This is a genomic window from Hwanghaeella sp. LZ110 (genome assembly GCF_048892525.1).
Classification (GTDB): Bacteria; Pseudomonadota; Alphaproteobacteria; order UBA8366; family Aestuariispiraceae; genus Pacificispira.
The window spans coordinates 228,406-286,076 of sequence record NZ_JBLZHT010000006.1; the positions used below are offsets into that span (position 1 = coordinate 228,406).

The 57,671-nt window shown below is 56.4% G+C and carries 48 protein-coding genes (2 of these 48 only partly in view); 22 read left to right on the plus strand and 26 right to left on the minus strand.

The features are described 5' to 3' along the window. Positions 1 to 69, plus strand: the 3' end of a protein-coding gene (locus ACOSDM_RS14235) for a PAS domain-containing protein (RefSeq protein ID WP_420725199.1). It extends 459 nt beyond the left edge of the window; the window shows 69 of its 528 coding nt (coding positions 460-528); its start codon lies beyond the left edge, outside the window; it ends in the stop codon at positions 67 to 69. Here the strand turns inward: ACOSDM_RS14235 and ACOSDM_RS14240 are convergent. Continuing rightward, entirely contained in the window at positions 66 to 1,664 is a 1,599-nt protein-coding gene (locus ACOSDM_RS14240; protein WP_420725200.1) for a 5-guanidino-2-oxopentanoate decarboxylase, read from the minus strand. The genes ACOSDM_RS14235 and ACOSDM_RS14240 overlap by 4 nt on opposite strands. Positions 1,665 to 1,904: 240 nt before the next feature. Here ACOSDM_RS14240 and ACOSDM_RS14245 point away from each other — a divergent pair, with 240 nt between their 5' ends. The 3 genes from ACOSDM_RS14245 (at position 1,905) to ACOSDM_RS14255 (ending at position 4,833) form a co-directional block, all read left to right on the plus strand. Next, complete coding sequence (locus ACOSDM_RS14245) at positions 1,905 to 4,331, plus strand: GcvT family protein (protein ID WP_420725201.1); 2,427 nt, start codon at positions 1,905 to 1,907, stop codon at positions 4,329 to 4,331. A 15-nt stretch (positions 4,332 to 4,346) separates the two neighbouring features. Beyond that, entirely contained in the window at positions 4,347 to 4,511 is a 165-nt protein-coding gene (locus tag ACOSDM_RS14250; protein WP_420725202.1) for a hypothetical protein, read from the plus strand. A 145-nt stretch (positions 4,512 to 4,656) separates the two neighbouring features. Further along, positions 4,657 to 4,833 carry a YegP family protein gene (locus ACOSDM_RS14255; RefSeq protein ID WP_420725203.1) on the plus strand — a complete coding sequence of 59 codons (177 nt, stop codon included), beginning with the start codon at positions 4,657 to 4,659 and terminating at the stop codon, positions 4,831 to 4,833. 171 nt (positions 4,834 to 5,004) lie between these two features. Here ACOSDM_RS14255 and ACOSDM_RS14260 read toward each other — a convergent pair whose 3' ends face one another. The 13 genes from ACOSDM_RS14260 to speB form a co-directional block, all read right to left on the minus strand. After that, entirely contained in the window at positions 5,005 to 6,210 is a 1,206-nt protein-coding gene (locus ACOSDM_RS14260; RefSeq protein WP_420725204.1) for an ABC transporter permease, read from the minus strand. Beyond that, positions 6,207 to 7,208, minus strand: coding sequence for an ABC transporter permease (locus ACOSDM_RS14265; protein WP_420725205.1), 1,002 nt, complete (start codon positions 7,206 to 7,208; stop codon positions 6,207 to 6,209). Before ACOSDM_RS14265 ends, ACOSDM_RS14260 begins: the two co-directional genes overlap by 4 nt. A gap of 64 nt (positions 7,209 to 7,272) precedes the next feature. Next, positions 7,273 to 9,201, minus strand: a complete 1,929-nt coding sequence (locus ACOSDM_RS14270; protein ID WP_420725206.1) for an ABC transporter substrate-binding protein — start codon at positions 9,199 to 9,201, stop codon at positions 7,273 to 7,275. After that, positions 9,201 to 11,084, minus strand: a complete 1,884-nt coding sequence (locus tag ACOSDM_RS14275; RefSeq protein WP_420725207.1) for an ABC transporter ATP-binding protein — start codon at positions 11,082 to 11,084, stop codon at positions 9,201 to 9,203. Before ACOSDM_RS14275 ends, ACOSDM_RS14270 begins: the two co-directional genes overlap by 1 nt. Before the next feature lie 33 nt (positions 11,085 to 11,117). Beyond that, on the minus strand, positions 11,118 to 11,630 hold the full coding sequence (locus ACOSDM_RS14280) for a hypothetical protein (protein WP_420725208.1): 513 nt from the start codon (positions 11,628 to 11,630) through the stop codon (positions 11,118 to 11,120). A gap of 12 nt (positions 11,631 to 11,642) precedes the next feature. Next, the gene (locus ACOSDM_RS14285; protein ID WP_420725209.1) at positions 11,643 to 12,404 is read right to left on the minus strand and encodes a hypothetical protein; all 762 of its coding nucleotides are present in this window, start codon (positions 12,402 to 12,404) and stop codon (positions 11,643 to 11,645) included. Continuing rightward, positions 12,401 to 13,573 (minus strand): glycosyltransferase family protein, encoded by a 1,173-nt coding sequence (locus tag ACOSDM_RS14290; protein ID WP_420725210.1) that lies wholly within the window; start codon positions 13,571 to 13,573, stop codon positions 12,401 to 12,403. Before ACOSDM_RS14290 ends, ACOSDM_RS14285 begins: the two co-directional genes overlap by 4 nt. Beyond that, positions 13,570 to 14,181: a histidine phosphatase family protein gene (locus ACOSDM_RS14295; RefSeq protein ID WP_420725211.1), complete on the minus strand. Its 612-nt coding sequence runs from the start codon at positions 14,179 to 14,181 to the stop codon at positions 13,570 to 13,572. The genes ACOSDM_RS14290 and ACOSDM_RS14295 overlap by 4 nt, the downstream gene beginning before the upstream one ends. A 2-nt stretch (positions 14,182 to 14,183) precedes the next feature. After that, positions 14,184 to 15,335 (minus strand): glycosyltransferase family 4 protein, encoded by a 1,152-nt coding sequence (locus ACOSDM_RS14300; RefSeq protein WP_420725212.1) that lies wholly within the window; start codon positions 15,333 to 15,335, stop codon positions 14,184 to 14,186. After that, complete coding sequence (locus ACOSDM_RS14305) at positions 15,328 to 16,560, minus strand: glycosyltransferase family 4 protein (protein ID WP_420725213.1); 1,233 nt, start codon at positions 16,558 to 16,560, stop codon at positions 15,328 to 15,330. Before ACOSDM_RS14305 ends, ACOSDM_RS14300 begins: the two co-directional genes overlap by 8 nt. 6 nt (positions 16,561 to 16,566) lie before the next feature. Further along, positions 16,567 to 17,799: a glycosyltransferase family protein gene (locus tag ACOSDM_RS14310; RefSeq protein ID WP_420725214.1), complete on the minus strand. Its 1,233-nt coding sequence runs from the start codon at positions 17,797 to 17,799 to the stop codon at positions 16,567 to 16,569. A gap of 192 nt (positions 17,800 to 17,991) precedes the next feature. Continuing rightward, positions 17,992 to 19,170 carry a response regulator gene (locus ACOSDM_RS14315; protein ID WP_420725215.1) on the minus strand — a complete coding sequence of 393 codons (1,179 nt, stop codon included), beginning with the start codon at positions 19,168 to 19,170 and terminating at the stop codon, positions 17,992 to 17,994. 50 nt (positions 19,171 to 19,220) lie between these two features. Further along, the gene (speB, locus tag ACOSDM_RS14320) at positions 19,221 to 20,198 is read right to left on the minus strand and encodes an agmatinase (protein ID WP_420725216.1); all 978 of its coding nucleotides are present in this window, start codon (positions 20,196 to 20,198) and stop codon (positions 19,221 to 19,223) included. Between the two features lie 207 nt (positions 20,199 to 20,405). Here speB and ACOSDM_RS14325 point away from each other — a divergent pair, with 207 nt between their 5' ends. From ACOSDM_RS14325 to ACOSDM_RS14345, 5 genes are all read left to right on the plus strand, one after another. Next, entirely contained in the window at positions 20,406 to 21,563 is a 1,158-nt protein-coding gene (locus ACOSDM_RS14325; protein ID WP_420725217.1) for an efflux RND transporter periplasmic adaptor subunit, read from the plus strand. A gap of 11 nt (positions 21,564 to 21,574) precedes the next feature. Further along, complete coding sequence (locus ACOSDM_RS14330) at positions 21,575 to 24,733, plus strand: efflux RND transporter permease subunit (RefSeq protein ID WP_420725218.1); 3,159 nt, start codon at positions 21,575 to 21,577, stop codon at positions 24,731 to 24,733. Between the two features lie 32 nt (positions 24,734 to 24,765). Continuing rightward, positions 24,766 to 26,127: a 30S ribosomal protein S12 methylthiotransferase RimO gene (rimO, locus tag ACOSDM_RS14335; protein ID WP_420725219.1), complete on the plus strand. Its 1,362-nt coding sequence runs from the start codon at positions 24,766 to 24,768 to the stop codon at positions 26,125 to 26,127. 69 nt (positions 26,128 to 26,196) lie between these two features. Continuing rightward, the gene (locus tag ACOSDM_RS14340; protein WP_420725220.1) at positions 26,197 to 26,673 is read left to right on the plus strand and encodes an NUDIX hydrolase; all 477 of its coding nucleotides are present in this window, start codon (positions 26,197 to 26,199) and stop codon (positions 26,671 to 26,673) included. Further along, positions 26,661 to 28,184, plus strand: a complete 1,524-nt coding sequence (locus ACOSDM_RS14345) for an inorganic phosphate transporter (RefSeq protein WP_420725221.1) — start codon at positions 26,661 to 26,663, stop codon at positions 28,182 to 28,184. The genes ACOSDM_RS14340 and ACOSDM_RS14345 overlap by 13 nt, the downstream gene beginning before the upstream one ends. Positions 28,185 to 28,186: 2 nt before the next feature. Here ACOSDM_RS14345 and ACOSDM_RS14350 read toward each other — a convergent pair whose 3' ends face one another. Next, positions 28,187 to 28,729, minus strand: coding sequence for a response regulator (locus ACOSDM_RS14350; RefSeq protein WP_420725222.1), 543 nt, complete (start codon positions 28,727 to 28,729; stop codon positions 28,187 to 28,189). A gap of 192 nt (positions 28,730 to 28,921) precedes the next feature. On the opposite strand from ACOSDM_RS14350, the gene ACOSDM_RS14355 reads away from it, so the two are divergent. Both ACOSDM_RS14355 and ACOSDM_RS14360 read left to right on the plus strand, forming a co-directional pair. Next, the gene (locus ACOSDM_RS14355; RefSeq protein ID WP_420725223.1) at positions 28,922 to 29,917 is read left to right on the plus strand and encodes an adenosine kinase; all 996 of its coding nucleotides are present in this window, start codon (positions 28,922 to 28,924) and stop codon (positions 29,915 to 29,917) included. Between the two features lie 12 nt (positions 29,918 to 29,929). Then, the gene (locus ACOSDM_RS14360; RefSeq protein WP_420725224.1) at positions 29,930 to 30,805 is read left to right on the plus strand and encodes an AEC family transporter; all 876 of its coding nucleotides are present in this window, start codon (positions 29,930 to 29,932) and stop codon (positions 30,803 to 30,805) included. 35 nt (positions 30,806 to 30,840) lie between these two features. On the opposite strand, the gene ACOSDM_RS14365 is transcribed toward ACOSDM_RS14360, so the two are convergent. Next, positions 30,841 to 32,139, minus strand: coding sequence for a class I SAM-dependent RNA methyltransferase (locus ACOSDM_RS14365; protein ID WP_420725225.1), 1,299 nt, complete (start codon positions 32,137 to 32,139; stop codon positions 30,841 to 30,843). A 190-nt stretch (positions 32,140 to 32,329) separates the two neighbouring features. Here ACOSDM_RS14365 and ACOSDM_RS14370 point away from each other — a divergent pair, with 190 nt between their 5' ends. The 7 genes from ACOSDM_RS14370 (at position 32,330) to ACOSDM_RS14400 (ending at position 42,133) form a co-directional block, all read left to right on the plus strand. Further along, positions 32,330 to 33,121: a motility protein A gene (locus ACOSDM_RS14370; protein WP_420725226.1), complete on the plus strand. Its 792-nt coding sequence runs from the start codon at positions 32,330 to 32,332 to the stop codon at positions 33,119 to 33,121. Positions 33,122 to 33,141: 20 nt separating this feature from the next. Then, entirely contained in the window at positions 33,142 to 33,816 is a 675-nt protein-coding gene (locus tag ACOSDM_RS14375) for an OmpA/MotB family protein (RefSeq protein ID WP_420725227.1), read from the plus strand. A 117-nt stretch (positions 33,817 to 33,933) separates the two neighbouring features. Beyond that, positions 33,934 to 34,761: an MBL fold metallo-hydrolase gene (locus ACOSDM_RS14380; protein ID WP_420725228.1), complete on the plus strand. Its 828-nt coding sequence runs from the start codon at positions 33,934 to 33,936 to the stop codon at positions 34,759 to 34,761. A gap of 236 nt (positions 34,762 to 34,997) precedes the next feature. Beyond that, positions 34,998 to 36,512 (plus strand): tetratricopeptide repeat protein, encoded by a 1,515-nt coding sequence (locus ACOSDM_RS14385; protein ID WP_420725229.1) that lies wholly within the window; start codon positions 34,998 to 35,000, stop codon positions 36,510 to 36,512. A 16-nt stretch (positions 36,513 to 36,528) separates the two neighbouring features. After that, the gene (locus ACOSDM_RS14390) at positions 36,529 to 37,884 is read left to right on the plus strand and encodes a FecR family protein (RefSeq protein WP_420725230.1); all 1,356 of its coding nucleotides are present in this window, start codon (positions 36,529 to 36,531) and stop codon (positions 37,882 to 37,884) included. Positions 37,885 to 37,925: 41 nt separating this feature from the next. Next, on the plus strand, positions 37,926 to 40,208 hold the full coding sequence (locus tag ACOSDM_RS14395; protein ID WP_420725231.1) for a CHASE2 domain-containing protein: 2,283 nt from the start codon (positions 37,926 to 37,928) through the stop codon (positions 40,206 to 40,208). A 134-nt stretch (positions 40,209 to 40,342) separates the two neighbouring features. Next, the gene (locus ACOSDM_RS14400) at positions 40,343 to 42,133 is read left to right on the plus strand and encodes an HD domain-containing phosphohydrolase (protein ID WP_420725232.1); all 1,791 of its coding nucleotides are present in this window, start codon (positions 40,343 to 40,345) and stop codon (positions 42,131 to 42,133) included. Positions 42,134 to 42,135: 2 nt separating this feature from the next. Here the strand turns inward: ACOSDM_RS14400 and ACOSDM_RS14405 are convergent, their stop codons facing one another. Beyond that, positions 42,136 to 42,732: a pyridoxamine 5'-phosphate oxidase family protein gene (locus ACOSDM_RS14405; RefSeq protein ID WP_420725233.1), complete on the minus strand. Its 597-nt coding sequence runs from the start codon at positions 42,730 to 42,732 to the stop codon at positions 42,136 to 42,138. A gap of 107 nt (positions 42,733 to 42,839) precedes the next feature. Here ACOSDM_RS14405 and ACOSDM_RS14410 point away from each other — a divergent pair, with 107 nt between their 5' ends. After that, positions 42,840 to 43,751, plus strand: a complete 912-nt coding sequence (locus ACOSDM_RS14410) for a LysR family transcriptional regulator (protein ID WP_420725234.1) — start codon at positions 42,840 to 42,842, stop codon at positions 43,749 to 43,751. A gap of 8 nt (positions 43,752 to 43,759) precedes the next feature. Here ACOSDM_RS14410 and ACOSDM_RS14415 read toward each other — a convergent pair whose 3' ends face one another. Next, the gene (locus tag ACOSDM_RS14415) at positions 43,760 to 45,715 is read right to left on the minus strand and encodes a PhoX family protein (RefSeq protein WP_420725235.1); all 1,956 of its coding nucleotides are present in this window, start codon (positions 45,713 to 45,715) and stop codon (positions 43,760 to 43,762) included. Between the two features lie 227 nt (positions 45,716 to 45,942). On the opposite strand from ACOSDM_RS14415, the gene ACOSDM_RS14420 reads away from it, so the two are divergent. From ACOSDM_RS14420 to ACOSDM_RS14430, 3 genes are all read left to right on the plus strand, one after another. Continuing rightward, complete coding sequence (locus ACOSDM_RS14420; protein ID WP_420725236.1) at positions 45,943 to 46,620, plus strand: DUF6134 family protein; 678 nt, start codon at positions 45,943 to 45,945, stop codon at positions 46,618 to 46,620. A gap of 76 nt (positions 46,621 to 46,696) precedes the next feature. Beyond that, a complete protein-coding gene (locus ACOSDM_RS14425) occupies positions 46,697 to 47,455 on the plus strand; it encodes an SDR family NAD(P)-dependent oxidoreductase (protein WP_420725237.1) in 759 nt (252 codons plus the stop codon). Then, positions 47,452 to 47,892 carry a nuclear transport factor 2 family protein gene (locus ACOSDM_RS14430; RefSeq protein WP_420725238.1) on the plus strand — a complete coding sequence of 147 codons (441 nt, stop codon included), beginning with the start codon at positions 47,452 to 47,454 and terminating at the stop codon, positions 47,890 to 47,892. The genes ACOSDM_RS14425 and ACOSDM_RS14430 overlap by 4 nt, the downstream gene beginning before the upstream one ends. A 3-nt stretch (positions 47,893 to 47,895) precedes the next feature. On the opposite strand, the gene ACOSDM_RS14435 is transcribed toward ACOSDM_RS14430, so the two are convergent. From ACOSDM_RS14435 to ACOSDM_RS14470, 8 genes are all read right to left on the minus strand, one after another. Continuing rightward, positions 47,896 to 48,471 (minus strand): DUF3833 domain-containing protein, encoded by a 576-nt coding sequence (locus ACOSDM_RS14435; protein WP_420725239.1) that lies wholly within the window; start codon positions 48,469 to 48,471, stop codon positions 47,896 to 47,898. A gap of 1 nt (position 48,472) precedes the next feature. After that, positions 48,473 to 49,792: an MFS transporter gene (locus tag ACOSDM_RS14440; protein WP_420725240.1), complete on the minus strand. Its 1,320-nt coding sequence runs from the start codon at positions 49,790 to 49,792 to the stop codon at positions 48,473 to 48,475. A gap of 34 nt (positions 49,793 to 49,826) precedes the next feature. Next, complete coding sequence (locus ACOSDM_RS14445) at positions 49,827 to 51,080, minus strand: class I SAM-dependent methyltransferase (RefSeq protein WP_420725241.1); 1,254 nt, start codon at positions 51,078 to 51,080, stop codon at positions 49,827 to 49,829. A 40-nt stretch (positions 51,081 to 51,120) separates the two neighbouring features. After that, the gene (locus ACOSDM_RS14450; RefSeq protein ID WP_420725242.1) at positions 51,121 to 51,909 is read right to left on the minus strand and encodes a DUF1365 domain-containing protein; all 789 of its coding nucleotides are present in this window, start codon (positions 51,907 to 51,909) and stop codon (positions 51,121 to 51,123) included. Further along, on the minus strand, positions 51,906 to 53,270 hold the full coding sequence (locus tag ACOSDM_RS14455) for an NAD(P)/FAD-dependent oxidoreductase (RefSeq protein WP_420725243.1): 1,365 nt from the start codon (positions 53,268 to 53,270) through the stop codon (positions 51,906 to 51,908). Before ACOSDM_RS14455 ends, ACOSDM_RS14450 begins: the two co-directional genes overlap by 4 nt. Before the next feature lie 3 nt (positions 53,271 to 53,273). Further along, a complete protein-coding gene (locus ACOSDM_RS14460; protein ID WP_420725244.1) occupies positions 53,274 to 54,725 on the minus strand; it encodes a cryptochrome/photolyase family protein in 1,452 nt (483 codons plus the stop codon). 261 nt (positions 54,726 to 54,986) lie between these two features. Then, positions 54,987 to 55,697 carry a ligase-associated DNA damage response endonuclease PdeM gene (gene pdeM / locus ACOSDM_RS14465; protein ID WP_420725245.1) on the minus strand — a complete coding sequence of 237 codons (711 nt, stop codon included), beginning with the start codon at positions 55,695 to 55,697 and terminating at the stop codon, positions 54,987 to 54,989. Then, positions 55,698 to 57,671 carry the 3' portion of a ligase-associated DNA damage response DEXH box helicase gene (locus tag ACOSDM_RS14470; protein ID WP_420725246.1) on the minus strand. The gene runs 474 nt beyond the window's last position, so the window shows 1,974 of its 2,448 coding nt (coding positions 475-2,448); its start codon lies beyond the right edge, outside the window — the gene reads right to left on this strand; the stop codon is at positions 55,698 to 55,700. It lies immediately after the preceding gene.

The following is a 57,671-nucleotide window of genomic DNA, read 5'->3' on the forward strand; positions in this document are numbered from 1 at the left end:
AGTGAGGGCCCAACCCCTTCAGGCTTGTTTGGTGTGGCAGATTGGATTGCTCCACCTGTTTCCTCCTAAAGCCCCTCAATGCCATCCTGGACTTCGATCAATGTCGGGCCCTTGGCGGCAAAAGCGGCTTTCAGGGCGCTGCTGATTTCTGAAACCTTGCCGGGTTTGGTATAGGACCAGCGGAACGCCTTTGCCAGATATTCGAATTCGGGCGGTTCTGGTGTGACGCCAACAGTGCGGATATTGCGGTTGACCATATCGTCGCGGATTTGCCCCAAAGCCCGATTGTTCCAGACCAGGGCGACAATATTCAGCCCCTCTTCTGCTGCGACTGCCATTTCTGGGGCCGTGTATAAAAACCCGCTATCGCCTGCGATCGCCAGAACGGTACGATCCGGTGCGCCAATCTTGGCCCCAATGGCCGCAGGCAACGCATATCCCAGCGTGCCATAGCCCGATGGATACAGGAATCTTCCCCCTTTGGGGATTTTGAAGTGATTGATCGCGGAATAGATCACCTGGGTCATGTCACCGACCAGTATGGATCCTTCCGGCAGAACAGCTTCGATTTCATCCAGCACCGCATGATGTTTCTTTTCCAGATGCGGCAGGAAGCCCGTGGATGGACGCCCTTTATACGCCAGTACCCGCCCGGCCCCGTCACGCTCGCCCCCCATAGGGCCCAATGCGTTTAACAAAGAATCCGCTGCCAGCGCAGCATCCGCCCGAATGGCGACCGTGGCAGGGTGACGGGCATCGAACTCCGCCGCATCAATATCGATACGGATCAATTTTCCAGGCAGAGTGACCACATCGCTGTAGCTGTTATTGGGCGACAGTTCCGTGCCGATTGCCAGAATAACATCGGCATCTGCCAGAATTTCATCCCCGATGGAAGAAACCAACAGGCCCCCAAGCGAAAGCGGGTGATCATTCGGCACGATATCGCGCCCCAGAATGGTTCCCAGAATTGGGCAGTCCAGGCGTTCTGCCAGCGCCAAAACCTGATGCGCGGCACCCCGCGCGCCGCCCCCGATCAGGATCAAGGGGCGGTCGGCCTGTTCCAGCAGCATCGCGGCTTCTTCAATTACCTCGGACTCCGCCTCAGGTTTCGATGCGGCGGGATGGGGGCTCCATTGCAGCCGTGTCCGTTCAGCCAGCATATCCAAGGGCAGTGATAAATGGACGGGCCGGGGGCGCTTGCTTTCAAACACATCAAAGGCCCTGGCCACCAGACCAGGCACTTCTTCAGGATCTGTCGGGGTTTCAGAAAAGGCACAAAGGGGGCGCGTCACAGCGGACTGATCGGTGATTTCGTGCAGACAGCCAATGCCCTTGCCCAGCGTGTCGCGGGTATTTTCGCTGCTGACGATCAACAGAGGCACGCTGTCACTGAACGCCTGACCCATCGGGGTGGCGCAATTTGTAACCCCCGCGCCGGTGATCAGGAAGCACACGCCCGGCTTACCGGTCACCCTGGCATAGCCATCCGCCATGAATCCGGCACCTTGCTCATGCCGGGGCAGGACGTGACGGATCGTGCTGCCCGCAAACCCCCGATACAGTTCCAGATTATGCACGCCAGGAATGCCAAAGACCGTGTCGACGCTGTAATCTTCCAACAGTCGTACAAACGCCTCGCCGCATGTTGGTCTGAATTGCATGATACCCCCCGCGTTTTTTTGATCTGTTACCTTAGACCGTGAAACCATTCCTTTCCAAGCCTGTTTGCGCCGGAACTGCTCGCATAGGGGACGCCATGACCGTCGATGAATTGATTTCAGCAGCCTGTGAAAGAATTTATGAAATACAAGGTGTTACCCTGATCCCTGTTAATTCTTGTCAATATTAGGCACCGCTTTTAGGCTGACAGCAACAGTGGGTCGCAAAGGGATCGGATCGGCATGAAAGAACACGCGCGCGTCGTCATCATCGGGGGCGGGATGATGGGCTGTGGCCTGCTGTATCATCTTGCGCAAGAAGGCTGGACAGACAGCCTGTTGATTGAAAAGGGGGAGCTGACATCCGGCTCTACCTGGCATGCGGCGGGTCAATGTCCCAGCTTCATCGCTGATTACAACATGGCGAAAATCCATCATTATGGAAATACGCTGTATCCCAAACTGGAAGCGATGACAGGGCAATATGTCTCCTGGCATGGCTGCGGCGGGCTACGCTTCGCCACCAATCGGGCGGAGATGGATTATTTCAAGAAAGTTGAAGGAACGGCCAAGCTGATCGGGTTCCGCATGCAGGTTATCGGCCCCGATGAGATCAAGGCGATCAACCCCCATGTCGATACGACCGGTGTTCTGGCGGCTGCCTGGACGCTGGATGACGGCCATGTTGACCCGGCGGGCTGTTGCAATGCGCTGGCAAAAGGCGCGCGCGATAGGGGCGCAGAGATTGAACGCCGTAACCGCGTGCTGAATGTCGTGCAATTGCCCAGCGGCGAATGGCAGGTCGTGACTGAAAAGGGCACTGTCACCTGTGAACATGTGGTCAATGCCGGGGGCTGTTATGCGCGGCTGATCAATCAATGGGTCGGGTCCGATGTGCCGATCACCAATATGAAGCACCATTACATCGTCACCGAGCCGATCCAGCAATTCATCGACGCTGATGTTGAAATGCCGGTGATGCGCGACCCCTATCCATCCGCCTATTATCGGCAGGAGCAAAAATCAGGCCTGATCGGCATTTATGAGACCGAGGGATCCCAGGAAGCCTGGGCGGATCGGGGTGGCTATCCGGAATGGGACAGCGAGAATGAATTGTTTACCGATGAATTAGACCGCATCAGCCCCTGGGTGGAACGAACCCTGGAACGCATGCCGATCTGGGGCGAAAGCGGCATCAAGCGCATCGTCCACGGCGCCATTCCCCATACGCCAGACGCCAATCCTCTGTTGGGTCCAACGGCGGGCCTGCGCAATTTCTGGCAATGCTGTGGCTCGTCTATCGGCATTGCCCAGGGGGCGGGCTGTGGCAAGTATCTGGCGCAATGGATCGTGCATGGCCAAAGTGAGATCAACATGGCGGGCCTGGACCCACGCCGCTTTGGCCGCTGGGCAGATTCAGATTATGTCCGGGCGCGCTCCATTGAAGATTATGAACATATGTATGCCCTGCATCTGCCCGGCGAAGAACGCCCGGCCGGGCGCGGCAAGCGCAAATCCAGCCTGTATGATATTCTGGCGGCCGCGGGTGGCCTGTACACCACCGCTTCGGGCTGGGAGCGGGTAAAGTATTACGCGCTGGACGGTCAGGACGAAGAACCGGGCTTCCGCCACAACAACGCCTTCGATGCCGTGGCGAAAGAATGCCGCCTCGTCTCCGAAGGCGTGGCACTTGCCGACCTGTCTTCCTTTGCCAAATTCGATGTCAGCGGCCCCGATGCCCCGGCGATGCTGGAGCGGGTTTTTGCCAACCGCATGCCACAGAAAATCGGCGGAATCGCATTGGCTCATATGCTGAATGACGATGGGGCGATCGAAGGCGAAGCAACGGTCACGCGGCTGGGCAGGCATGCCTATTACATCCTGTCCGCTGCGGCTGCTGAGGACCGCGATTTCGATTGGCTGGCCCAGCATATCCAAGAAGGTGAAGACGTCACCGTCACCAATGTTTCCCAGACCTATGGCAATCTGGTTCTGGCGGGGCCAAAGGCACGGGATGTGCTGTCCCAGGTGACGCGCGCAGATTTATCCAATGAAGCCTTCCGCTGGCTGACAGCCCAGGAACTTACCATTGCAGGGGCGACGGTCCGGGCATTGCGGGTCAACTATATCGGCGAATTGGGCTGGGAACTGCACTGCCCCATGGCGGCGATGCCTGCGGTCTATGAGGCCCTGATGAAGGCGGGCTGCACCTATGGCATCGGGCATTTCGGCACCTATGCCGTCAACGCCATGCGTATGGAAAAGGCTTATCGCGGCTGGGGGTCGGAACTGACCAATGAAATCACCCCCATTGAGGCCGACATCGAACGCTTTGTGAAGTTTGATAAGGATTTCATCGGCAAGGCCGCGACCTTGCAGCGCAAACAGGACGGTGCTCAGGGACAGATCATCTATCTGGAAGTCGAGCCCGGCGACAGCGACACGACCGGTGGCGAAGCCATCACCGTGGGAGAGGGTCAAGTCATCGGCCTGACCACATCGGGCGGCTATGGCCACCGCGTGGGCAAAAGCCTCGCCTTCGCCTATGTTCAGCCCGCCTATGCAAAGCCTGGCACAGACATGACGGTCTGGATCCTGGGTGAACCCCGCAAGGCCAAGGTGCTGGCGGAACCGGTTTACGATGCAGGGAATGCAACCCTGAAGACCTAACGCCCAAGAATTGTCATGCCGGACTTGATCCGGCATCCAGAGCCACCCGCCCCACTCTATACCTGCCGCCCCTGGACCCCGGATCAAGTCCGGGGTGACGGGCCTGAGCCGGCATCCAGGGCCAATCGTGCGACTTTCTATTTCTGTGGCCTGACTATCAATCTGCGCGGGCCTTTATGACAAAAAGTTCAACACTTTTTGACCCTAGAAGTAGCAAAGTGAATTTTATTAAATTTTAGCTATTGTTTGTCGAAAATCCCTTCCCCATCTGACAAATCCGGAGCAATTCCGCGACCGGTCAGAAGCAGTATTAGGAGGCCAGATCATGGCTGGGAAGTTTGAGATTTATAAAGACAAAGCGGGTGAATTTCGGTTCCGGCTTAAAGTCGGCGCAGAGATCATTGCGGCGAGCGAAGGGTACACAACCAAGCAAAACTGCAAGAATGGCATTGAATCCGTGAAGAAAAATGCGCCTGACGCAGAAGTTGTCGATTTGACCTAAGGCTGATGCGTAACACAGGCACAGCCTCTGGCGGCGCCATGTCGGGGCGATCCGGGATCCATGGCATTCAAGCCCTATGCGCTTGAGGCTCTGGACCCCGGATCACGTCCGGGGTGACGGGAAAATGGTGACGGGAAAATCGGTGACGGGGACAGAGTTTGCAAGATTTCCCTACTTATACGGATCCGCCGCGTCTCTTAAACCATCGCCCAAGAACTGGAAGGCCAGTACGACCAGGATGACCGGGGCGGCGGGCCAGAGGAGCCAGGGGTAGAGGGCGACCGCGTTGAAGTTTTGCGCTTCGTTCAACAGCACGCCCCAACTGGTGATGGGGGGTTTCAGACCCAATCCTAGGAAACTGAGTGCGGTTTCGCCCAGGATCATGCTGGGCACGGCCAGCGTTACCGACGCGATCAGGTGGCTGGTGAAACTGGGCAGCAGATGCTTGCCGATGATGCGGGTCGGCGTGGCCCCCATCAACTGCGCGGCGACGGCGAAATCCTCTTCCCGCAGGGCCAGCAGTTTGGAGCGCACAGCGCGCGCCAATCCCGGCCAATCCAGCAGGCCCAGAATGACGGTAATCCCCAAGAACACCACGATGGGTGACCAGTTGACCGGCATGGCCGCAGACAGGGCCATCCAGAGCGGCAATGAGGGGAAGGAGCGGATCACCTCAATCACGCGCTGGACACACCAATCCACCATGCCCCCGAAATAGCCCGCCATACCGCCAAGCGTAATGCCCAGAACGAAACTGATCGTCACCCCGATCAGCCCGACCGTCAGCGAGATACGCGCGCCCTGAATGATGCGGGACTGGATATCCCGGCCCAGCCGGTCGGTTCCCAGAAAGAAGAACTGACCCCCGGCGGCCGGACAGACCAGGTGGAAATTGCTTTCAAACAGACCCCAGAATTCATAGGTCGACCCGGCATAATCATCACTGGTGCACAGAAAGCGCAGTTTCTGAGGGTTGCTGGTATCTTCCGTATAGTCCCAGCGCAATTCCTCCATATTCAGTTTCACATCATAGGGATAGACATAAGGCCCGATGAGGCTGCCGTCATGAAACAGGCGCACTTCCTGCGGCGGGGCATAGATGAAATCCGTATGCCGGTGGGTGAAACTGTAGGGCGCGATCACCTCTGATATCAGGATCGAGGCATAAACCAGAATCAGATAAATCCCGCTCCACAGCGCCAGCTTATGGCGGCGGAACTTCAGCCACATCAACCGCCATTGGGAGGATAGATAATATTTCTCCTGCTCTGGCGTCAGCAGCGTTGCGGCCTGGGCATCAAACGGGGCCTGGCTGACAAAATGATCCAGCGGTTCCGACTTGCGGGCGTCTGGCGTGTTTGCAGTGCTATCGCTCATTTCGTTGCCTCCGCACCCAGGCGTATTCGGGGATCCAGCACCGCCAGCGCCAGATCAGACAGCAAATTCCCCAGCACGGTCAGCAAGGCCAACACCATCAAAAAGGACCCCGCCAGATACATATCCTGAGTCTCCAAAGCCCGCAGCAGCATCGGCCCAGTGGTTTCCAGACTCAAAACGATAGAAACAATGGCAGAGCCTGAAATGATCTCAGGCAGAATATTGCCGATATCCGCGATGAAGGGATTGAGCGCCATGCGCAAGGGATATTTAAACAGGGCCTTGCGGGGCGATACGCCCTTGGCCCGCGCGGTGACGACATATTGCTTGTGCAATTCATCCAGCAGATTAGCCCGCAAACGACGGATCATGCCCGCCGTACCCGATGTACCGATCACGATGACGGGCACCCACAGATGCTGTAACACGCTGACAAATTTTTCCCAGCTCATCGGGGCATCGCGCAATTCATCATCAACCAGCCCGCCAATCGACGCGCCGGTCCATTGATTGGCCAGATACATCAACACCAGTGCCAACAGGAAGTTGGGCGTTGCAAGCCCGATAAACCCCACCAGGGTCAAGGCATAATCGCCTGGAGAATACTGATTTACCGCCGAATACACCCCGATGGGGAAGGCCACGATGTAAACGAAAATGATGGTGACAAAGGAGACCAGAATGGTCAGGAACATGCGGTCGCCCACGACATCAGCCACCGGCAGCTCATATTCAAAGGAATAGCCCATATTGCCTTCCAGCAATATCCCCTTCATCCACAGCAGATATTGCTTCCACATCGGCTCGCCAAAACCGTAATTCTCGCGATAGAAGGCCAGAACCTCCTCACCGATCTGCTCTCCGCGATCCTGATATTCCTGAATCAGCGTGGTCAGATAGTCCCCAGGGGGCAATTGAATGATGATGAAGACCAGAATGCTGATGATCAGCAAGGTCGGTATCATCACCAGAAGGCGACGGACGATGTAATCCAACATAATACGAACTTCCCCCAAACGCCCGCGACCGGGACCTGTCTGTTTTAAATCGACATCACCACGCCTATTCCGCCGCCTGGGCGGTTAGGGAGTCCTTGTCCCAGAAAAAATAATCCATCCCGTATAACCCAAAATGTGCGCCCGGGTCCCAATTCCACAAACCTTCGACCGGAATATTGCGCAAGCCTTTCGCCACCACGACGGGCTGCAGCACACCGGCAACCAGCCCGATGGTTGGCAATTGATCCGCGTGAAGTTGCAGCATTTCATGCCAGATTTTTGTCCGCTGCGCTTTCGTTTCCGCCAGATACCATTGCTGGCGCAGGTCCATCAGCGTGACGCCGATTTCCATATCGGGGGCATTGCCACCATTTTGATTGGTTTCAAAATATTCGCCCCATTCTGACCACTGATATTGCGCCTGGGTAACCGGAGCCAGATCATTTGGGGCCATATCAGCCGTTGCCAAACCGTTTTCGAACCCGGAATCCATCGTCATCTGGGTCTGCCCGGAAAAGATCCGGCGCTGCAAGGTTTCTTTGCTCAGCGGCTTGGTGAAAATCTTGATCCCCAATTCCCACCAGCTGTCGGTGATCAGTTCCAGAATATCGGCCTGTTCGGTGGATCCTGACGTTTCCACGATGATTTCAATCGGCTTGCCATCCGGGCCCAGACGGGCGCCTTCCCAATTGCGTTTAAGCCCCATCTGATCCAACAGGGCATTGGCCTGCTTCAAATCAAACTGGGCCCATTCGCTGCGATATTCTTGCCTGTATAGGGGGCTTTGCGGCAGCATTGTATTCTGCCCTTCCACGGCAAGCCCGAAATAGATCACGCGATTGATTTCATGCCGATTGATTCCCAAAGACAACGCGCGCCGGAACCGGACATCACGGATCAATTCCCGGAATACCGGATCCTTGACGGTCAGATTGGGCAGGATCGCCTGATGCGCACCTTTAGCAATGCGCCACAGATAGGTGTCATAGTCATGGCTGGCCTCGTTCCGCTTCAGCAATGTGACATCATCAAACCGCAGATAACGGGCCTGTAAATCCACATCCCCTGTCGCCGCCTTACCGGAAATCAGCTTCTCTTCGGTGACGTTGAAGATAACCTCGTCGATATAGGGCAATTGCAAACCGTTGCTGTCGACTTTGTAATAATACGGATTGCGGGTAAAAATGAAGCGATCCGCCGGGGCCTCGTTCTGAACGACCCAGGGCTGCAGGGTTGGCAGGTCCACCTTTTCGTATCGATAATATCGGCCATTCTTGATATGAACCGCCGCCCAGTTGCGCTGACCCGCCTCTTCCGCCGCCGTGGTCAATTCCGCCAGCGGTTGATAATTCGGGTGAAACTGGCTCAGGTAATGTTTCGGGGCATAAATCTGGTTCGGGATCGCCTGTGCCAATCCTGGCAGGAAATCCGGGTTCGGCATTGGAAAGTGATAGCGGATCGTCGTCTCGTCCAGCGCCTCAACCTGCGCCGGTTGGCCCATAACCTGTAGATAGGTCGGCGGTCCGCTGGCATACAGATCCTCGTTCAGTGCCATATCTTCCCAGAAATACAGGAAGTCTGCTGTGGTGAACGGCGCACCATCGGACCATTTATGTCCGGGCCGCAAATGCAGCGTAAAGGTCCGCCCACCATCGGTTTCCTCATAGGATTCCAGAATGTCGGGCACCAGATTGAAATCCAGATCGTATTTCACCAATCGGGCATAGCCATAGACATACATCTGCCGCGTATCTTTAGCGGATTTCATCAACATGGTCAGCGAGCCGCCCTGACGACCGGGCACCTGACCACGCGATTCCAGATCCGCCACAAAGGGCACAGCGGGCAAACGCTGTTCAACCGGCGGCAACAGCCCCACGGTAACCTTGTCCTCCAGGATGGGCGGACCGACATACTCCATCGCCTGTGCTGGCGGCACAGATAAGAACAGGGTCAGGGCGGTTGAGAGGAAAACGGATACCTTGCCCGTCATTATGCGGCACTCCTTTGCAGCGCGGCACCGTCCAGCGCCCGAACGAAATGCCCGCCCCCCAAATCATGAAATACCGGGCGGTGATCCGCATCATCGGTAAAGGGCGCTGGCCACAAGGCAGGGTTAGAGGCCTTGTCATCCATCAATTGTGCGAAATTCAGCGGGCGGTCTGGATTGGGTTCCGGTACCGCCCGCAACAGGCCCTGAGTATAGGGATGCACTGGGTTTTTGAACAACAGGTCCCGGGGCGCGATTTCCACCAGCCGCCCGCGACACATCACAGCAATACGGTCGGCGATGTAATCCACCACGGCCAGATTGTGGCTGATAAAGATATAGGTCAGACCCAGATCCCGCTGCAAATCCTTCAACAGATTTAGAATCTGTGCCTGGATTGATACATCCAGGGCGGAAACCGGTTCATCACAAATCAGGATTTCAGGATTCAGCGCCAAGGCGCGGGCAATGCCAATCCGTTGACGCTGCCCACCAGAGAAGCTGTGGGGATAGCGCTTTAAATGCCGCATATCCAGACCCACCAGATCCATCAAGGTTGCGGCCTTGCGTCGGCGTTCTTCAATCGTCCCGATCCCGTGAATGGTCAACGGCTCAGTCAGGATATCCAATACCGTCATACGGGGATTGAGGGACGAAAACGGGTCCTGGAACATGAACTGCATGGTGCGGCGGAACTTGAACAAGGCGTCGCCTTCCAGTTTCAGCAGGTCGATATCGCTCTTGCCATCATAATAAGATATCGCGCCATTATCCGGGCTTAACGCGCGCATCATGATCTTCGACAGCGTGGTCTTGCCACAGCCGCTTTCCCCGACCAGTCCCAGGCATTCTCCGCGATTGACCGTGAAGCTGACATCATCCACCGCGCGCACTGGCGTTGACGTGCCAATCAAGCCCCCTTTGCGGATCGAAAACGTCTTTGTGATCCCCGCCACAGACAGGATTGGTTTTACAGGATCGGCAACGGGACGCGCGGGGCGATCTTCATGCAGGGCGGTCGATTTCGTTTCAATCTCCCGGATCGGGATCAGTCGTTCGCCCGGTTTCATGTTGAACCGCGGCACCGCATGCAACAACGCCTTCAGATAGGGATGTTGTGGGTCGCGGAAGATATGATCCAGCGTGCCATATTCCATGACCTGTCCGTGATACATGACGACGATTTCTTCGGCCATATTGGCAACGACACCCAGATCATGGGTGATCATCAGAACCGCCATGCCCAATTCTTTTTGCAAATCGCGCATCAATTTCAGGATTTGCGCCTGGATTGTGACATCCAGCGCGGTCGTCGGCTCGTCTGCGATCAGCAGGGACGGATGACAGACCAGCGCCATCGCGATCATCGCCCGCTGGCGCAACCCGCCCGACAGTTCAAACGGATAGGTCCGCAAGGCACGGTCCGGATCGGGAAAGCCGACCATTCGCAGCATATCGCGCGACAGGTCCTGAACCTCAGCAGCGCTGCAATTGCGGTGCAGTTCCACCGCTTCCCCAATCTGATTGCCGACCGTGTGCAGGGGGGACAGAGCCGTCATCGGTTCCTGGAAGATGATTGAAATGCGCCCGCCGCGGATGCTGCGCATCGCCGCGCCATCGCGATCCAGTTTGGCGATATCGACGCTGGAATTTTCGACGCGGGGATCATTGAACACAATCGACCCGCCGGTGATGTCTGCCGCCTTGGGCAAAATCCCCATAATCGCCTGGCTGATTACAGATTTCCCCGATCCGGATTCCCCGACCAGCGCCACGGTACCACCGGGTGGCACGCGAAAGGAAACGCCCTTAACCGCCTCGACCGATCCTTCCATCATGCGAAAGCCGATGCGAAGATCTTCTACTGTCAACAAATCCCCGACCATAGCGCTTCCGCGTCCCCCTGATAGTCTTTGTTCTTAACCCGCATCCGGGGGATCATCCCCCGCGATGGGCGCCCCCAATGCATCAAAATTGTGCACTGTCGTTGGACTAACCGCAACGGGGACTTTCGAACAGACCCGCGCAACCTGTTTCACCACAGTATCAAAGCTATTCAGGTTAGAGTCGATCCGAATTACCGTGGTCCCATCAGATAATTTAAGCGTCATGACCCCATTGCCGGACCCGGATCGCGACGTGGAGAAATAGGACAAGGTGACCCCCGTCAGCTCCAACCAGGCAATTTCCTTGCTGCCTATCGGGGTGGCGACCCTGATTTCATCTTGCGACAGTTGGATTTCCGTTTTGTGGCGAAGGGCGGTTCTGACAATAAATATAACAAACAGCCCTGCAATTGCCGCCAGAATAACAATGATCGCTGAAAGAATTCTATCCAGCAGAATCAGCGGAAGCAGGGTGACCGCCAGTCCCAGAAACCCGCGTAAAAGGTCCCACAGCAACGGCGTTTTCAGATAATACAATCTGATCATATCACTATTTCCTCAAAGGCCCTGAGGGGCGGAAATCCATCCAACGCCTGAATGCTCATCGACAAACTGAACCAGGCGCGCCAGAAAATCCCAACTGTCCTGATCATGCTCCAGGTGATGGGTCAACAGTCCAACCGCTTCTGTCGCATCGGTGTCAGGCGTCGCGATCCGCCGCCTTGCCAAGGCGCCGACAAGATCGGCCAGCACGGCCTCCTCCCCCAGAAACCGGGCGTGACCAATCTTTTTCTTGGCCTTCCAGTCCAGGATATCAACATGCGTGTTCAGACCCGGCACCCTGCGATTGGGCGACCGGTCTGTGAAGGTGGAAACACCCTTCAGCCCGGCATCGGCAACACAGTCGGCAATCTTGGGTGCGATGCGGTTCCAGGGCGGCACGAATAAGGGGAAGACCTGATCCCCAAACGCATCCTGTAACAACGCCAGGGACCGGCGCAGTTCCGATACGGCCTGGGTGATATCCCGACCGGCCCCGAATTCAGCCTTTTTGCGATCTGCCGGTTCATGATTGGTATGGGCATAGCCATGGGGCAGAATTGAAACCCTGTTCATCCCCTGCATCCTGGCGATCAGCGATGGGTCCAGCCCAACCGGAATAACTGCCAATGCCAGGGGAAGGTCCTGGGCGACGGTCAACAAGTGATCCAATTCCACCGTTGCCGCGCGGGCATCATCATCCCGCCACCACAGCCGGGCCTGAACCCCGGTGCGGTGCCATAGATCCAATTCCTGACGCAAGGCATCCCAACCCGTCATCGTCCCTCTCCCCCAAGCAGATCCATCAAGGCTGCGGCGGATTGTGTGGCCCCCTGCAGGCGATAGGGGGACTGGCTTGGTCTGGGCAGGGCCAACGCCCGGTCCACTGCCTGTGCCAATCTGCCGGGCGTCAGGTCCTGTTCCGGCAGACAGATCACCCGCCCAGCAGCCGCCAACAGAGCCGCGCGCATGGGCTGTTCGGTTTCCTTACCCCCTGGCCCGGCAAAGGGAACCAGCACTGATGGACAGCCCGTCACCGCCAGATCCGCAACCGTGTTATACCCGGCCTGACTGATCGACAGGGAAGCCCCGGCCAACAGGGATGTGAAATCGTGGCGCGCCGCTTCCACTATAATCCCATTTGGCAGCACATCCAGAACCGCCCGATCCTCTGGCGGCAGATTGGGACCGATTAATATGCGCCATGTCCGATCTGCCAGACGCGACAGGGGTCGCGCCGCCACCGCCGCCCGGATTAAGGCCCCGCCCACTGCCCCCCCGCCACAGGAAACGATAACCTCCCCCGCTTGCTCAAGATTGGGACGATCTGAAATTGGCATCGGGGGTGGGGGAGAAACGATGCCGGTATAGATCAGCCGATCTGCAACAACAGCCGCCGCCGGGAAGCTGTCGACCAGTTGTGCAAAGCCCGGATCCCCGTGCACCAAAACCGTGTCAAAAAGCAACCGGGTTAATTCCGCAATCTGGGCGACTTTTGAAAGATCGGATCGCGCCACCAGGATATCCCGCACCGATACGACGGTTCGCGCGCCCATTGTCCGGGCCTGCTGAACCAGTGGGACCAATTCAAACCGAAAGGCGCGTCGCGCGAAGGGAAAACCTTCCACCAGCAAGATATCGGGCTGGCTGGTTTCAAGCGCCGCCAGGCTGGCCGCCAACCGCCGCGCCCGCCAGGCATCATCAACGACCTGACCCGTATCCGCATCAACCACGGCGGAAAACGCCGCATCCGCCGACCGTGCCGAGGGCAATTGCACCCGCGTCAAACCTGGGGGCGTGTCACATTCCAGGGCGGGAACGCCCCCCTCCATCAAGGTGACATCAAATCCAACATCAACACAGGCCAAGGCGATCCGCTCAGCGCGAATGCGATGCCCAATACCCAACATATGTTGCACATGAAACAGCAGCCGGGGCTTATCGTTCATGATCCCCCCTGTGTGGTTGCGCCCAACGGGGCATTCAACTGCAAAACATGGGGTATGCCCTTGGCATCCAAGGTGAACAGATGAACCGCATCCCAGCGTAATTTGTCCGGAATTTTACCGGTCATATCCCATCCCGCCGCCCAGGCATAAATCGCCCGGATAACCCCCTTATGGGTGATCGCCAGCACGTCCTCTCCCGCCTGGACCCAGCGTTGCAGCAAGGGGGCAAGGCGGGCCTGAACCATGCGGGGGCTCTCCCCACCAGGGGCACAGAAATCCAGTCCCCGTGCCTCATTCAGGCGCATCTCCTCCCCCAATTCCTGACGCAGATCGGACAGAATGCGCCCTTCCCATTCCCCATAGCTGATTTCAGTCAGTTCCGGCGCGGTGGCCCATGGGCCATCACCAAAAACAATCTGGGCGGTTTGCTGGGCGCGCGCCATCGGGCTGCAATACCGTTGAAATGACATCATCGCAGGCGGCACTCTATATCCAGACACACGCGCCCGCCCTGCCAGGCTCAGATGGGTATCGATGCGGCCCTGCAATCTTTTTTCCGTGTTCCAGTCGGTCGGGCCATGGCGGATCAGGGCAAGGTGTATTGTCATGGTCAGCGCCCCTGAATCAAGGGAGTCAGGGTGTTATGCAACATCCGCGCGGCGCTGGATATATCATGCTGCGCCTGTATATGGGCGCGCGCTGCAAACACCATTTCCCCCCGTCGTATCGGGTCCGCCAACAGTGTTTCGACCGCACTTGCCAAAGCCAGTGCGTCGCCTTCCGGGGTCAGCAATCCTGTTTCCCCGTCCCGCACCATTGCGCGCACCCCTGGACGATCCCCCATCACCACCGGCAAACCCGCAGCCTGTGCTTCCAGCGGGGCCATGCCGAACGCCTCCCCCACAGCGGGCCACACATACAGATCACACGCGGCATTCAACTGGCGCAATGCCCGGGCCTCCAGCATGCCTGCAAAGCAGATGCGATCATCACCGGCAAAGGCCGCTGCAATCTCCGCTCTCGCGGGGCCATTGCCGACCAGAATCAGGCGTAAATTCGCGGGACCAAGCTGTCGCATGACCTTAGACAGCACCAAGAAGGACTGTTTCTTGTCCCCTTCCCGCATCATGCCCGTCGCAATCAACCAGGGCACGTCCAATGGCAGGGACAGACGCGCCGCCCAGGCCGCGCGATGGTCAACCCGATGGGCAAAGGGCGCGCCTTCCAGCTTTGTATCCAGAAAGGGTGGCAACGCAACCTGATCCGCACTGGACCGCAAACAGGGGGCGACCCCCGCAAAGTCCTTTGGGTTGGGCTGTAAAACCAGCGCCGCCTGATTGAGTGCATCCAGGCTGAGTCGATATCCCCGCGCCCAGGGTCCAGACCCTTTCGCAGGGGCAACGCTGGCTTCGGCAACCACATAGGGGATGTTCAGCGCGCGACTGACGGCGGGGCCCAATAAATCCGGGGCCTTGTGATACAGGTGATAGGTGAACCAGATATCAGGGGGGTTCTGGCCATAACGCGCCAGAAGCTTAGGGATCAGCCGCGCCGCGCGCGCTTCAATCTGCTGTTGTCGTGTGACATTTCCATCGGCGTTGCGACTGCGCAGACTGCTGGCCAGATCAACCTGAAACCCTGCCTGCCGCAGGGCGCGCATCAGCAATCTGGCAAAGCGCCGGTCGCCCGATGGGGTAACATGGCCGGGCGGTTTCAGCGGGACATAAAAGGCCACATTTGCAAGGGGCAGCTCATCAGTCATCGGGCCGGTCTTCCGGTTGCAAGCCAAAGCGCCGGGCCAGAATATCCAATTCATGGGCGGCATTAAAAGACTCGCGCACCCGTTCCGCGCCAGCCTGAGCCAATGTCTGTCGCAGGGTTTGATCCCGGATCAGCCTTTCCAAAGCCGCCGACAGGGCCGCTGAATCTCCCGGCGGCACCAGCAGGCCGGTCTTCTGCTGTTCGATCAATTCTGGAATGGCCGATACTTCGGTCGCGACCACCGCCACGCCCTGACTTTGCGCCTCCATCAACACATTGGGCAGGCCATCCCGATCCCCGTCTTTGGCAATCTTGCTGGCCAGCACAAAAATATCTGCCTGACGCAAGGCTTCCAATACGGCTGTCTGGGGCTGTGGCCCGCGCCATTCAATGCGGTCGTATAAGTGCTGGTCCACCGCCTGTTGCTTCAGGGATGCCAGCAATTTCCCACCGCCGATATGGACAAGCCGCCAATCCAGCTCTTTCGGGATCAGGGACAGGGCGGTCAGTAAGTCGCCAAATCCCTTTTTGGGCACCGCACGACCCACCGACAACAGAATAACCGGTCCCGGCACCGATTGTGGCTTTCGGTCCAGCAGGGGAAACCTGTTCAAATCGATGCCATGATATTGCAGGGCGACGCGATCCGGGTATGGGGCCAGTTTGCGCAAATGCTCTGCCCCGCTGGCGGTGCAGGTCACCAGCCAGTCACACTGAGCTAGCTTTTCACGGATTTCCCAATCGGGGGAGGTCCAGATATCCTTGGCATGGGCGGACCCGCTATAGGGCAATTGACGCATTATTGCGGCATAGCGCGTGACGGAGGCTGGTGTGTGCAGGAAATGAAAATGCAACCGCACCACATCCTGCGGCAGTTCGGCTGCCAAAACACAGGCCTGACCGAAGCGGCGCAGGCGATTGCGCGTTCTATCCCGTTTGAGATCAGCACTAAACGCGGCCCAGGCATCCCTGTAACCGGGTAGCTTCCGCGCCTTGCGCCATCCCCGCCAGACCCGCAAGGGCTGTGAATGCAGATATTCCGGCAGATAGGAAACAGGTGCCCGAATTTCCGCATGGACCGGATGGGTCGCCGTATCTGTGGGGTGGCGCAGCGATATCAGGCGGATATCCAAACCACGTCGCTCCAGGCCCAAAATCTCTTGCGCGATAAAGGTTTCCGAAAGTCGGGGATAACCCTTCAGAACAAAAGCAACAGGACCTTTCATGGATGTTTAGGCTCTTTTTTCTGCCAAAGTGAGGGCACGTCTGGGCCGTTCAATCCATCGGCGGGCCAGACGATCCACATTTTCCAATCCATCCATCAGGCCAGGCACGACAACCTGTGACGGTTTAGGCTGCTGCGGCAAATGGCGCAGGGCCGTGATCATTGCGCTTATATCCGTCTGCTCGCCCGTGCTTAACATCGACACCAGGTTCAGTTCCTGAAACCGTTTTGCCCGAATAAACTGTTCCCGCCGGGGCACGGTACGCGGGACAATCAAGGCACGCTTATCAAAGCTCATAATCTCACAGAAGGTATTGTAGCCGCCCATCGCAACAACACCGACCGCTTCCGACATCAGGCTTTCCATGTGGGCGTCAAAGGTAATGACCTCGACATCGTCCAATACAGTTGCCCGTTCGATGAAATAGGCTTGGGTTTCCGACGGCATGAAAGGACCCAGCACGATCAGCGCGGGATAAGGCTGTTGGCGATCTACCTCATAGGCACGGATCACCCAATCGACCATCACTTCACCATCGCCACCGCCGCCGGGGGTGACCAGGATATAGGGACTGTCAATCTTTGCAGGCTGGGACAAGTTGCCATCGCTGGAAACCTCCCGCCGCAGATACCCGGTATAGGTCATTTTGCGGCGCACGGAATCAGGCACATTGATTCCCGCCAGCGGATCATGAATCTGCGGCAGGCCATAGACCCAGATCGCATCAAACAGGTCCTGCAGGGCGGGCATGACATTCTTGCGTTCCCATTCCGGTTCCAGCAGGTCCGGGTCATCCATTACATCGCGCAGCCCAAGGACCGTCGGCACCCCCCGATCCCGCATAACATGCAGCGTCTCTTCCACCTCTCCCCGCAGGCCCAGCGGTTCCTTGTCGACGATAAACAGGTCGGGATCGAACATGCTGGCCGTGTGGCGGATGATGGATTCCCGCAGCGCCAGAGTATCTTCAATGTCGATATGCAGTTGCAGCGGGGTGTAGTCGCCATTGCGCAGCTTGATCACACCCGGAACCCGCACAAAATCAACGCGGCTGCGAAAATCAAAGCTGCCGATGATCGATGATCCCGTCAGGATCAGGACCGTGACATCCTTGTTCTTTTCCACCAGATGATGCGCGATGGCACGACAACGGCGCAAATGGCCCAGCCCAAAAGTATCGTGGGAATAGATCAGAACGCGGGCATTATCCCCGCGACCGGTTCGTGTATAGCCTTCCATCCTGCCTCTCCCAAACCTATCGACCCCCAATAGGCCCTATTCGACGTTTCCGCCAGCGCGCGGGAACGCGCAGTTTCTGGCACGAGAAGGCAGCACAAAATCCATGCTGTTCCCAAACACGTGCTTAACTATGGCATAGAATTCTGATTTTTGAAAATGACTCATCAGCGACCGAATGTGAGGTAAAATCCGCTAGTCGGAAGTTTCATGAGGATGTGACACTTCAGCATCGACAACTTCAACATCCGTACTGTCGCCGTCATCAGACAATAAATGCTTACGGGGGGGCGGGCGCTTTTGCTTTGGTTTTTCAGGTTCATTTAAGGCATTGGCATTGGATTCCTGAAACGCCCGACTGACATATTGCAGGCCGGAAGAATTGCGCAGGAACTTACCATTGGCGCGCTGCAATTCACGCAGCAGCTCGCGCCCGACAATGCCGCCATCGCCTTTGATCTTGTCGCGGACCACTGCTTTCAAAATGCGCAGATGTTCCTCAATCAGGTCGCAACACGCATCGGACCGATCCAGATTGTGCAGGGTCAGGTCAAACAAAGACCGCGCAACCTGGGTCACCAGCGGATAGCCAAATGTCCCCCCCTGACCCCGCATTTCATGGGCCAGAAAGTTAATGGCGTTGAAGGGACGGCGGCGATCGGCCGTGTCTGACCGACGACAGGCCGTAAGAGCGCTTTCGATCTGTTTGATGAAATCCAGTGTCCAGTCGCGGAAATCTTCAGACCAGCTGTCCATTTCCCGCTGCATCGCGACGATTTGTTCGACATTGATTTCAGCAGATGCAAAGCGGCGGCGCATGTCCGGGGGTGGATCATAGAAGGTGACGCCCTTTGCCTGATCAGACTCTTCGGCATCACGGCGTTCTTCCGCGCTTAATGTTTCACGGCGGCGACGATCCGGACCAAAGAAATTGCCGATCCGGACATAGCGTCTTTTATCTTTCAGGGCCGCCATCAGATGCACGGCGACAGATTGCGCCGAAAATGGCTTGCTGAGAAATTCCGTCACCCCAAGCTCTCTGGCCAACTGGACACGGGCCGGATCGGAAAACGCTGTGATCATGACAAAGGGCATGAAGCGGTTCGGGGATTCCTTGTGTTTGCGTACCCAACGCAACAGCATGGCCCCATCGACAGGATGCATCACCCAGTCAGACAGAATAGCGTCCACCCGCCCGGCACCTGCGGCCGATGGGTCCCGCGCCATGGTGCGTAGTAATTCAATCGCTTCCGCGCCATTGGACGCGCGCAGAATGTTGCCCACCCCAAATGTCCGCAGCACCGAAGACAACAGGCTCCGGATTTGCAGTTGATCCTCAACGATTAGAATAGTGCTGTAGTTCAATACGCTCATGTCGATCCCAGATAGAAGCCGCCGTCAGGAGTGATCACCCCGGCAACCGGTCAAGCTGATTTCTGTTCAGCCCGTTTCTTTTCAGCCAGCAAACACAGCCAATCATGGCCGATTGTCGCCGCCGCAATCGCCGTAATCTCTGCATGGTCATAGGCCGGCGCGACTTCCACAACATCGGCCCCAACCCAGTTGATTGCGCCCAGACCACGCACAATTTCAAGCCCCTGCGCACTGGAAAGCCCCCCTGCGACGGGCGTTCCGGTGCCTGGCGCGAAGGCCGGGTCCAGACAATCAATATCAAACGTCATATAGGCAGGTCCATCGCTTCCCACCACCGCCAATGTACGATCAATAACAGCCTGAACGCCATTCTTGTGAATCCAGGGCGCATTCATTTCGACATAGCCATAGTCATCGTCATTCCATGTTCGAAGCCCGATCTGGACCGATTTTTCCGGAATAACCAGGCCTTCTGTCGCCGCGCGGGCGAACATCGAGCCATGGTCCAGCCGCACACCATCATCGGGCCAGGTATCGCAATGGGCATCGAAATGGATCAGCCGGATCGGGCCATATTTTTCGGCATAAGCCCGCAGGATCGGATAGGTGACAAAATGGTCGCCCCCAAGGCCCAGGGTTTTGGTCCCTGTCTCCAGGATAGCCCTGAAATCCGCTGTAATGACATCAGGCGCATCCTTGCCATAGCCGGAGTCAAAATAAACATCCCCCCAATCGGCAACCGCCAATGTGTCAAACGGATCAAAGCCGAATGGAAATGCTTTTAGCTCCGACAATTGCACAGATGCCGCACGCACGGCGCGAGGGCCAAGGCGTGCGCCCGGGCGATAGGTTGTCGCCAGATCGAAGGGAATACCCACAACAGCAACATCCGCAGCCCCCAGGTCGCGCGTATACTTCCGACGCAAAAAACTTGTTGCCCCGGAATATGTTGCATCATGACCGCGTCCGATCAGGCTTTCCGCCCGAAACGCCTGATCACCGTCAACATCGCCTGCATGCATCGACATTCCAAACGCTCCCCATAACGACCCGATTAAATACCGAGTTTGGGGGGGCGATTCCAATTCGGCAAGGCTATGTATGCACGACATCACAATAAAGTTTACGAAAGGAGATTGTTTGCACTGCGATGAAACAATATGTTGCATTGCGTCAAAGGCCGACACATCTGTGGCCCTATTCGTGGTTTTATTGAGAAATGGGAGGATCGCGCCATGCGCGTTAAGCACACCATCGCAGCCATTGCGACCCTTATTGTATTATCCGGTTGCGACGATGCGCAAACCGATGCTCAGCAAGGGGCTGCCCCACCTCCCCCAACCGTGACCGTGGCAACCCCACTGGTAAAGGAATTGATCGAGTTTGATGAAGTGACCGGCCGTTTTGAAGCGGTTGAGGATGTCATCATTCGCGCCCGCGTGACGGGCTATGTCGATAGCATTAATTTCAATGATGGACAGATGGTCGAGGCAGGCCAGGTCCTGTTCACCATCGACCCCCGTACCTATCAGGCCGATGTCGCCGGGGCGCGCGCTGATCTGATCGCGGCGGAAACGTCCCAGAAGCTTGCCGCATCGGAACTGGCGCGGCTGAGCAAGTTGACCAGCGGGCGCACGGTGACTGAATCGGCGCTGGACACCGCCCGGCAGGAAAAGGATTCCGCCGACGCCAATGTCGCCGCTGCCCGCGCCACTCTGGCCCGCGCCCAATTGAATGTGGATTTCTCTACCGTCAAGTCGCCTGTTACAGGACGTATTTCAAACAGCAACGTAGATGTTGGTGACCTTGTTCTGGGGGATGCGAATCCAACAGAACTAACCCGTGTGGTGTCTTTGGACCCGATGCATTTCGTATTTGATCTCAGCGAGCGGGACTATCTGGGATACCAGCGCATGCGAGCAACCGAAGAAGTTACGAATGGGCAGAGTTCTGAAGTAAAGGTGCAGTTGAACCTGTCCGATGAAACTGACTGGGCACGCGAGGGTACAATTGATTTCGTTGACAATGTCGTGGACAAAGGCACGGGCACGATTCGTCTGCGCGCCGTCGTCCCCAATACAGATGATGTCTTGACGCCCGGTTTGTTCGGACGACTGCGCCTGCCGAACTCGCCACGCTATAAGGCGATTTTAGTGCCGGATTCCGCCATTATGAGCGATCAGGCACAGAAACTGCTGTTGGCGGTCAAAGCCGATGGGACGGTAGAGTCCAAACCCGTGGTTCTGGGTCCCCGCGAATATGGTCTGCGCATTATTCGCTCAGGCATTGAACCAACAGACAAAATCATAATTAACGGGCTGCAAAAAGCGCGTCCTGGGCAACCAGTCACCCCGCAGGATGGCGAGATTACAGTAGTCACCGATAAGCAATAAGGCGTGAAGTTATGAAATTTTCCCACTTTTTTATCGAACGCCCGATCTTTGCATCGGTCTTGTCCATTGTCATTGTGGTGTTGGGAGGAATTTCTTTTTTCAGCCTGCCCATTGCGCAATATCCTGAAGTTGCGCCCCCCACCATCCAGGTTTCGGCCACCTATCCCGGGGCATCCGCGGAAACTGTCGCAGAAACCGTCGCCTCCCCGATCGAGCAGGAAATCAACGGCGTTGATAATATGCTCTACATCAATTCACAATCGACCGGGGATGGGGGTGTAACGATCACTGTCACATTCGCGTTAGGGACGGATCTGGATGCAGCCCAGGTTCTGGTGCAGAACCGGGTCGCCATCGCCGAACCGCGTCTGCCAGAGCCGGTGCGCGCTCTGGGGGTCACAACCCGCAAGAATTCACCGGATATCATGCTGGTGGCCCATTTGTTGTCACCAGACGATTCACTGGATCATCTTTATGTCTCCAACTACGCCTATTTGAAGGTTAAGGATGAAATCGCCCGTCTGGATGGCGTTGGGGACGTCCGGGTGTTTGGCGCGCGGGAATATTCCATGCGGGTCTGGCTGGACCCGCAGCGCATGGCCGAATTGGGCCTGATCGTCGATGACGTCACTGCCTCCCTGCAGCAACAGAATGTTCAGGTCGCCGCTGGCGTGATCGGGCAGGAGCCGATGTCAGACAACATTGATCTGCGCCTGAATGTCGAAGCCAAAGGCCGATTGGCCAAGCCAGAGGAATTTGAACAGATCATCGTCAAGCGCGGCGACGATGGCAGCATCACCCGCCTGCGTGATATTGCCCGGGTGGAGTTGAGTGGTTATGACTATTCCTCCAACTCCTATCTGGATGGTAAAGAAGCAGCGGCCATTTTGGTATTCCAAAGCCCAGGCAGCAATGCCCTAGAGACATCCGATGCCGTCCTGGCACGCCTGGAAGAGTTGAAAAAAGATTTTCCACCTGGTCTTGACTACCGCGCCGTCTACAATCCGACTGAATTCATTCAACAGTCGGTTGATGCCGTGCTGCAAACCATTTTGGAAGCCATCGCCCTGGTGGTGGTCGTCATCATCCTGTTCCTGAAGACCTGGCGCGCAGCAATTATTCCCATTGTCGCCATTCCGATTTCTCTGATCGGAACATTCCTGATCATGGCTGCTGTTGGTTTCTCGCTGAACAATCTGACGCTGTTTGGATTGGTATTAGCCATTGGCATTGTCGTCGATGACGCCATTGTCGTGGTGGAGAATGTTGAGCGGAATCTGCGCAAAGGCATGACGCCGCGTCAGGCAGCGCACCGTACGATGGACGAGGTCAGCACGGCCTTGATCGCAATTTCACTGGTGTTGTTGGCAGTGTTTATTCCGACCGCCTTCGTGACGGGTATCGCCGGGCAGTTTTACCGGCAATTTGCTGTCACGATTGCCGCTTCGACGGTGATTTCACTGATAATCTCGCTGACATTGTCGCCAGCGCTGGCGGCCATGTTGTTGCGCAAGCACGAAGCGGACGAAAAGCACTCGCTGCTGATGCGTCCGATCCATGCTTTCTTCCGTGGGTTTGATCGCAGTTTTGACGCCTTGTCCAGCGGCTATGGCGGGGCGGTGAAACGATTGGTGCGCCTGCCTTTGATCGTATTGGTCGTCTATGGCGGCTTGATCTATGTTGCCGCGGATACCTTCATGAAGACACCAACCGGCTTTGTGCCCGAAATTGACCAGGGGTATTTCATCACTGTGATTCAAGGGCCACCAGGTGCCTCTTTGGATCGAACAGATAAAATCGTGACCCCCCTTGCGGAAAAGATCAAAGCGATTGAAGGGGTCGGCAATGTTGTCGCCCTGACCGGCATTGACGGGGCAACATTTACGTCTGCAACGAATGCGGCAGTACTTTTCACCCCCTTGATGCCATTTGCGGAACGGGAGGAAAAAGGCATAACCGCGGACGCAATCTTTGGACAGATGTGGGGCATTGTCTCCCAGGTTCAGGAGGCGCAGATTTTTGTCGTCAAACCACCGCCCATTCGAGGAATCGGAACCGGTGGTGGCTTTAAGTTATATGTTCTGGATCGTCAGGGACGGGGGTCAGAAGCGCTGGAACAGGCGGCCTGGACTCTTGCCGGTGCAGCGGGTCAAGATCCGCAACTAACGCAAGTCTACACTTTCTTTAACACCAGCACGCCCAAGATCTATGCGGATATCGATCGCCAGAAAGCGGAAATGCTGAATGTGCCGCTGGAACGCATCTTTTCCACATTGTCGACCTTCCTTGGGTCACAATATGTCAATGATATCAACCTGTTTGGTCGATCATTCCGGGTAAAGCTGCAGGCGGATGAAGAATTTCGCGACGACGTTTCCGACATCAGCAAGCTGTGGACACGAAATCTGGATGGCGGGATGGTGCCCATTGGCACCATTGCGTCGTTTGAGAACCGCACAGGCCCCTATCGCGTGCCTCGGTTTAACCTGGCCCCCGGTGCCGCCGTTCAGGGGTCGACCGTACCGGGCGTTTCCACGGGCGAGGCCATTGTGAAGATGGAAGCCCTGGCAGATAAGGTTCTGCCTGATGGTTTCACCTATCAATGGACGGATATCGCCTACCAGGAGAAACAGGCCGGCAATACAGCGATTTATGTTTTTGGCGCGGCAGTCCTGTTCGTATTCCTGCTGTTGGCCGCCCAGTATGAAAGCTGGCTGCTGCCCCTGGCGGTAATTCTGATTGTGCCTATGTGTCTGTTAGCAGCCATGTTGGGCGTCAATTATCGCGGCTATTCAAACGATATTCTAGTCCAGGTCGGACTGATCGTTCTGGTCGCCCTGGCAGCGAAGAACGCGATCCTGATCGTAGAATTCGCCCGTCAGGCCGAAGAAGAGGGTATGAGCCGCTTTGACGCCGCCGTGGAAGCCGCTAAAACCCGATTGCGCCCGATCGTGATGACCTCTTTAGCCTTCATTCTGGGGGTCACGCCCCTGGTGATAGCAACCGGGGCCGGGGCGGAGATGCGTCAGGTTCTGGGAACGGCCGTGTTTTCCGGCATGATCGGGGTTACAATCTTTGGCCTTATCTTCACACCGGTCTTCTATACAATCTGTCAGAAATTCGCCGGCAAACCCCGCGAACCCTATGAGGACCCGAAGACTGAGGCTTGAGTGCCGGGTAAATCTCGGCTACGACCCGCGTTATGAGCACAGTCAATGCATCCCTCCGCCCGAAAACCTCTCCGGGCAAAGTCGGCTTCGTCAGTTTAGGCTGTCCGAAGGCGCTGGTGGATTCTGAACGAATTCTGACCAGCTTGCGGGCGGAAGGGTATGACCTATCCCCGTCCTATGAAGGGGCGGATGTGGTCGTGGTCAATACCTGCGGCTTCCTGGACAGCGCCAAGGCGGAATCCCTGGAAGCGATTGGGGAGGCTCTGTCGGAAAACGGGCGTGTCGTGGTCACCGGCTGTATGGGTAAAGACGAGGCCGCGATCCGCGCCGTGCATCCCAATGTGCTGGCCGTCACCGGCCCTCAGCAATATGAACAGGTGGTCAATGCCATCCACGATGTGCTGCCGCCGCTGCAGGATGCGAAATTCGACCTGATGCCGCCCCAGGGGATCAAGCTGACGCCGCGTCATTACGCCTATCTGAAAATCTCTGAAGGCTGTAATCACAGCTGTAAATTCTGCATCATCCCGTCGATGCGCGGCAAGCTGGTCAGCCGTCCTGCGGCAAAAGTCCTGTATGAGGCGGAACGCCTGGTAAAGGCCGGGGTGAAAGAACTGCTGATCATCAGCCAGGATACATCCGCCTATGGTGTCGATTTAAAACACGAAACCAGCCGCTGGAATGGGAAGGAAGTCCGCGCCCATATTCAGGATCTGGCGCGCGAACTGGGGTCTCTGGGGGCCTGGGTTCGGCTGCACTATGTCTATCCCTATCCCCATGTCGACAAATTGGTGCCGTTGATGGCCGACGGATTGGTCCTGCCCTATCTGGACATCCCGTTTCAACATGCCAGCCCCAATATCCTGAACCTGATGCGCCGCCCGGCCCATCAGGAAAAGACCATGACGCGGATCAATGCCTGGCGGGCGATCTGTCCCGACATCACCCTGCGATCCACCTTTATTGTCGGCTTCCCCGGCGAGACGGATGCGGATTTTGATTTTCTGCTGGACTGGCTGAAAGAAGCGCAACTGGATCGCGTCGGCTGTTTCAAATACGAAAATGTCGACGGCGCCGCCGCCAATGATTTGCCGGACCATGTTCCTGAAGATGTGAAAGAGGACCGCTGGCACCGCTTTATGGCCGCCCAGGCGGAAATCAGCGCCGCGAAATTACAGAAAAAGATCGGCCTGGAAATGCAGGTCCTGGTCGATCAGGCGCAGGGCGACGACGGCTATACCACCGCCCGCAGCACCGCCGATGCCCCGGAAATCGACGGCAATGTCCATATCGAAGGCCCCGGCGCGGAAACCCTGCAGCCCGGCGATCTGGTTACCGTTCAGATCACGGACGCTGACGACTATGATCTGTATGGCGAAGTGATCCTGAAGTAACCCGTTGTGCAACCCGCACATTAACGATTGGCCTGGGTCGAATCGTGCGATAGTGATTGTTACATATTTGTGACAACGCCCCCTGATTTGAAGAAGCCTGTGTTCATTCAGCCAGCATCAGTGCAACAGATCGCGGCCCTGCCCTATGTTTCCGTAGGCGGGCAGACGCAAATTCTTTTGATAACCTCGCGGGAGCGGGGACGCTGGATTCTGCCAAAAGGATGGCCGGTCAAAGGCCTGTCCTATTCAGACGCCGCCGCACGCGAAGCGGAGGAAGAGGCCGGCGTGATCGGACCTGTTTCGGCGGAACCCTTTGGGCATTTCGACTATCAGAAGCGCATGTCCAAGGGCTATGAAGTGCGCTGTTCCGTCCTGGTTTATCCGTTACACGTGATCGAACATCGGCTGGAATGGAAAGAACGTGGCGATCGGCAAATGCGCTGGTGCACCCTGTCAGAAGCTGCCGGTCAGGTCGACGATGCCGGATTGTGTCATTTACTACAGTCTGCCCAGCGGACTTTTCCCACGGTGCCATGGACCCTTTAAAACAATCCCTGGATAAAGACCTGGAAAAGATCGTCCATGTCGAGGCCGCTGCACGGTCTCTGTCAGGACGCCTGACGGCCCCGTCGCTGGCGCTGTTGTTTCTGGGGTTTTCAGGCTTGCTGGCTCTGGTCATATCCGGTTTCGGCAATAATGCGACACTGATCGTCTTTGCCGCCATTCTGGGGGCCTATATGGCGCTGAATATTGGCGCGAATGACGTTGCCAATAATGTCGGCCCGGCAGTTGGTGCGCGCGCCATGACACTGGTATGGGCCCTGGTGATCGCAGCCATTTGCGAAAGCGCCGGTGCCCTGCTGGCTGGGGGCGATGTCGTTTCGACGATCGCCAAAGGCATAATCGACCCGACCCAGGTTTCAGAGCCACAGACATTCATATGGGCGATGATGTCATCCCTGATGGCGGCTGCAATTTGGGTTAATCTGGCGACCTGGATCGGGGCACCGGTATCAACGACCCATGCCGTGGTCGGGGGCGTCATGGGGGCAGGCATAGCGGCGGTTGGTATTTCCCTGATTCAATGGGGAACCCTGGGGGCGATTGCTGCCAGTTGGGTTATTTCGCCCATATTGGGCGGCGTGATTGCAGCCCTGTTTCTAGCCTTCATTAAGGTCTATGTGATCTATCATGATGACAAGATCGCAGCGGCGCGTCGTTGGATCCCGCTTCTGGTCGCCATCATGGCTGGATCGTTTTTCGGATATCTGGTGCTAAAGGGATTATCCCATATCTGGAAACCCAGCGGTCTGGTTATTCTGACCCTGTCAGGCGTGGTTTTCCTGATCTGTTGGGCGGTAATGAACCCTATAATCCGCCGTCAATCCAGGGGCATGGAAAACCGCAATCAGTCCTTGCGTGCCTTATTTCGCTTCCCGCTGATCTGTTCTGCGGCGCTGCTGTCCTTTGCCCATGGTGCAAACGATGTCGCCAATGCCATTGGCCCGCTGGCGGCGATCCTGCACAGCCTGCAAGACGGGAAGATCGCCGCGACGGTCACCGTGCCGATCTGGGTCATGCTGATCGGTGCCTTTGGAATCAGTTTGGGGTTGTTTCTGTATGGGCCGAAACTGATCCGCATGGTTGGCGCGCGCATTACCAAGATGAACCCGATGCGCGCCTTCTGTGTCGCCTTGTCCGCCGCGATCACGGTGATCCTTGCCTCCTGGCTGGGCCTGCCGGTCAGTTCCACGCATATCGCGGTCGGCGCCGTCTTCGGTGTCGGCTTCTTTCGGGAATTCTATACCAGCCGCCAGCGGGTGATCCGCAAGGCGGAGCGTCGTTTACAAACCGATGCTGCCTGGGCAGGCGCAGAGCGTCGCGGGGCCAAATCCCTGCCCCGGATGGTGCCGGAGGAGATTGCCCATCGCAAACTGGTGCGACGGTCCCATTTCCTGACCATTATTGCCGCCTGGTTGATCACGGTTCCTGCGTCGGCGCTGTTGTCCGCCGGGATTTTCCTGATCGTGCAATCGGTCATGAACGTTGGCTCTTGAGTTTAAGGCTTTTTCGCACCACCCGGGGGCTTGCTGTCGGCTGAGGTCGCGTCCTTACCTTCGATATCTGACGCCCGACGTTTCAGGGAGCCGTCCCCGACAGGCGGCCGACGTCGACGGTCCGGGCCGGCAAAACCCGGCGCCTTAACAAAGCTTCGGGGTCGCTTAACAATTTCCTGAAGGCGTTGATAAACAGAATTGGCGGAAATTGGTTTTGCCAAAAATTCCGTTATTCCTGCATCGCGGGCCTCTTCAACACGATGCCGCTCTGTATGGCCTGTCAGCATTATGATGGGTATATACGGGCGGTCCGAGTCCGTCCGAATGGTCTTCGCCAGTTCCAGGCCGCTCATCGGTTCCATCATCCAATCGGCAAAGATCGCATCTGCATGGAAACTTTTCAGATGCATCAATGCTTCTTTCCCATCGCTGCATTCCGCAATACGCACGATGCCAAAAGCCAACAGTATTTCCTTCAGCAAATGACGCATCGACACATTATCATCGACGATCATGACGCTCAGGCGCTCAAAATTTTGAGCCATAGCACTCAATCCTTACCACACGAACCGGTTACAGATATCTTTATCAGAATACATCACACGTCAATGGGCTAGATTTTAACGCGACTTTCCTGCGTACCGTTGCACAATGCTGTTGATGGAGGTATCACGCGATCACTAAGTTCTTCCTGACCCTTCCGGGCAATACCTTATTTTCTTTAGGAGAGTTTTGATATGTCAGAAATGCGCTACGATGTTATCGGTATCGGAAACGCCCTTGTTGATGTTTTGGTCGAGGTCGATGACGCAGCGCTGACACGCGCCGGACTTCCCAAGGGCGGTATGTCCCTGGTGGAACGCGCCGATTCTGACAGTCTTTATGACACCCTGCCAGCCGGAGTTGAAAAATCCGGCGGGTCTTGCGGCAATACCATGGCTGGCTTTGCCGCACTGGGCGGCGTGGGGGCCTATATCGGCAAGGTCTGTGACGATCAGTTCGGTGCTGTTTTTCGCCATGATATGACCGCGATGGGCGTGGATTTCCCAACAGCCGCAGCCCCTGGCGACATGGGGACCGGTAAATGCCTGGTGTTGGTGACACCCGATGCACAGCGCACCATGGTGACCTATTTGGGGGCGGCATCAAATTTCGCTCCAGACGACGTATCCGTTTCTGCGATCCAGGCCGCCCGGGTTTTGTATCTGGAAGGATATCTGTTTGATCGCGATGCTGCCAAAGCCGCCTTCATTGCAGCGGCCAAAGCCGCCCATGCCGCGGGGCGCGAGGTTTCCTTGAGCTTAAGCGATGGTTTCTGCGTTGACCGTCACCGTGATGCCTTTCTGGATCTGGTGCGCAATCATGTCGATATTCTGTTCGCCAATGAGCAGGAGATTTGTTCCCTATATCAGACGGATGATTTCGATACCGCGCTGAAGACCGCAAAGCAGGATTGCAAGATTGCCTGCCTGACCCGATCTGAAAAAGGGTCTGTGATCCTGTCTGGGGACGATATGCATGTTGTTCCCGCAGAATCGGTCGCCAAGGTCGTGGATACGACAGGCGCTGGCGATCAATATGCCGCAGGATTCCTGTATGGCTATACACAAGGGTATGATCTGGCGAAATGCGCCCGGATTGGCGGGATCCTGGCAGCAGAAGTGATTTCCCACTATGGCGCGCGCCCGGAAGCGGATGTGAAAGCCCTGGTTGCGAAAACGCTGGGGGCATAAGGGCGGGGCACCATGATCGAAAACCTTATCGCGGTTCTGGCACCGGTCTTTCTGACCGCTGCCGTCGGGTATATCTGGGTCAAGGCCGGGCGCACCCTGGACAGTGACCAGTTCACCCCGATCGTGGTCTTTATCGGCAGTCCGTGTCTGGTTTTCTCCGCCCTGATAAAATCAGATATTTCCCTGATGGAGGTGTCGCAATTTGCCGGGATGGCGGTGCTGGTGCATTTTTCCGCCTTTGCTTTGGGGTTCATCGCCCTGAAACTGATGCGCCTGCCCTTGCCCCCGTTTCTTCCCGCCCTGATGTTGCCCAATACCGGGAATATGGGGCTTTCGCTGTGCCTGTTTGCCTATGGTGATGTCGGTCTGGCGCTGGGTGTTGGCTTTTTCACGGTTTCATCCGTCATTCAATTCACCATCGGGTCGTCGATTGCGGCAGGCAATATCTCCTGGAAGCGCGTGGCGACGACACCCCATATCTATGCAATCCTGCTGGCGGGGCTGTTGCTGGGCACGGAAACACAACTGCCCCTGTGGCTGGACAATACAATTTCCCTGATTGGTCAGTTTACGATCCCAATCATGCTGTTGCTGTTGGGGGTATCGCTGGCGCGCCTGACGGTTGGCAATCTGGGCCGCGCGATCATCCTGTCGGTAATTCGCATCGGCGGGGGGTTGATCATCGGTCTGGCCATGGTCTGGGGCTTTGACCTGCACGGCGTTCAAGCCGGGGTGATGCTGATTATGTGCACCATGCCTGTCGCGGTGTTCAATTACCTGTTCGCACAGTATTACAACAACAGCCCGGCCGAAGTGGCAGGCCTGGTGGTCGTCTCCACCGTGATGAGCTTCGTCGCCCTGCCCGTCCTGCTGTATTTTATTCTGTGAGCATCATGCGGCCGCATGAACTCCTGAATGTTGCTCTACCGCGTTAAAACAGCCACGGCTTCTAAATGCGATGACCAGGTGAACTGATCGACCGGGGTGACCTGCTGCACCTCATAGCCGCCATCCATTAACACGCCAAGATCCCGCGCCAGGGTTGCCGGATTGCAGGATACCGCAACGATTGTCTTAACAGTGCTCCAGGCCAGTCGCTCTGCCTGGGCCGCTGCGCCTGCACGAGGCGGATCAAAAATAACCGCATCGTAACGCGCCAGTTCCTGTTCGGTCAGGGGATGTTTGGCCAGATCCCGACATTCCGCCTGGACACGCAGGCCCGCTGCCGCCCGTCGCAGGGCGTCGACGGGGGCTGATTCCCCCTCAGCGGCGAAGACATTTGCCCCACCCACGGCCAGCGGCAAGGACAGACTGCCGCATCCTGCATACAGGTCGGCAATGATTTTAGCGTCTGGCGGTAATCCGGCGCGCACCAGATCGACCAGGATCGCCTCCCCCTCACGGCTGGGCTGCAGAAACGCCCCGATGGGCAGATCGACCGGCACACCGGCGATGATCAGGCGGGCGGGCCGCCTTGCTGCGACGGGTTCTGCAAATCCATCCGATTCCCAGGCAATCCGCGCGATATCATGTTTCTCTGCAAAGCTGACCAGCCGCTGCCGTTCGGCCAGGTCCGGGTCGGACGGGCGGGCCGGAATAAACATCAGGTCAAACCCGGTATCGCTGAGCGTGACCTGAATATCCCCGCCCTTTCCGAGACTGTTCATGGAGGTGGCGAGGTCTCGCAAGGCCGGTAACAGGGCGACGATTTCCGGGCGCGCAACCGGGCATTCCTGGATATCGATCAGGCGGCTTGTGCCCCGGACGTTAAACCCGATCATGGCCCTTCCGCCCGGACGCACAATTGTCAAACGCAAGCGCCGCCGCGTCCCCGGGGGCACTTCGCGCGTCTGTGCAACCAGATCTTCACTGATCCCACGGCGACTTAAGGCCTCCACCAGATGGCCGCGCTTGATGCGCGCAATCGCGCTCAGATCTAAATGCTGCAATGAACAGCCACCACATGTCGCGGCATGCTGACAGACGGGATCAACGCGGTCCGGACCGGGCGTAATAAGGTCTAGCATCTTTGCCGCCCAGCCGTCGCCCCGCTTTTCGCCGGGTGCCGCGACAACCGTATCCCCGGGCGCCGTGCCCGGTATAAACAGCGGGCCCGATGGGCCCTGAGCCACACCGTCACCCCGTGCACCGATGCTATCAATCGTGACAGTAACGGGCGGTGCAACAACGCGACTCTTAGTGCTTTTTCGTCTGGGGCGCACGGGCACAAGGCTCCTGGTATCAATTATGGGGCAGATTTATTGGCTTTTACCGCGAAGTCACCCATACTCGCCCATTCAGTTGCGGATGACAGGGGCCGAATCGCGCATACTGATACATGATTAACACGGGCAAGACAGCCCAGAAAGTCATGGGGCTGTAAAAGGGTTTTGCGGGGGGCGTTCACGGCAGATGTCACTTAATACGCTTATTGCCTTTCTGTTGGCCTTTGGGCTGTTCATCTTCGCGATCGTATCGCAGACGAACAATTATCTGATATTCGTTGACCCTTTCAGCTTTGTCATGGTCATCGGTGGCACGTTGGCGGCGACCTTTCTGGGACAGGAATACCGCTATGTCATGCTGGCCCTGCGCAGCATTTTTAGCATGTTTGCAGTCTATCGGGCCGGACGGAATGTCCTGAATCAGGATGTCGGGCGCTTGATCCAATGGGGGTATCTGGCGCAGCAGAAGGGGCTGATCGGTCTGGAGGCTGAAGTCAAGAAAGTGCAGGGGGATGAATTCCTGAGCTTCGGGGTCGAAAATCTGCTCAGTGGCTATACCGGGGAAGAATTGCGCGAAACCCTGGAAATTACCGCCGATAAGACTTTTGAGCGGAATCTGGTTCCCGCCAACATTCTGAAAGGCATGGGCGCGACGGCACCGGCCTTTGGCATGATCGGCACATTGGTTGGCTTGATCATTATGCTGTCCAGCCTGGGCGCCGATCCGAAAGATCTGGGGATCGGTCTGGCCGTCGCCTTGAATACGACCCTATACGGCGTGTTATTTGCCCGATTAATCCTGATTCCCGCCGCATCCAAATTGACCCAGCGCCAACAGATACAACGCTTTCGACACGAATTGATTACAGAAGGCCTTGTGATGCTCGCCGAACGCCGCTCACCAAGATATATTGCAGATCGAATGAATAGTTTCCTGGACCCCAACATACGTTTTGACATTGATAAGCAGGCGAAATAACAAGGCAAGGGAGGGGTGATATGGCTAAAAAGCGCAAACCTCCCGCCGGGGAAGCGCCCGACGAGGTCGAGGATTGGCTGGTCACATATGCGGATGCCATCACCCTGCTTATGGCGTTTTTCGTGATGCTGGTTTCCTTCTCGAAAGTCGATCTTCCCATGTTTGATGAGGTGAAGGCCGGAATTGCCGATAAGATCGGTGCGGGCGGCGGAGATACCCCGTTATTCGACCTGGAAGCATCGTTGAATTTTGAATTGGCGGAAGTCAGCCCGTTTCCACCCAATGCGATCAATGTTGGATTTGATAATCAGGGGGTGGTCATTGATTTCTCCAGCGGCTCCTTTTTCAAAGATGGTACGACGGAGCTGGATGAGGGTGCGATCCCGGTACTGGAGGCCATTCGGGAACAATTGCGCCAACCGCCCTATGATATCTTTAAGGTCGATGTGGAAGGGCACACATCCAACAGAACCCCACCGTCAGGGTCCATCTATCCAACCAATTGGGAGCTTTCCGCCAGTCAGGCAGCCCGCATTGTGCGCGAACTTATTGATCTGGGCGTTGAACCAAAATGGCTGACAGCAACCGGCTTTGCCGACACCCAACCCAAAGTCCCGAATCTGGATGTCGCCAAGAATCCCATCGTCGCGAACCAGCAACAGAACGAGCGCATATCACTCAGACTTCATCCATAAGACCCTAAAGCCGTGCGGTTTGTTTAAAATTGTATATACTTTTTATTTAAATGAGCCTTTATGCTGATAGAGGAACCGGTTCAGGATAGTTAGTGGGAGAATTGAGAGGTATGATCAATGGCGTTTAAGGTAAAGTTCTGGGGAGTGCGCGGGTCTATTGCCTGCCCGTCGCCACGCCATATCGGCTTTGGGGGCAACACCAGTTGTATTGAAGTCTCCGCCGGGGGGGAGCACATCATATTCGATGCGGGAACGGGTATCCGTTCGCTGGGTCAATGGATGCTGAAAAAAGATGTGAAGCACGCCCACCTGATGCTGTCCCATACCCATTGGGATCATATCAATGGTTTCCCCTTTTTCACGCCCGCCTTTCTGCCGGACCGGTCTTTTGAGATCATGGCCGGGCATGTTGAAGAAGATCAGGGCGGCATTCGGAAGGTTCTGTCGGGGCAAATGGCGCAGCCGTTTTTTCCTGTCCCCCTGGAAGCGATGCGCGGCAAATTGACGTTTTCGGATTTCAAGGCAGGCGATGTCTTCGATTTATCAGAAAATGTCCGCGTAAAAACAATGCCCCTGAACCACCCCAATGGCGCAACCGGCTATCGCATTGAACATCGCGGCAAGGCGATGTGTTACGTGACCGACACGGAACATGTGCCCGGCAAGCCGGACGAAAATGTCCTGGCCCTGATCGAGGGGGCGGATCTGGTAATCTATGACAGCACTTATACGGAGGAGGAATTTCCGGAAAAGGTGGGCTGGGGCCATTCCACATGGGAAGAAGGCATCCGACTGTGCCGTGCCGCAAATGTCCGAATGCTGGCGATTTTCCATCACGATCCCACCCATGATGATGCCTTTATGGAGGCCTTGGAAATCAAGGCGCGCGAAACCTGGTCCGGCGCGATCATCGCCCGGGAAAATATGCGAATCAATCTGCTGTAAGGGCGCACAAGGGACAGCAATCAAGCCTGACAAAACGCAGAGAGGCAGACAGAGACGATTTTCCGTTGCAAACCGGCAACAATAACCCGCAACTTTACGAAAGATAGTGGTTAACGGTCACTTTTATTGAAAAACGAATATGCATTTATGCTAAAGTATCAGCATTAAGTTATATTTTTGTTTGGATGGCGGGGGCGGTATCAGCTGCATATAATTGGACTAAGGAAGTTCGTGAAATGGACTGTCGGCATTCTTTTATTCTTTCGATTGTTGTGACCTCCATCGCCTGGGCTATTCCTTCAGGAATGGCCAGCGCCCAGCAGGTCGCACAAAACTCTCTGGATCAGCAAATCGATGAGGCTCAGCAAGGCACGCCAGCCTTAAATGACGTCAGGCAAGCGACCAGCGCCGCTATTTCAGCGATGAATGATCCAAACTGCCCGCCGGTCACTTTTGCAGATGTCCTGTCCAATCCTGACGACACCGCCTTGAATGTCTGTTATGCGCGCAAACAGATTCAGGACGGCAATGTGAAGGGCGCGCTCGCCACGCTGGAGCGGGTTCTGCTGATCGCACCAGAGGCGCTGAATGTTCGGCTGTTATATGCCATCATTCTGTATCGCCTGGACAATATGGCCGGTGCCGAACGAGAATTTCAAACTGTCGCAGAAGCGGATCTGCCGGACGATGTGCGCCAACAGGTGAATACCTACCTTGCCGACATTCAACAGCAACAACAGGCAACCAAACAATCCGTGCGGGTCAGTGTCGGCGTTTATGCCGATACCAATCGTAATGCAGCACCGGTTTCGGAAAGCCTGATGGCCTTTGGCGCACGCAGTCCGATTGCCCTGGAGCGGGATCGCCCAAACGGCGATATCGGGTTACTGACAATATTGGGATACGACTTCACCCATGATCCCGGCCTTCAGAACCAGCATGAATTCTTTGGCGGCGTCGATCTGTATGGGGACACGCTGTCAGAACAGAACAAGCTGGATATTCAGGCCCTGAACACAGATCTGGGATTCCGCTGGCGCTATCCAAGCATCACCATCGCGCCCCGGGTTTTCCTGTCCAATATGCGCATCGGCTGGAACAAGTTTTATACCTCAAAAGGTGTTGAACTGAGGCTGGATCACAAGATTCGTCTGCCCGACCCGGACGCCGCCCTGCTGGACACCTGGTTTCTGGTCTCCGGTCAGGATGAAAACTATCACAACACGCCTGATTTCCAGACCTTAACCCTGCGCAGCGGCAAGAAATCCGATGTGGAGCTGGGGGTTGGAACGCTTTTATTCCCGGATCACTATGTCTCCCTGGTCGCACAGTCTCAATATAAGAGCGGTGCCGCCGATAGCGGAAATAATGGGGCGAAGACCTTCTCATATTCCTATCAAAATGTTGAGGCGAACCATACCTGGATCCTGGAAAACGGGAAGTTTCTGGTCAGCAGCGTGATGCTGGGCACAAGACAATACAAACACCCGGACCCCTTGGTACAGAACGGGGTTCATCGGCTGGAACAGCCCTTTCGTGTTCGCATGACCTATGGGATGCCCCTATCAGAATTGATCGGGTCGGACTGGATACAGGAACAGCGCACGGAAAACGCGGAATTTCTGTCTTTTGCCGAAGAGACGACGATCTCTCTGACCGGGGAATATCGCTATCAGCGTTCCAATATCACAAACTACCAGACCGAAAATAAGCGCATCCAGCTCCTGCTGTCTCGCGCCTTTGATTTTTGAGGAAGGGATCGGCCCGATGACATATGCGACACGCCCTCTTACCGCACAGATTTGCGCCGTCGCCGCGCTGGTCCTTCTGCCCTTCGGTCCAGCCGTTTCGCAAGACCTGGTTCAGGCCGGCGTTTCCGCGGCGGTGCAAGGTCAAGTCAGTGTTGCGCGCGTCGATGCGGTCGGGCGGCAAATCGACAGTGGCGAGCCGATCTTTCTGAACGATGCCGTCACATCAGGGCCGGACTCCGGCATGCAGATCATGCTGTTGGATGAAACCGTCTTCACCATCGGTCCGGAAAGTGAAATTTCCATCGATACTTTTGTCTATGACCCCGCGACCGGACAGGGCTCTCTTGCTGCCAACATGACCAAGGGGGTGATGCGGTTCGTGACGGGGAATGTATCGTCTGGCAATCCCCAGAACATGACGATCAAATTGCCGGTCGGCACCATTGGGATTCGCGGGACCCTTGGCGATGTGGCCATCCTGACCGTGGAAGAGGCAACTGAAATTTTCCCGCAGGAGATGGAACAACAGAATCAAGGTGCCCAAGATACATCCGGTAACCCGCAACCGGTGGTCTTTGCAGCCCTTTCCGGACCGGGGCCACTGACCCAGACCGGTGCGCCGATCGGGTCCTTCACCTTTTCCTCTCCCAATGGATCTGTAGATCTAAATCGACCGGGCGGTGCCGTTCTGGCAACCCCGGGGCAACCCCCTGTGTTTTTCATCGCCCCACCTGGCGCCCTGCAACAGATCAGCGCTGGCCTGACAGCACGGGGTGGCAATCAGAGTTCTAATTCCAATAGCGGCAATGATTCTTCTGGTGATCAATCCAATACCACGGATACCAATACGGAAAGCGGCGGTACCGAGAATGCTCAGTCCCAATCCAACGTATCGAATGACACCTCCTTCAAGCAGGTAAACACAATCAGCACCACCACCACCAATACAAGCCAGTCTCAGGATGTCGCCAATACTAATGATCTGGCCGGCAACAGTCGGGGTTTCACCTATGCCGATATCGCTGCGGCATTTTCCGGGGAAAGCAGTGTCAGCGGTTCAGGCGACCTGACCGGCGCGATAATCGGCAGCTTCAGCACCAATATCAATTTTTCCGCCCGCACCGTGGATATTCAGACAGGCAACCTGACACAGGGGTCGACAAATATTGGGACCGTTATCCTGAATTCCGGAAGCGGTGTGTCCGTGAACGACTTGACCTCCAGCTTCGCCATCGGATCCAACAACAATACCGGAACCTGCGGCAGTTGCACCGGCGGTGTCACATTTACCGGAACGAATTCACTGGAACTTTCGGTCAGCCATAATGGTGGAACCGGAACAGGCAGCGCGACGCTCAGCGCCGGCATGTGATTTTGTATCACAATCACTCTTTTCTAATCTGAAAGCCGACCATGACCTGGTTTGGGAAAAAAGCACATTTCTGGGCACCGCTTCTACTGTTGATCGGTGCCCTTTTTGTGCGTGCGTCAGAGCCCAATTGGCTGGAGGGGCTGCAATTCGCGGTATTTGACGAATTGATGCGCGCCTATCCGAGAGATTACAATCCAGACGCCGATATTCCCGTCCGGATTATCGACATTGATGAGGACAGCCTGGCCGCCCAGGGTCAATGGCCGTGGTCGCGCCTAACAATTGCCCAGATGGTTCTGAATCTGCGCCAGGCCGGCGCGGCGGTTGTCGCCTTTGATATTGTGTTTTCGGAACCAGACCGCATTTCCCCGCCGAATGCCGTAAAGGAATGGTCTGTTCTTGAAGGCGCAGACGACCTGATGGAGCGGATTAAGAACCTGCCAGACTTCGATGCTGCCTTTGCCCAGTATCTGGAGGCATTGAACCCTGTGGTTCTGGGATTCGTGCTCAGCCAGGATGAACGCCTGCCCCGCACACCGGATTTCGATGGAACCTTTGCGACCAAGGGACTGAATGCGGGCGACGTGCGGCGCTTCCTGAAACCCGTATATACGGGCGCTGTCACCAATCTGCCGATCTTTGAGAAGGCCGCATCTGGCAATGGCAGCTTCAGCATGCGCCTGGAACAGGACGGCCTGGTTCGCCGCGTGCCCGTGATTTTCCAGTTAGATCCCAAAAATGGGAGCGACACGCTGCTATACCCCTCGCTGGTCGCGGAAGCTTTCCGCACGGTTCAGGGGGTTAAAACCATGATCGTCCGGGCGGCGGGAACCGACAGCACAGCGTCCCTGTTGGAACAGGGCAATGTGAATGGTCTGGCCAATATCCAGATCGGCGCAAAAACCATCCCAACCGATCCTTTTGGGCGAATCTGGTTGCATTCCACCGGCCACCGGCAAGAACGGTTTATCTCAGCAAAATCCGTGTTAGACGGCACCTTTGATCCCACCCTTGTCCAGGGAGCCATCGTCTTTGTGGGCGCCACGGCAGCGGGCCTGCTGGATTTGCGCGCAACCGCCTTGGCCTCGCAATATCCAGGGGTGGAGATTCATGCTGAAATCGCCGAACAGGTCATCAGCGATCATTTTCTGGAACGCCCCGGCACGGCGTTTTATTTTGAGTTGGGTTTTATTCTGATCCTGGGTCTGCTGTTGATCATCGCGATGCCCCGATTGGGTGCGGCCAAATCCGCGCTGTTTGGCGGGATCTGCGTCATGGGGGCCTTTGGTTTTGCCTGGATGATGTTCACCCAGCATCTACAGCTGTTCGATCCTGTGTTTCCCAGCGGCGCGACGCTGGCAATTTATCTGGCAGGAACCGTAATACTGTTCGTTCGGGAAGAATCTCAGCGACGCCAGATTCGCGGCGCTTTTGCGCATTATCTTTCCCCGGATCTGGTGCAGCAATTGGCAGAACAGCCGGAACGCCTGAAACTGGGCGGTGAAACAAAGACACTGACCTTCCTGTTTTGTGATGTTCGCGGTTTCACAACGATTTCAGAAAGCTTTAAGGGCAATCCCCAGGGGTTGACCTTGCTGATCAATCGCTTCCTGACCCCATTGACGGACTGCATTCTGGATCGACGCGGCACGATTGATAAATATATGGGCGATTGTATCATGGCGTTCTGGAATGCCCCATTGGATGTGCCGAATCACCCTAAGGACGCCTGCGAATCCGCATTATCGATGTTTGAAGCCCTGGAAGCATTGAACAAAGAGCGTGAGGCAGAAGCACAGGCGGCGGGCGACCCCTTCCTGCCGTTGAATATCGGGATTGGGGTCAATACCGGGGATTGCGTGGTCGGGAATATGGGCTCGGACCAGCGCTTTGACTATTCCGTTCTGGGGGATGCCGTCAATCTGGCCTCTCGGCTGGAGGGTCAGTCGAAAAGCTATGGCGTGGGCATCGTTCTGGGCACCGACACATGGCACGCTGTTGCGGATGATTTCGCAACACTGGAACTGGATCGAATAGCGGTGAAGGGCAAGTCCGAGGCGGTGACGATCGCAACCTGCATCGGGCGCAGCGACCTCAGACAGTCGCAGGAGTTTCTGGATCATGCCCGGCACCATGAAACGCTGCTTTCCGCCTTTCGCGCGCAGGAATGGGATCAGGCTGAATCCCTGCTAAAGGCGCTGACCGGAAAATTATCCGGCCAGATGGATGGATTTTACGCGATTTATCAGGAACGCATCGACGAATACCGCCAAAATCCCCCGCCGGCGAACTGGGATGGCGTTTATATCGCAACCAGCAAATAACCCCTGGAAATGTTTTCCAAGGTTGCGATATACAAGTCGCGATGCTGTGATAAACTGCATTCGTTATTCCAATAATCACAAAGTTGCTGCGTGAAACAGCAACTGAAGCCGGTATGGGTTAAAAATACGTTCCCATGGAACATAATTCTGACGCTGACATCGATTTAAAAGAAGACGACCGGCGCGAAGACCGGTTTGGACGCCGTGCGGGCGAAAAGATGATCCATCGTCTGGTGGAGCTTGGGATCGCGCTGTCGTCTGAAAAAGATCATGACCGCCTGATGGAAATGATTCTTTTGGAAGCCAAGAATATCTATAACGCCGATGGCGGAACGCTGTATCTGGTAACCGACGACGAAACCGGCCTGTCGTTTCAGATTATGCGCAATGACACGCTGAACATTTCCATGGGCGGTACGACGGGAAAGAAAATTCCATTTCCTCCCGTGCCTTTGTATCGGCCCGATTCATCCAAAAATATGAACAATGTTGCATCGGCTGTGTATCATCAGGCCGTGGCCAGCAATATCGTGGATGCCTATGAGGCCCAGGAATACGATTTTTCCGGCACCAAGAAATTCGATGAGACAACGGGCTATCGGTCGAAATCCTTCCTGACAGTCCCCATGATCAATACGCAGCGCGAAGTGATTGGCGTGTTGCAATTGATCAATGCACGGGACCAGACCAGCAACACCATCGCCTTTGAAACCTCGCTTCAGCCGATGATCGAGGCACTGACCAGCCAGGCAGCAGTGGCGCTGGAAAATCAAATGCTGATCCAGCAACAGCGGGCGCTGTGGAATTCCCTGATTGAGATGATCGCGGCCTCGATCGATGACAAGTCACCCTATACCGGTGGTCATTGTCAGCGTGTTCCAGAGATCACCAAACTGCTGGCCAAAGCCGCCTGCGAATCCGAAGAAGGGATCTTCGCCGGTTTCGACCTGGACGAGGACGAATGGTATGAATTGCATATCGCGGCCTGGCTGCACGATTGCGGGAAGGTCACGACGCCGGAATATGTCGTCGATAAGGCGTCCAAGCTGGAGACGATCTATAACCGCATTCACGAGGTTCGCACCCGTTTTGAGGTGATGCATCGGGATGCGGAAATCGAATGCCTGAAACGGAAGCTGGACGGAGAAGACCCCGATACCTGTGACCGGGATTTTCAATTCGCTGTGGATAAGCTGCAGGAAGAATATGCTTTCGTCGCCAATGCAAATGTTGGTGGGGAATTCATGGACGATGCCGATATTGAGCGCCTGAAAGAGATCGGGCAACGACGCTGGACCCGCTATTTCGACAAAGGGATTGGGTTGAGCCCGCCAGAGGCCATGCTGGTGGCAAAGAACCCGCCACCGCCTGCCCCGGCCCAAGAACCCCTGATCGGGGATCTGCCGGAGCACAAGACCGGCAATTATAATTTGGGCGAATTGACCAATCTGTCGATCCGGCGCGGAACCCTGACGGCGGAAGAGCGTGAGAAAATCAACGACCATATCGTCGTGACCATCAAGATGCTGGAACAACTGCCTTTCCCGAAGAAGATGCGTCGGGTTCCGGAATATGCGGGCGGTCACCACGAAAAGATGGACGGTACGGGCTATCCCAAAGGGTTGACCAAGGCGGATATGTCGATCCCCGCGCGCATTATGGCGATTGCCGATATCTTTGAGGCCCTGACGGCCGCCGACCGTCCCTATAAAAAGGCCAAGACGGTCAGCGAATCCCTGAAGATCATGAAATTCATGTGCAAGGACCAGCATATCGATGCAGATCTGTTCGACCTGTTCCTGCGCTCTGGCGTCTGGAAAACCTATGCCGATGAATTCCTGGACCCCAGCCAGGTGGACCCGGTCAATATCGAAGACTATCTGCCCAGCCCAACCATGCTGACGACCCAGAGCGCGGCGGAATAACCCTACCCCCGCCGTGCCAGTTCCGCCTCCAGCTCTGCGATGCGCATATGCAATGGCGCTACCGCTTGCTGGATTTCCGCATTGGTAAAGCGCGGCGTGATATGTTGCGGACAGTTCCATTCCAGGGCAGCGAGATCGATCAGGAAGGCCTGTTCAACCTTGGCCTTGTAATCCGGCATAGAGAGGGCCGTCAGAATTTCTGGGTCTTCGGTCACACGGGCATGGCCCATAATTTTCAGCCGCGCCCGCCTGGGATAATCCACCAGGATCAAGCTGACACGGTCATCCTGCTTCAGATTTCCGGCACTGATATACTGTCGATTGCCGCGAAAATCAGCAAAGCCCATGGTTGTTGGCGACAGCACCTTTAAGAAACCAACAGGCCCACCCCGATGCTGGACATAGGGCCATCCGGTTTCCGACACGCTGGCCATGTAAAAGCTGTCCCGTGCCTGAATGAAGGCCGTCGCATCTGCATCAAAGACATCCGGCTCAGACTCTCTTGTGCCGCGATTGGCATAGGCAGACCGGCTGCCGTGGCGCACCTGCTCAGCCTGAACAGCAGGGGTGAAGGTAAGTTTTGCATAATGGTCGCTCATGATTGCTTCTTTCCGATTGGGTTTTCGCTACAACCAAGATAACCATTGTTTTAAATGCAATTAATTCATATTATTTTACTTATTAATTCAGAATTTTGGAATAATAAATGGACCGGTTCCAGGCGCTTGAGACCTTTATCGCAGTGGCGGAAACCGGTGCCTTTAATGGGGCAGCGCAAAGACTGGGGCAATCGCCGCCCGCCGTAACACGCATTATTGCGCAATTAGAAGCCCGGTTGGGCGTAACTCTATTCCTGCGCACAACGCGGCAGGTTCGCTTGAGTGAATCCGGAGAACGGTTTTTGCACGATGCCCGCCGCGTCCTGTCAGACCTGCGCGACGCCGAAGCCTCCGTGACCGGCAGCCATGGCAGACCCCGCGGATTGTTGCGGATCACCGCACCGGTTCTGTTTGGCCGATACTATATCACCCCAATTCTTGCGGAAATGCTGGATCTGTATCCAGAGATGCGTGTGCAGGCATTACTGCTGGATCGTGTCGTCAATCTTGCGGAAGAAGGCCTAGATATTGCCATCCGGATCGGGGTACCGGAAGACTCCTCGCTAAGCGCCATTCGGGTCGGTGCGGTCCGGCCGGTTGTCTTCGCCGCGCCGGACTATCTGGCCCGGCATGGCACCCCGGCAGTGCCATCAGACCTGACAAGCCATTCCATCCTTCAGGCGGGCAATATCGAAAATGCCGCAAACTGGCCGTTTCAGAAAGAAGGAGACCGCCTTACCGTTCGGGTGACACCGAGAATGACGGTCAATGACAATCAGGCCGTCCTTGATCTGGTCCGTGCCGGCAGGGGGATTGGGCGGTTGTTATCCTATCAGGTGGCCCTGGCCCTGGACTCCGGTGCGGTTGTCCCTGTGTTGGAAGCCTTTGCCGCCCCCAGCCTGCCCATCCATATCCTGCATGGGGAGGGGCACCGCACCTCTGCAAAGCTGCGGGTGGCGGCAGACTTGCTTAGAGACCGCCTGCGCGCCAACCCAACCCTGCGACGTGCTAATCTTTAGGACAACCCTCAGACGCCGATCTTGCCGCCGCCCTGTTTTGTGATCATCACGACAGACGGGCGCGGGGGCATGCCGTCTTTGAAGTCGGGCCAGCGCGTGGCCGGATCTTCGAAAGTCGATTCCCGTTCAAACCCGGTATAGTTCTTCACACCGTCGGATGCCGGATGCTGAACCGCGACGAAGAGCGTTGCGCCATCTTCACTGAAGCAGGGGCCGCACATTTCCGCACCAATTGGCACGCGGAAGAACATTTTGCCCGTACCCCGCAAGGCGCCCTCGGTTTCCAGTGCCCAGATCCCATCAGCCGTGCCGGATTTCGCCCATGCACTGCCCTGATCGGTCGAGATCCACAAACGCCCATCCGGGTCCACGGTGCAGTTATCCGGGGAGGCGAACCAGCCATTTTCCGTGGTCTGTGAATTCCACTGTGCATTCACGTCTGGCTTTGCCGGATCCCCACAGACGACCAACAAGGACCATTTCGCCATCGTCGCGGCATGGTCCATATCCGGCGGTGTCAGTTCCACAATCTGACCAAAGCTGTTTTCCGCGCGCGGGTTCGGGCCATCCACCTGATCGGCCTTGCGCTTGGAATTGTTCGTCAGCATGACATAGACATGACCGGTTTTCGGATTGGCCTGAACATCTTCGGGCCGGTCCATTTTGGTTGCGCCCAGGGCATCTGCTGCAAGACGGGTGGAGATCAGGACATCGCCCTGATCCTTGAAGCCGTTCTCCGCCGTCAGCGGTCCCTGGCCATGGATCAAAGGCATCCAGGTCACACCGCCTTGATCATCAAATTTCGCAACATACAGGGTCCCTTCGTCCAGCAAGTCTTTATTGGCCGCATGGTCCTGCATATTGACCGTGCCCTTGGTGACGAATTTATAGAGGTAATCGAAGCGTTGATCATCACCCATATAGACAACCAGACGGCCATCCTTATTAACGATGGTTTCCGCCCCTTCGTGTTTAAACCGGCCCAAAGCCGTGCGCTTTACCGGCGTTGAGGTCGGGTCCATGACATCCACTTCAACCACCCAGCCAAAGCGGTTCACTTCATTAGGCTCTTTCGTGATGTCAAAGCGGGTGTCGAATTTACCCCAGGCATACCACTGACCCGGTGCGCCATAGCGTTTCAGGGCGGCTGCTTCCGGATGGGCGTCCAGGGCGTCCTTGCCCCAGAAATATCCGTTGAAATTCTCTTCCGCCATCAGATAGGTACCCCAGGGCGTGATGCCGCCGGCACAATTGTTGATCGTGCCCAGAACGGTCGTGCCATTGGGATCGGCCTTGGTCTGGACCCTTGCATGACCGGCAGCCGGTCCAGACAGGCGCATTGGGGTGCTGGCAGTGATGCGACGGTTCATTTTACCGTTCGTGTCCGCCTTCCATTTGCCATTGGCATCGCGCGTCACTTCAACGACCGTGCCACCATGGGCGGCCATTTCCACCTTCACCAGAGCCTCAGTCATATCGGCGAAATCTTTCTTTTCCTGATCGCCAAGACCAGGGAACATCAGTTCTTCATTGGTGTATTCATGATTGACGCACAGAACCGCGCGATCATCGCTGACCGGGATCATGCCAATGAAATCATTATTATAGCCAAATTGGCGCAACTGAGACGCTTCTGTCTGATTGGCAGGGTCGAAAGCCGGGGAATCCGGAAACAGGGCATCACCCCAGCGCAACAGAATATCTGCATCATAACCGGGTGCGACATGGTGCGTCTCATCGACACCATGGCTGATTTCATCGAAGGCGAAACTGGCATCCATCGATGCCTGACCGGGCCGGGACAGGCCTGCAATTGCAAGCGCGGTTCCGGTCATCAAGGCCCCTTTCAGGACACCCCGACGGGAATAGCGCCGCTGACTGATGCTGCCAAAGGTTTCGTTGTCTGACGGGTTGCTGGGCTTGTCTTCAGCGAATTCCATCGCCTGTTCACGGGTAAGCGTCATAGCAGATCAATTCCTTATCAATTAAGATTGGGTAAGATGCAGCCCATGGCGGATCGCGTGAAACGATGACTGGGCACTGTGTCTAAGATATTGGAACAGGATTTCCACACCGTGACTCGACCGTGAAACATCCGTGACTGGTGCCAATACTTACTGTTGATCTGATCCAAAAGTGCCCATCAACCGTACCGATGGTAGGGTAAAAAACATATAAAAGGGCTCTTAGAATGCATCACACCCGCCGCCATGTGATTATGGGTGCAGCCAGCATCGCATTGATGGCTCCGTTTTCCGGTATTTCCCGGGCCAGCCTGTCTGAGGCCGAGTTCAGCCCGCGAGATGGTGAGCTTGATTTCGATGTCTTCCGCAATGGATCCGCGATCGGTCATCACAAGATTGATCTGCAACAGGATGGCAACCGCACGACAGCCCGAATCGACATTCTTTTGGAAGTCGGGATTGGGCCGCTGGTCCTGTACCGGTATTGCCATCAGAACACCGAAATCTGGGAAGACGGATCCTTTAAATCCTTTGCCTCCAGGACCGACGATGACGGAACGCCCTATGCCGTTCAAGCCGTGCGGAATCAATCGGTCATTCGGGTAACGCGGGATCACGACCAGGATTACGACATCGATGACCTGACGGTACTGCCCACCACGTACTGGAATGAGAAGACCGTTCATTGTAACCAATTACTGGATACCCAGAAAGGGCGGCTCATGGCGGTCACCGTCAAGCCTCAGGGATGGCAGACTGTCAGGACCGCCGCAGGCATGGTCGAAGCCCAGGGATTTGCCATCAGCGGCGATATTGAATTAAACCTGTGGTATGATCGAAAGAACCAATGGACGAAGTTGAGCTTCCCCTTCAAAGGGGATGAGTTTGATTATCAGCTCGTTTGAACCTTAAAGCCTGACTCGTTACCATAGTGACGCATACAATGTACGCGTACGCATCAGCGCGCCGGGAAGGAGCAGGATGAGCAACAGGGAGCCGGGACTGATCTGGATCACCGGGGCCAGCATGGGGATCGGTGCCCATCTGGCGCGCCATGCTGCCAATCAGGGATGGAAAGTCGCAATCAGCGCCAGATCTGAAGATAAGCTGGCGGCAGTGGTGAATGAGCATCCGGGCAAAATTCACGCCTATCCATTGGATGTCCTTGACCCGCAGGCGACGACCGCTGTTGTTGAGGCAATTGAACACGATCACGGACCCATTACGATTGCCGTTCTGAATGCGGGAACCCATGCGGATATGCCCGCCAGTGCCTTTGACGCCCAGGAAGTCGCGAAAATCTATGCCCTGAACATGACCGGCATGGCGAATGGATTGGACCCGTTGCTGAAGCGGTTTCTGCCCCGGGGTGCTGGGCAGATTGCCCTGACGGCCAGCGTTGCCGGATTCCGCGGATTACCCCGCGCCGGGGCGTATTGCGCCAGTAAGGCGGGAACCATTGCTATGGCCGAGTCCCTGGCCTGTGAGATCGATCCCAAGGGCGTGAAGGTCCAGGTAATCTGTCCCGGTTTCGTGCGCACGCCGCTGACCGACAAGAATGATTTTCCGATGCCGTATCTGATGGAGCCAGAGGATGCCGCCAGTCGGATCTGGGCGGGATTGATGAGCGACCGGTTCGAGATATCCTTCCCGCGCCGTTTTGTCTGGCAATTGAAATTCTTGCAGCTTTTGCCCGCAAAATGGTACTTTGGGCTGATCCGAAAAGCGACGGGCCAATGACGCAATCACAACACCTGCATACAATTACCGAACGCTGGGCGACGGCCTTCGCCGCCCCCATGCCAGGCGGGCTGCCGGCCCTGTTGGCCCTGGCGACAGAGGATATCCACTTCACCGATCCGTTCAACGATGTGCGTGGAAAACCCGCTTTGGCAGCCATTCTGGAAGATATGCTTGAGCGGTCCCATGCGCCCAGCTTCGCCGTGCATGACATCACCGCCTCTGACCGGGCGGGTTACATCCGCTGGTCCTTTTCCTGCATTCCGAAAGGCAGAAAGGACACCTGGCAATTTGAAGGAATGAGCGAGATTCACATTGCCGAAGACGGCCGCGTTAAGGCCCATCATGACCATTGGGACAGCGGCGCACAGCTTTATGCGAAACTGCCCGTGATTGGGTGGATCATCCGGCGCATACAGGCGATGATCCGGGTCTGAAATCTATTCGGCGGCGTGATCCATTGCCAGGGATTTGGGTGTCTTTTCGTCCATCCGGCTGAACGATATGACAACGGTGCCAAGCTCTATCCCCCATTTGGAGACCGTGGCGCGATTCATGACCACCCCGTTGGGCTGTAAGAACATCCAGTCATCGAATGTGACACGCAGCGTGCGCTCCTTCATTTTCAGATCATAGGTATAGGTCCACTGGAATGCATTCCCGGCGATCTGACCCTTTGCAATCCCGACAACACCCGCTGCGGTGCCTTCATAGGTCGTCGGCCCGGTGCGGGTCAGGGTCCAAATGCGCTGTTCGGTTTCACCATCGTCATAAACAAAGTCTTCCTGCAGATACAGTTTGTCACCCTCTACCTTACCCGTGATCGACACAACAAATTGCCTGCGGATGTCCCCGAAGCGGTCATAGAAAATTCCAGACGCTTCGGTCTTGCCCTCGAAATACTCTTCCAGGATAAATTTCGGTGTCTTGTCCTCAAAATCAGTTATTTTCATAGTGCTGCATCCCATTAACAGTGTCAGCGCCAGGATCAGCGCGCCCGTCAAAATCTGTTTCATATCACCCAACACCCTCTATCCGCGCCTTCAGCGCCTCCTGATCATTCAGGCTCAGTGGGAAGTGCCACATGACCGCTATGGCCCCCGCCTTGAACACAATCGGCACAAATCCGTACAGCAGAACCAACGCCGTCTCCCCACTGGTTTCCAGGCTGTTGGCCTGAAACCCTGCCCAGTCCAGCAGGGGGAATGCGATGCCCACTGCCAGGGCCAGCGACAATTTCGTCGCCATGCCCCACAGGGCGAAATAGACCCCTGTACGCGCGGCCCCGCCCCCGGCCTTGGTCAGGGCAGCAGTATCAACATCCACCACATCCGCCTGCATTGACGGGGGCAGCGCCAAATCCGCACCCAGGGCGAAACCAGTGCCGATGCACAGCGCCAGATACAAACCGCCGTCACCCACCCCAATCAAAGGCGCCAAGGCAAACCAGCCACAGGCCCAGATCATGGCAATACACCAGGTCCGATGCTTGCCAAATTTTCGCGCTATCCACAGCCATACCGGCATGCCAACAACGGCTACTAAGAAATACGTCAAAAGAAACAAACCGGATTGCTGAGGCGCGCCAACAATATTCTCTACGAATAGTAAAAACAGTGTCGCGGGCAATCCATTGGCGATCCCATTCAGGACCCAGGCCAGCAGAAGCCTGCGAAAGGGGCGGTTTCCAACCATCACCGATAAGCCCTGTCGCCAAGAGACTTTCGCTGTAACCGCAGCAATCTGAGGATCAGGAACTTTCCAAAACAGCGGTATCGCTGACAGCGGCAATCCGATTGCCAGAAACAATCCCACAATGCCCAAGGCATGCCCCCGATCCGCTGGAGACGCCGCCATAGCAACCAATCCCCCCGCAACCAATGTTCCTGCAATCACGAACATCTCTCGGGCCGCCGCGATGCGGTTGCGGGTGTTATAATCACGGCTGAGTTCCGCCCCCCAGGCCTGATAAGGCAACATGACCATGGTCCAACCCAGATGCAGAACAAGTCCGGCCACGACCAGATACGTGATATCCGCGCCCAGCGGTGGGCGAAAGATCATCCATCCTCCCAGCATGGCGACGGGAATACCCATGCCGACCCACCAACGTCGACGACCATATCGCCCCCCAATGCGGTCCGACAGAATGCCAATCAACGGATCCGTCACCACATCCCAGATTCGCATCAGGAACATTGCACCACCCACTGCAGCGAGGCCCAGACCGAGATCAACGGCGTAATAATTCGGGATATGCACATACAGCGGCAATGTCGCTGCCGCCAAGGGCAGGCCCAGCAAGCCATAGGCGATCAGCACCATCAATGGAACCATGGTTTGCGGTGCGTTAGGGGCGGGTTTAATGGCGTTAAACCTTTGCCAGGGTGACGCGTTTCACATCAACCGTGCCGGATCGGAATCCCGCCTCGCAATAGGCCAGATAATATTCCCACATCCGCTTGAAGCGATTGTCGAAACCGATTTCGGCAATTTCACCCCAGGCTTTCTGAAAGCGATCATTCCATTCAGACAGGGTTCTGGCATAGGAAAGACCAAAACCTTCCGAAGAAATCTGGCTAAGTCCCACCGCTTCCGCGCCCATTTTCAAAGCACTGGGCGATGGCAACATGCCGCCTGGAAAAATGTACCGCTGGATAAAATCCGGACGGCGGCGATAATTGTCAAAATGCCGATCCCCAATCGTGATGATCTGCAGGGCCGCGCGCCCACCCTCTTTCAGGCGATCGCGCACTCCATCAAAGAACACCGGCCAGTATTTCTCTCCCACCGCCTCGAACATCTCTATCGAGGCGATGTGGTCAAACTGACCCTCCAGATCCCGGTAATCGATCAGGCGGATATCGACCTTGTCATTCAGTCCCTCCCGCTGCATGCGGGCCTGGGCATAATCGTGCTGTTCGCGGGAAATCGTGATGCCGGTCACTTTCGCGCCCCGCTCCTTTGCGACGCGCTCTGCAAAGCCCCCCCAGCCACAGCCGATTTCCAGCACGGTGCTGTCGGGCGTCAGATTAAGGCGATCCGCCAGCAGGTCATATTTACGGGCCTGGGCGGATTCCAGATCCCCCGCCACATCGTCAAATTGTGCAGAAGAGTACGTCATGCTGGGGTCCAGCCAGCGCTCATAGAATGCATTTCCCAAATCGTAATGATGGGCGATATTCTTGCGGCTGCCGCGCTTGGAATTGCTGTTGAACCCGTGATGGATCAGGCGGTTGGCGACACGATAGACCATGCTGCCATTCAGGGTTTCGTCCAGTGCCTCATAATTCATCGCACCGACCGTCAGGAAATCCGCCAGATTGGAACTGTCCCAGTCCCCATCCAGATAGCTTTCCCCTAATCCTACATTGCCACCCAGGATCATGCGAGGGACCATGCGGCTGTTGTTCAGCGTTATCGGGCCATTGGGACCCGGCTCCTTGCCGCCACATTTACGCGTCACACCTTCCGGCACGGTGACTTCAAACGTGCCATAATGGATGCGGTTTGCCATGGCGAAATGTAACCGGCTTAACAGTGACAGCCTCGGTTCATCCTGATTCTTACGCCCAATCATCTGATCCCCAGTCGAATAGTCAGTTTTGGTAACGCCATCGCTCATTATCAATTCTTCCCCATCCATATTGCCCGTTTTGGTATCGTCATCGCGTTACATGTTTTGTTGGCGCGGGTGGTTTCGGGTAATATTTCGCCCCCTTCAACCAAAGCCTCAGCGCCTCCCAATGGATGCCGCCGATCACTTTCGCGGTCATCAAAGGATAGCGCAAAATTGCCCCCAGCAACGCCTTATCCGTCAGCGGCACCCCCCGGGCAGTATGCTTCGCCATCAGGATTGGGTCGCCTGTCGAATCGGACTGATTGATCAGCACTGACAGGCGTGCACCAGGCGCTGTCAGGCTGAAGTGGTATCGGCATGACATCTCAATAAAGGGGGAGACATGAAAAACCTTAGCTGTTTCCTGATGGATGGCCGCACCTGCCGCCTGTTCCGCCGATACAGGAATAAGATAGCCGTGAGATTCCCCGAATGTATTTGAGACCTCATACAAGACAGCCCGAAGCTGGTGATCAGAATCATAACAGTAGTAAAGGCTCAACGGATTGAAGGCATAGCCCCATAATCTGGGAAATGTCAGCAGATGGATTGCCCCATCCTTCAGCGCCAGACCCTGTTCTTGCAAGGCAGCTTCGACCCAGCCCCGAATGGCGCTGCCGTCCCGCATCCCGTAATCCCGATCCCACAGGCTGATCGGCGCCCAGCGATTATGACCAAACAACCGCATGCGCTGATCCATCTGTGGCAGGGCGTCCACATCGACCAGAATTGAAAAGACAGAATAGGTCAGTTCATGAATAAAGGGCTTCATGCGTTTATGCATGACCTGGCCCCGATACAGGGTTCCATCAGACTGGAGCGCCGGATCGGTCATGCTGCCACCTCTTTCTCAGCCCGGCCCTTTGGAACGCCAACAGCAGCATCAGAGATTGGCCCGACGGCCTGCATGGCATGCACCGGGTGATGACCCCAGGGGGCGGCAACCCCAAAGGCACGGGCGACGGCAACGGCAGAGCCCAAACCATCCTCGTGAAAGCCATAGCCGCAATAGCTGCCACAGAACCACACACCACCATGCCCCTGAATCTCTGGCAGGCGGGCCTGCGCCTCCAGGGCCCCGTGATCGAATACCGGATGATCATAGTCGAATTCCTGGTGAATCATTCCAGGATCAATGTCGTGAATTGGATTTAATGTGACAAACAGCGGAAAATCGGGATCCAGGCTTTGCAGCTGGTTCATCCAATAGGTGACCGACACCTGGCGGGTGTCCAGGTCGGTTCCCCGTTGTGTCAGATAATTCCAACTGGACCAGACCTTCCGACGGCGGGGCATCTGTGCGACATCTTTATGCAGCACAGCCCGATTCGTCTGATAGGTGAACCGCGACAGGATATCAGATTCCTTATCGGTTTTATCCGCCAACAGGTGATGGGCCTGGTCGCCATGACAGGCAAAGACCACGCGGTCATAGTCCGCCTGACCGCCATCTTCCAGATGCAGGGTGACCTGATCATCGCCCCGCGTCACGGCCTTTACGCCCTGTTTGACCAGAACATCCCGACCCAGATCCGCCCGAATGCGATTAACATAATTCCGGCTGCCGCCCAGAACCGTCCACCATTGCGGCCGGTTTTCAACCTGCAACAGCCCGTGATTATCAAAGAACCGGATGAAACTGGCCGCCGGAAACTGCCCCATTTTGCTGACCGGGCAGGACCAGATTGCCGCGGCCATGGGCAACAGGTGATCGTCGACGAAAGCCCTGGAATATCCATCCCGCGCCAACAGATCCGCCAATGTCATCCCGTCTGCCGCCCCGGATGACAATAAGCCAGGGGCCACCTTATAAAACCGCAGAATGTCACGGACCATTCGGATGAACCGTGGGGAAATCAGGTTTCGCTTTTGCGCGAACAGGCTTTTCAGATCGCTGCCGCCATATTCCAGCCGCCCCTGATCCACCGATACGCCAAAGGACATATCCGTCTTGATCCGGGTCACACCCAACGTGTCGAACAATCCAATCAGATTGGGATAGGTACGTTCATTATAGACAATAAACCCCGTATCGACGGGGGTCGTTTCCCCATCCAGACCCGTTGGAGCGTTGACTGTGTTGGAATGCCCGCCAACCGTGCCGCCCTTTTCATAGACCGTGACATCATATGCGCCGTTCAACAGCCAGGCGCTGCCCAGACCTGCAATGCCGCTTCCGATAACAGCGATTTTCATAAATTATGCCGCCCCCTTGATGTCATTATACGCCTCTAGTGCCCGATTGCGGGCCTCAACATGGCGCACGACAGGTTTCGGGTAGGTTTTTCCAAGGTCAACCCCAGCCTCCCGCAGGACCTCTTGGGGGGCTTCCCAGGGTTTGTTCAGATATTTGGTCGGCATGTTCTTAAGTTCCGGCACCCAGTGGCGGATGTAATGGCCGTCTGGATCGAATTTCTCCCCCTGGCCAATCGGATTGAAGATTCGGAAATACGGCGCCGCATCCGCCCCACAGCCTGCTGTCCATTGCCAGTTGGCGACATTATTGGCCAGATCCGCATCGACCAGCGTGTCCCGGAACCAGGCTTCGCCCACGCGCCAATCAATCATCAAATGTTTGATCAGAAAGGATGCGACGACCATGCGCACGCGATTGTGCATAAATCCTGTCTGCCACAATTCCCGCATCCCGGCATCGACCAGCGGGTATCCGGTTCCACCCGTTCTCCAGGCTTTCAAAGCGGTCGGGTCTTCCTGCCACGGGAAGGCATCAAAGCGGGAATTATAGTTCTCTTGTGGCAAGGTCGGATTGTGAAACAGCAGGTTATGATTGAAATCCCGCCAGCCAAGCTCTCTCAGGAAGGACCATATGCCCTTATCCAGCACCGCCCCACTTTCAGTGCGACTCCTGTCCAGCGCGACATGCCATATCTCGCGCGGGCTGATCTCTCCAAAGGCCAAATGGGGGCTTAACCGGGATGTCCCGGCGATATCCGGTCGATTGCGCGTGTCGTCATATCGTTGGGCAATCGAATCCAGAAAATCGCCCAATCTTTGCCGCGCCCCGGCCTCTCCTGGTGTCCAGCTTTGACGCAACCCACCTGTCCAGTCGGGCTTGGTGGGCAGCAAAGCCCATTCCGCCAAAGTATCACTGGGAATCTGCTGTGACGGGGGCGTAATTATGTTTGGTTTCGCCATAGGGTTTGGCAAATCGCCAAGGTCCAATTCGGCCTTCCAGAACGGGGAAAACACCCCATAAGCCCCGCCCAGTTTGGTTTTAACCTCCCAGGGCTCATGCAACAGGGACCCATTGAAGCTTTCAACCAGAAGCCCCTGTTCTTTCAAATGCTGCTTGATCTCAGAATCCCGGGTAATGGCTTCTGGTTCGTAACACCGGTTCCAATAGACAGCGGTCGCCCCGGTTTCCTGGCACACATCCTCCAGACAGCGTCGGGCCGGGCCACGCCTTAGGATCAATTGGCCGCCAAGCGCTGCGATATCCTGTGCCAAGGCGGTCAGGCTGTGATGCAGCCACCACGCGCCAGCCGCGCCCACGGGCAATGCGCCCTCGCAGTCGGGGTCCAGGATGAACACGCAAGCGGTTTCATCCCCATGCGCGAGAGCCGCGCGCAACGCGGGATTGTCCGACAGGCGTAAATCCTTGCGAAACCAGTGAAGACTGACTTTTGACATAAACCCTTCCGACCCTGTGCCTCCACCAACAGGCGGAGCAAATCATTTCTTAAAGGTGATACGCCTTGGAAACCCGTTTCGGATTAGGGGAATACAAGAAAAGTTTCACAAACACGATTGATCCAGCCCCGTTCCGTATTCGTAATTCCTTATACGTGGTGAGCATCGCTTGCCGTGTTCCTGGCGGGTCCTTCCCCCCACATTCGTCAGGGGCACCACTGGACTGGCGATACTTTCGCTGGTCCAGTGCGTTTTGGGGGATCATGTTGCGCGCAACAACCGTGCCTTTGGCACGCGAATGACGGCTCGACCGGTTGCCAGATGCACTGAAAACCCTTTTTTAAACAAGCCGCTGATTGCGGGATCCCACACACTCAAACCCCCAGTATAGCTGCCATAAGCCGGCAGGATCAGGCGCGCCCCATCTTCTATGAAACAGCGCGCCGACAGCCGCCTTGCGCGGGTCTGGACACTGGCTTTTGGGTGAAAATGGCCGGAAACCTCACCGGGTCTTGAACCATGTTCCGCTTCATGCCGGAAAACCAAAGGGCCCTCCAGCCAATCGGCCCGAACGCGGCCGCCCAGATCTGCAGGCGGGGCGGGGTCGTGATTGCCTGCGATCCAGATCCAATCCACGTTGGAAACCAGCTTGCCCAAAACGGCGCGATCCTGGGGCGACAATCGATCTGACGCCTGCGCGTCATGAAAACTGTCCCCCAGGCAAATAACCCGGTCCGGTCGCAAACGGGCCAGCGATGTCGCCAGCACCGCCAATGTGGTGCGGCTGTCATAGGGGGGCAGCATCTGACCCCGGCTGGCAAAGGCGGACCCTTTTTCCAGGTGCAGATCAGCAACGACAAGGGTGTTGCGATCCGGCCAATACAGGCTGCCATCCGCTAAGGCCTGTAATTGTGCCCCGTTCAGCACAAAGGCGCTGTGATCTTTTCGTATCGCCGAATTCATCATGACCATTTATAGCGGAAGTCCGCCTTGCGGGTCCATCCGCATGGCCTCTTCTATCAATTCTTCGGCCAATTCATCAAACAGTTGATCCTCCGCATCGCCATAAACGGCTTCCTTACCGATCTCTAACAGGATCGGCACCGCCAAAGGGGAAACCCGATCCAGACGACGATGGCGTATCCCGCCACTTTTGACACGCGCCAGAAATTCCGCCAACCGCCCCACATCAATCATCCCGCCCTTGGCATCGGCGCGGGTGGCCTGCAACAGCACATGATCCGGCTCATGCCGCCGCAGAACATCATAGATCAGGTCGGAATTGAAGGTGACCTGACGTCCCGTCTTTTCCTGCCCCGGCTGGCGGCGTTCGATCAGGCCGGCGATCACCGCGACGTTGCGGAAGGTCCGCTTCATCAGGGAACTTTCCTCCATCCAGGCTTCCAGATCATCACCCAGCATGTCCTCATCAAACAGCGCCTGCATATCCTTCGCCGCATGCAGTCCCCAGACGGCGATGACATAATCGCTGGCGACAAAGCCCAAGGGTGCCAGGCCCAGCCGCTCCATGCGTTTGGTCAACAGCATGCCCAAAGTCTGATGTGCATTGCGCCCCGCAAAGCTATAGGCGACCAGATATTCCTTGCCCGCACGGGGGAAGGTTTCCACCAGCAATCCATCACGCCCCGGCAGCAGGGACCGCCATTGCTGCAGGTTCAGCCATTCGCGCACCTGATCAGGCAATTCGACCCAGGATGTGGGATCGGCCAGCGTGGCGCGCACCCGGTCCGACAGCAGCGTCGTGAAGGGCAGCCGCCCCCCCATATAGGCCGGAACTTTAGGGTCTTTGCCGCGCGCGACACTGACCTCCACCGCGGTCTGTTTGATCCCTTCAAACCGCAACATGCGCCCGGCAAAAACAAAGGTATCGCCAGGCTCAAGCCCGGTTGCGAAATATTCCTCGATCTCCCCCAGAACCCCGCCACCCCGCAGGCGCACCTTCAGGGTGACCGCCTCCACAATTGTGCCGATATTCATGCGATGGCGATGGGCAAGTCTTGGATTGGCGACTTCATAGGTACCGGCTGCCGTTAAGAACAACCGCTTCCAGCGATCATAGCTTTTCAAGGCATAGCCGCCATCTTCGACAAACCGCAAGGCCGCATCGAAAGCATCGCGGGTCAGAGTTTGATAAGGCGCCGCCTGCCTGATTTCCGCGAAAACATCATCGGCGCGAAATGGGGCGGCACAGGCCAGACTCATAATATGCTGACACAGAACGTCCAGGCCGCCGTCCCGGGGCGGGTCACCATCCAATGTGCCTTCCGCCACGCCCTCAATGACACAGCGGCATTCCAGCACCTCAAACCGATTACACGGCACCAACAGGGCGCGACTGGGCACGTCCAGCCGATGTCCGGCACGCCCGATGCGCTGAATCATGCGCGATACCCCTTTTGGCGGCCCGACCTGAACCACCAGATCGACCGACGCCCAGTCGATTCCCAGATCCAGGGAAGACGTCGCGACCACCGCGCGCAGGCTGCCATCGGCCATCGCGGCCTCTACCTTGCGCCGCTGATCGCGCGCCAGAGAGCCATGATGCAAGGCGATGGGCAGGGCATCCTCGTTGGCACGCCACAATTCCTGAAAGACCAGTTCGGCCTGGGCACGGGTATTAACAAAGATGATTGCCGTGCCGGTTTTCTTAATCTCCTGATAAATCTCCGGGATGGCATGTAGGCCATAATGACCCGACCAGGGCAGCCGCACGGCGGTTTCCAACAGGCGCACATCCGCCCGTTTCGCCCCCATGCCGGTCACTGTCACCACCTCATCCGCATCCGCGCAGGGGGAGATGTAGCGGCGCAGATCATCGGGCCAGGCGACCGTTGCCGACAGACCAACGCGCCGCAGGTCCGGGGCAATTTTAGACAGGCGCGCCAGACACAGCGCCAACTGATCCCCCCGCTTGGTTCCCGCAAT

Bases quoted from the DNA above. Each gene is read 5' to 3' on its own strand.
- ACOSDM_RS14245 (WP_420725201.1), top strand. From the start codon at position 1,905: ATGAAAGAACACGCGCGCGTCGTCATCATCGGGGGCGGGATGATGGGC.
- ACOSDM_RS14350 (WP_420725222.1), bottom strand. From the start codon at position 28,729: ATGGCTCAAAATTTTGAGCGCCTGAGCGTCATGATCGTCGATGATAAT.
- ACOSDM_RS14380 (WP_420725228.1), top strand. From the start codon at position 33,934: ATGGCGTTTAAGGTAAAGTTCTGGGGAGTGCGCGGGTCTATTGCCTGC.
- ACOSDM_RS14265 (WP_420725205.1), bottom strand. From the start codon at position 7,208: ATGTTGGATTACATCGTCCGTCGCCTTCTGGTGATGATACCGACCTTG.
- ACOSDM_RS14270 (WP_420725206.1), bottom strand. From the start codon at position 9,201: ATGACGGGCAAGGTATCCGTTTTCCTCTCAACCGCCCTGACCCTGTTC.
- ACOSDM_RS14250 (WP_420725202.1), top strand. From the start codon at position 4,347: ATGCCGGACTTGATCCGGCATCCAGAGCCACCCGCCCCACTCTATACC.
- ACOSDM_RS14385 (WP_420725229.1), top strand. From the start codon at position 34,998: ATGGACTGTCGGCATTCTTTTATTCTTTCGATTGTTGTGACCTCCATC.
- ACOSDM_RS14420 (WP_420725236.1), top strand. From the start codon at position 45,943: ATGCATCACACCCGCCGCCATGTGATTATGGGTGCAGCCAGCATCGCA.
- ACOSDM_RS14370 (WP_420725226.1), top strand. From the start codon at position 32,330: ATGTCACTTAATACGCTTATTGCCTTTCTGTTGGCCTTTGGGCTGTTC.
- ACOSDM_RS14240 (WP_420725200.1), bottom strand. From the start codon at position 1,664: ATGCAATTCAGACCAACATGCGGCGAGGCGTTTGTACGACTGTTGGAA.
- ACOSDM_RS14315 (WP_420725215.1), bottom strand. From the start codon at position 19,170: ATGAGCGTATTGAACTACAGCACTATTCTAATCGTTGAGGATCAACTG.
- ACOSDM_RS14295 (WP_420725211.1), bottom strand. From the start codon at position 14,181: ATGACAATACACCTTGCCCTGATCCGCCATGGCCCGACCGACTGGAAC.
- ACOSDM_RS14430 (WP_420725238.1), top strand. From the start codon at position 47,452: ATGACGCAATCACAACACCTGCATACAATTACCGAACGCTGGGCGACG.
- rimO (WP_420725219.1), top strand. From the start codon at position 24,766: ATGAGCACAGTCAATGCATCCCTCCGCCCGAAAACCTCTCCGGGCAAA.
- ACOSDM_RS14260 (WP_420725204.1), bottom strand. From the start codon at position 6,210: ATGAGCGATAGCACTGCAAACACGCCAGACGCCCGCAAGTCGGAACCG.
- ACOSDM_RS14445 (WP_420725241.1), bottom strand. From the start codon at position 51,080: ATGAGCGATGGCGTTACCAAAACTGACTATTCGACTGGGGATCAGATG.
- ACOSDM_RS14325 (WP_420725217.1), top strand. From the start codon at position 20,406: ATGCGCGTTAAGCACACCATCGCAGCCATTGCGACCCTTATTGTATTA.
- ACOSDM_RS14400 (WP_420725232.1), top strand. From the start codon at position 40,343: ATGGAACATAATTCTGACGCTGACATCGATTTAAAAGAAGACGACCGG.
- ACOSDM_RS14305 (WP_420725213.1), bottom strand. From the start codon at position 16,560: ATGAAAGGTCCTGTTGCTTTTGTTCTGAAGGGTTATCCCCGACTTTCG.
- pdeM (WP_420725245.1), bottom strand. From the start codon at position 55,697: ATGGTCATGATGAATTCGGCGATACGAAAAGATCACAGCGCCTTTGTG.
- ACOSDM_RS14435 (WP_420725239.1), bottom strand. From the start codon at position 48,471: ATGAAACAGATTTTGACGGGCGCGCTGATCCTGGCGCTGACACTGTTA.
- ACOSDM_RS14415 (WP_420725235.1), bottom strand. From the start codon at position 45,715: ATGACGCTTACCCGTGAACAGGCGATGGAATTCGCTGAAGACAAGCCC.
- ACOSDM_RS14405 (WP_420725233.1), bottom strand. From the start codon at position 42,732: ATGAGCGACCATTATGCAAAACTTACCTTCACCCCTGCTGTTCAGGCT.
- ACOSDM_RS14410 (WP_420725234.1), top strand. From the start codon at position 42,840: ATGGACCGGTTCCAGGCGCTTGAGACCTTTATCGCAGTGGCGGAAACC.
- ACOSDM_RS14300 (WP_420725212.1), bottom strand. From the start codon at position 15,335: ATGACTGATGAGCTGCCCCTTGCAAATGTGGCCTTTTATGTCCCGCTG.
- ACOSDM_RS14290 (WP_420725210.1), bottom strand. From the start codon at position 13,573: ATGAACGATAAGCCCCGGCTGCTGTTTCATGTGCAACATATGTTGGGT.
- ACOSDM_RS14310 (WP_420725214.1), bottom strand. From the start codon at position 17,799: ATGGAAGGCTATACACGAACCGGTCGCGGGGATAATGCCCGCGTTCTG.
- ACOSDM_RS14345 (WP_420725221.1), top strand. From the start codon at position 26,661: ATGGACCCTTTAAAACAATCCCTGGATAAAGACCTGGAAAAGATCGTC.
- ACOSDM_RS14355 (WP_420725223.1), top strand. From the start codon at position 28,922: ATGTCAGAAATGCGCTACGATGTTATCGGTATCGGAAACGCCCTTGTT.
- ACOSDM_RS14375 (WP_420725227.1), top strand. From the start codon at position 33,142: ATGGCTAAAAAGCGCAAACCTCCCGCCGGGGAAGCGCCCGACGAGGTC.
- ACOSDM_RS14450 (WP_420725242.1), bottom strand. From the start codon at position 51,909: ATGACCGATCCGGCGCTCCAGTCTGATGGAACCCTGTATCGGGGCCAG.
- ACOSDM_RS14280 (WP_420725208.1), bottom strand. From the start codon at position 11,630: ATGATCAGATTGTATTATCTGAAAACGCCGTTGCTGTGGGACCTTTTA.
- ACOSDM_RS14275 (WP_420725207.1), bottom strand. From the start codon at position 11,084: ATGGTCGGGGATTTGTTGACAGTAGAAGATCTTCGCATCGGCTTTCGC.
- ACOSDM_RS14395 (WP_420725231.1), top strand. From the start codon at position 37,926: ATGACCTGGTTTGGGAAAAAAGCACATTTCTGGGCACCGCTTCTACTG.
- ACOSDM_RS14390 (WP_420725230.1), top strand. From the start codon at position 36,529: ATGACATATGCGACACGCCCTCTTACCGCACAGATTTGCGCCGTCGCC.
- ACOSDM_RS14440 (WP_420725240.1), bottom strand. From the start codon at position 49,792: ATGGTTCCATTGATGGTGCTGATCGCCTATGGCTTGCTGGGCCTGCCC.
- ACOSDM_RS14330 (WP_420725218.1), top strand. From the start codon at position 21,575: ATGAAATTTTCCCACTTTTTTATCGAACGCCCGATCTTTGCATCGGTC.
- speB (WP_420725216.1), bottom strand. From the start codon at position 20,198: ATGTCGATGCATGCAGGCGATGTTGACGGTGATCAGGCGTTTCGGGCG.
- ACOSDM_RS14460 (WP_420725244.1), bottom strand. From the start codon at position 54,725: ATGTCAAAAGTCAGTCTTCACTGGTTTCGCAAGGATTTACGCCTGTCG.
- ACOSDM_RS14360 (WP_420725224.1), top strand. From the start codon at position 29,930: ATGATCGAAAACCTTATCGCGGTTCTGGCACCGGTCTTTCTGACCGCT.
- ACOSDM_RS14255 (WP_420725203.1), top strand. From the start codon at position 4,657: ATGGCTGGGAAGTTTGAGATTTATAAAGACAAAGCGGGTGAATTTCGG.
- ACOSDM_RS14425 (WP_420725237.1), top strand. From the start codon at position 46,697: ATGAGCAACAGGGAGCCGGGACTGATCTGGATCACCGGGGCCAGCATG.
- ACOSDM_RS14455 (WP_420725243.1), bottom strand. From the start codon at position 53,270: ATGAAAATCGCTGTTATCGGAAGCGGCATTGCAGGTCTGGGCAGCGCC.
- ACOSDM_RS14285 (WP_420725209.1), bottom strand. From the start codon at position 12,404: ATGACGGGTTGGGATGCCTTGCGTCAGGAATTGGATCTATGGCACCGC.